Origin of the sequence: Shewanella sp. 4_MG-2023, assembly GCF_030548015.1 — a bacterium.
GTDB lineage: Bacteria > Pseudomonadota > Gammaproteobacteria > Enterobacterales > Shewanellaceae > Shewanella.
In genome coordinates this window covers 1-57,671 of sequence record NZ_JAUORL010000028.1, presented here as the reverse complement: position 1 = coordinate 57,671, position 57,671 = coordinate 1, and the positions used below count along the sequence as shown (strand labels likewise).

Sequence of the window (57,671 nt, the reverse complement as noted above, 5' to 3'; positions counted from 1 at the left end):
GACAAAGTCACTGGAATAAAGCTGCTTAACGAATGCCCCGATCATGTTCAAGCGCAGGTTATCGTCTCTGGCGAGCGTTTATCGGCAGCCTTAATGGAACAAGTGATGCTAGCAAAATCACTTACCGCAGCGCAATTTGACCCTAGAAAATTATTCTTAGCCCATGGTAAGCCACTTGAATCTATTGTTGATATCAATGAAAGCAAACCGCGTTTTGCTGCGCTTTCATTAAATGAAGCACGGGTATGGATTATGCCAGGTTTTACTGCTGCTAATGAGCAAGGTAAAACAGTGACTTTAGGGCGAAATGGCTCAGATTACTCTGCAGCGGTTTTAGCAGCTTGTCTTGATGCCTCAAGCTGTGAAATTTGGACTGATGTCGATGGGGTTTATAACACGGATCCACGCGTGGTATTAGACGCTAAATTACTTGAACAACTTAGCTATCAAGAAGCTATGGAGCTTTCTTATTTTGGTGCTAAGGTGTTGCACCCTAAAACCATTGCACCGATTGCTCAGTATCACATTCCTTGCTATATCAAAAATAGTTTTAACCCATCAGCGCCTGGCACATTAGTGTCTAATCAGCCTGACAAAACAGGCTTGCAGGTCAAGGCCATTTCTAACCTTGATGAACAAACCATGTTTAACATTTCAGGTCCTGGCATGAAAGGCATGGTGGGCATGGCCAGTCGCACCCTTGAAGCGATTTCTCGCAGTGGTATTTCAGTTTCATTAATCACTCAAAGCTCGTCTGAATACAGTATTAGCTTTTGTGTTAGCTCTAATGAAGCTTATAAAGCAAAACAAGCACTAGAAGTTGAATTTGAGTTAGAAATCCAGTCTGAGTTACTCGAGCCTATCGAATTAAGACAAGATTTAGCGATTGTGTCGCTTATTGGTGATGGCATGAAAACCCATAAAGGCGCCGCTGCTAAGTTTTTCAGCGCCCTGGCTAAAGCCAGCGTTAATATTATCGCCATCGCCCAAGGCTCGTCAGAACGTTCGATTTCTACTGTAATTGAGCAACGTAAAACTAAGCATGCCATTGCCGCCTGTCATCAAGCCTTCTTTGATGTTCAGCAGTATTTAGATGTGTTTTTAGTAGGCAGTGGTAATGTGGGGGCAGGGCTATTAGAGCAAATCAAACAACAAGCCTCGATGCTTAAAGAGCAGCATATAACCATGCGAGTATGTGGTATTGCCAATTCTCGTAAAATGCTTCTGAGCAGTGCTGGGCTAGATTTAAATAATTGGCAGGCTTTATTGGCTGATAGCGATACAAGCTATGATCTCGCAGAGATGCTGGCCTGGGGTAAAGAACAGCAACTGCTAAACCCTGTTTTAGTTGATTGCACTTCAAGTGAGTTGGTTTCAGATCGTTATCTTGATGTGATGAATGCTGGCTACCATGTCGTCACCCCGAATAAGAAAGCCAACACTCGTGATTATGCTTACTACCAACAATTGCGCACAACGGCGTTATTGCAGCGCAGACAATTCTTGTATGAAACAACCGTAGGTGCTGGCCTGCCAGTGATTGATAACTTAAAGAAACTGCTATATGCCGGTGATAAGTTACAGCGATTTAATGGGATCTTATCTGGTTCATTATCTTATATATTCGGCATGTTAGATGAAGGCATGAGCTTATCAGAGGCCACCTCAATCGCTCGTGATAAGTGTTTTACAGAGCCGGATCCTCGTGAAGATTTAAGTGGTTTGGATGTGGCGCGAAAAGTACTAATTCTTGCTCGTGAAGTGGGCATGCCATTAGAACTTGATGATATTAATGTTGAATCAGTTCTGCCAAGCTCGTTTGATGATTCAGGCGATGTAGACACCTTTATGAATCGTTTACCACAACTTGATGCGCAAGTCAGTGCGCGAGTTGAATCGGCAAAAGCGCAAGGTAAAGTACTGCGTTATGTGGGTCAGATTGAAGCAGGTAAGTGTCATGTACGTATTGTAGAGGTTGATTCATCAGATCCGTTATACAGCGTAAAAGGCGGCGAGAATGCACTGGCATTTTACAGCCGTTATTATCAGCCTATTCCATTTGTATTACGCGGTTATGGTGCGGGTACTGATGTGACTGCAGCTGGCGCGTTTGCGGATGTATTAAGAACTTTAAACTGGACTCGCGAGGTGGGGCTATGAGCAAACAAGTCATTTCGGATAAAGCGATAACTGTTTATGCTCCTGCTTCAATGGGTAATGTCGGTGTTGGATTTGATCTACTCGGCGCTGCGCTTGCGCCAATTGATGGCAGTTTACTGGGTGATAGAGTGATGATTGAAGCGGCTGATGCTGGTGTTCATTATTCTCAAACGGGTCCATGGGCGCATAAGTTACCAGAAGATGGTAAACAGAATATCGTCTATCAATGTGCTGTGTTTTTTCTTGAAAAACTTAATGCTAAACAAGGTGTGGCTATTTGTTTAGAGAAAAATTTACCAGTTGGCAGTGGGCTTGGTTCTAGTGCAAGCTCTGTGGTTGCAGCACTTTATGCATTAAATGAGCATTTTGAGCAGCCTTTTGATGAACAAGCATTATTGCTTTTAATGGGCGAGTTTGAAGGAATGATTTCAGGCAGTGTTCATTTTGATAATGTTGCCCCTTGTTATTTAGGCGGCATGCAGTTGATGCTAAATACTCCCAATAAGGTGTGCGCTGGTATTCCTACGTTTAAGCAATGGTATTGGGTGGTGGCCTATCCGGGGATCTCACTGTCAACGGCCAAGATGCGCGACTTATTACCACAGCAATACGATAAAGCGGTAGCCATCGATTTTGGCCGTCATTTAAGTGCATTTGTGCATGCAAGCTATCAGCAAGATCCAAAGCTTGCTATTAGCGTTTTAAAGGATGTGATGGCTGAGCCTTATCGAGCCGATGCGATTCCGGGTTATAGCCATGCGCGCGCAGAACTTGAAACGTTAGGCATGTTAACCACCGGCATATCAGGAAGTGGCCCAACGCTGTTTTCTGTAACCGATAATCTAGAAACTGCTAAAGCTGCTAAAGCATGGTTAGAGCAGCATTATTTATCACAGGCTGGTGGGTTTGCCCATGTCTGTCAACTTGATGAGCAAGGTACGCGTCGAGTTTAGTCACCACATTTTAATTTTAAAGGCGTTTAGAAATGGAATTATATAATTTAAAGCACCCATCACAAGTGGTCAGTTTTAGTGAAGCGGTAAAATTAGGTTTAGGTAAAGATAGAGGGCTTTTTTTTCCAAAATCTATTCCTGTGCTTGATAATATCGATGAGCTACTCGCGTTACCTTTTGTTGCAAGAAGTCAGCGTATTTTAGGGGCTTGGCTTGCTGATGAAATTGGTCAAGATAAAGTTAATGAGTTAGTTAATGCAGCATTCACTTTTGATGTGCCTTTAGTGAAAGCTGATGATAAACGTGCGTGTTTAGAGTTATTTCATGGGCCTACATTGGCATTTAAAGACTTTGGCGCGCGCTTTATGGCGCAGTGCGTTAACTTGCTAGCAGGAGATGAAAAGCTGACTATTTTGACGGCGACCTCAGGGGATACCGGCGCCGCTGTTGCTGATGCTTTCTTCGGGCTTGAATCTGTACAAGTGGTGGTGATGTACCCCAAAGGAAAAATCAGTGAGCTGCAAGAGAAGATGTTCACGACTCTAGGTAAGAATATTCATACTGTCGCTGTTGCGTCAGATTTTGATGCTTGCCAAACACTGGTTAAGCAGGCATTTGATGATAGTGATGTTCGTGATGGGCTGCACTTAAACTCGGCTAATTCAATCAATATTAGTCGGTTATTGGCGCAAATTTGTTACTACTTTGAAGCGGTAGCTCAAATGAAGCAAACCAGCAATGCTGAGATTGTGCTGTCAGTGCCTAGCGGTAACTTTGGTAATTTAACCGCAGGTTTATTTGCCAAGGCGATGGGCTTACCTATTAAGCGCTTTATTGCGGCGACTAACTCAAACGATACTGTGCCACGTTACCTTGCTGCAGGTGATTGGGCGCCAAATACTACCGTTGCGACTATGTCTAATGCGATGGATGTGTCCGAGCCATCAAACTGGCCAAGAGTCGAAGCCATTTGTGAGGCGTTAAATTGGCCGTTATCGTCTATTACAGGGGTGGCGCTTAATGAAGCGCAAACAACTGCGGCGTTAAAAGAGTTATATCAGCTGGGTTATCAATCTGAGCCTCATGCCGCAATTGCCGCACAAGCTTTATCTGATGAGCTTAAAAGTGGTGAAACCGGTATTTTCTTAGGAACGGCGCATCCAGCGAAATTTAAAGATGTGGTCGATGTGCAATTACAAATCGATTTACCATTACCCCAAGAGCTTGAAGCTGTAGTGAATAAGCCGATTTTATCTGCAGAACTGAGCGCTGATTTTACCAAGCTGAAAGAGCACTTATTTAACATTCTTAAATAATAAAGCTTTAATATCAGCTTACTAAAGCACCTTAGGGTGCTTTTTTGTTATTTAAACTCATCTGAATGTTTCAGATTTGTATTTTATGATCTCGGTCATAACATCTGCGCAATCCATAGTGTAGATTAATAATACTAGAGGTTTAAACTTTTTAGACATGAAGGAATTGTGGTAATGGAGAAGATGATACTTAAAAGGCTAATGAATGATCACAAACACATAGCCATATTATTGAATATTCTAGCCAAGAAAAATCACAAACTTTCTCAGGGCGAATCAGTTAATTTTGCGCTTATTCGTGATGTCGTCGAATATATGCAGGTTTATGCTGAGCATAGTCACCATCCGGTAGAAGATATTACTTTTGATTACTTTATTAAGCACTTTCCTAGCCCTAGTACGACCAGGCTTCATGATGAACATAGTAGTCTAGCAGAGTCATCTGGTGCATTGATGTATAGTCTGAATTTGATACTTTCAGATGTGGTGATTTCCCGAGAAAAGTTGGTTTCCGACTTAAAAGCGTATGTTGAAATCCAAACGGCTCATATGCAATATGAAGAAAAAGAGCTATTTCCTCTGTTTGCTAAGCACATGCAGGGCAGTGATTGGGATAAAATATGGCAACAATGTGAGCAGCGTTTAGTTGATGATCCGTTATTTAACGATAGTGATGATAATATCTTTGAAGAGCTTAAAGAGCATATTGCTGAAGTTGAACCACAGTAGCTGACTCTGTGTTATCTCGCTTAAAGGATTAATGATAACGAGTTAAAAGCATTAAAAAGAGCGCTATAAGCGCTCTTTTTATATATAGACCTTTGAATAACTATTCAGTTAGTTATCTTGCTTACAATGGCATCGCATCGAAATCAAAATCGAAACTTGTGTCAATGTCTTGAAGTTCCTTAAGTAAGCGCTGTTTATCCTTTAACGCTTCTATTTCTCGCCATTTACGTTTTTTATTTGAGCTTTTTGAGCGAGTTGGTCTTTCAACAACTTGGTCTAGCGCACCACCATAGTCTAAACGATCCATGGTAAACCTCCCTTGTTATTATGATGTCTCTATTCAAATAAATATCATATTCCGTCACTATAGTGCAATAGTTATGTTTCAATATTGTTAATGAGAGGTGATATTTAAGTGATGTTCAAGTGGTGTTTTGCTGGCGTATTTAGAGGCTTGTGCTATGAGGAAATGAAAGTGTATATAAAAAAGCCAGCTTTAGCTGGCTTTTTTAGTGTTTAAATCTGACCTTGACGGTATAAATTAATTAATGAATTACTGGAGCTATCAAGCTCTGTGGCATCATTTTTGGCGCCGATGCGGTCTAGGACATCGTTGCCAAGGACTTTACCTAATTCCACACCCCATTGATCAAAAGAGTTAATTTGCCAAATAGCGCCTTGAACAAACGTGCGGTGTTCATATAAGGCAATTAACGAACCTAAGGTCGTTGGAGTTAGCTTATCCATTAATAAGGTATTACTTGGCTTATTACCTGCCATTGTCTTGTGCTTAGCAATAAGGGCTTTATCAGCATCAGGCGTATCTTTGCCTGCCAATTCCGCTAAAGCTTCTTCATAAGTGCGACCTTGCATCAATGCTTGGGTTTGGCCAAAGCAGTTTGAAGCAAGCTGGTTATGATGTTCACCTAATGGATTGTGACTTTGCAGTGGCATAATAAAGTCAGCTGGGATAAGTGCTGTACCTTGATGTAACAACTGGTGATATGCATGCTGACCATTGGTGCCTTCACCACCCCAGATCACTGGGCCAGTATTGAAATCTACCTGAGTTCCATCAAGCATGACCGACTTACCATTACTTTCCATATCAAGTTGCTGGAAGTAAGCGGGTAAACCACGTAAATAATGATCATAGGTCAAAACTACATGGGATTGTGCATCATGAAAATTGCTATAAAGCACTGACAACATGCCCATAATCACAGGCATATTTTGTTCAAGTGGCGCTTGGGCAAAATGTTGATCCATTTGGTTGGCACCATCAAGCAGTTGCTTGAAGTTATCCATACCCACTAATAACGCTATGGGTAAGCCAATGGCTGACCATAATGAATAACGTCCACCCACCCAATCCCACATCGGGAAAATATTGTCAGCATCAATACCAAACTCAGTCGCTTTAGCAACGTTTGATGTTACTGCGACAAAGTGCTTGGCGACATCGGCTTGGCTACCACCTTGCTCGAGGAACCAGTCTTTAGCGCTTAGGGTATTGGTCAGTGTTTCTTGGGTGCCAAATGACTTCGATGACATGACAAATAAGGTTGTTTCAGCATCTAAGTTTTTAAGCTTCTCACAGATAGAGCTTGCGTCAACGTTAGCCACAAAATGGCAATTAAGGCCTTTTTGCCAATAAGGCCTTAATGCTTGAGAGACAATTTTAGGGCCAAGGAAAGAGCCACCAATGCCAATACTGACAATATCAGTAATGGTTTTGCCGGTGTAACCTTTCCATTCACCTTGAGATACAGACGCCACAAACTGAGTCATCTTTGCTAGTGTTTGCTGCACTTCAGGGACGATATTCGCCCCTTCAGCCATAATTACTTGCTCAGGATTACTCCTCAGCGCTGTGTGTAATACTGCACGGCCTTCGGTGTTATTGATAATATCGCCATTAAACATGGCAGAAATTTTAGCTGATAACTGGGTTTCTTCAGCTAATGCAAACAATAATCCTAAGCCTTCCTTATCGATACGGTTTTTAGAATAATCTAATAATAAACCGCAGCTTTTGAGGCTCATCTTCTCAAAACGTTTAGGGTCATTAGCAAATAGCTCCCGCATATGGGGAAGCGCTGCTGTATTTTTCTTTAGCTGCTGCCAAGTATTACTCTGAGTTAAATTAGTCATGCAAATCACTCCGTTGATTAGCTAAGTTTTGCGTTTAGCATAACCTCAAGTTTACCTTGGTCGATGGCAAAGTTGCGAATGCCTTCAGCAAGTTTATCAACAGCCATTGGGTCTTGGTTATATTCCCAACGGAACTGTGCTTCGGTTAATGGTGCTGGCGCGGCAACCGTTGTTGTTGCAGGTTTTAGCTTTTGGCTAATAACAGTATCGCTATTGGCTAACTCTTCTAATAGCGCAGGGCCTATCGTTAGGCGGTCACAGCCCGCAAGCTCGATAATTTCGCCAGTGTTACGGAAACTTGCACCCATTACCACAGTGTTATAGCCGTGAAGCTTATAGTAGTTATAGATATCGGTTACTGATACCACACCAGGATCGGTTTCAGCGGTGTAATCAAGACCTGTGTCTTTCTTATACCAATCTAAAATACGACCAACAAATGGCGAAATAAGGTAAACACCTGCTTCAGCACAAGCTCGGGCTTGAGCAAAGCTAAATAATAGCGTTAGGTTACAGTTGATGCCTTGTTGCTCAAGCTCTTTTGCTGCGCAGATCCCTTCCCAAGTAGATGCTAACTTGATCAGAATGCGAGATTTATCAATACCGGCTGCTTGATATAGGTTAATTAGCTTATGGGCTTTTTCGATAGAGCCTGCTTTATCAAAAGAAAGTCTGGCATCGACTTCTGTTGAGATGCGGCCTGGAACAATCTTAAGAATTTCTACACCGATGTTGACGGCTAATTTATCACCTGCGTCTTCAACTTGCTGAGCTGTGTCATTTGACTGCTGTTTTGCCCAAGCAATAGCATCATCAATTAATGGGGCATATTCAGGAATTTGCGCCGCTTTTAAAATTAGAGAAGGGTTGGTGGTTGCGTCTTCTGGTTGGTAGCGTTTAATTGCTTCAATGTCGCCGGTATCAGCAACGATTGTGGTTAGTGCTTTTAGTTGAGCTAACGTGTTCGCCATGGAAATTTCCCTCTCAAGTAACAAAGTTATTTTGTTCAATACAGTTATTAAATGCGATCTTACTGTATTTTCCAACAACATTTGTAAAAAAATAACGCAAATAAACGTGAAATGAGCTCATAAGCAACTAATTGTGTAATTTAATGCCTGATTTATTAGTTGTTTAAGTTGTTTTTATTGTTGAAATAAAAGTGTTACCGATAACATCTCTTTATTGGTAAGGGTTTTTATTTTTTAGCTGATGGCTACAAAAACAAAAAAGTCGCTGCAAGCAGCGACTTTTTATTACCAGCTTAATTAGTTGATTATTTTAGAACCGCACGTTTTTCTGTGCCGGTTACGATAGCTTCAATACGACGATTTTGCTTATGGGCTTCAGCGGTATTGCCTTCCATAATAGGTTTAGTAATACCATAGCCAATAGCTTGAATACGACTTGCTTCAATATCATATTTAGCTGCTAAAGCTTCAGCGACTGATTTAGCACGACTCTCAGAAAGGGTCATATTATATGCAGGCTTGCCAACATTAGAAGCGTGACCTTCGATTGATACGGTATGCTCAGGATTTTTCTTCAAGTAATTAGCTAATTTTTCAATGTCAGCATAAGAAGCTGACTTAATAACAGAAGAGTTGTTATCAAATAAAATACCACCTAAGTCATGATTGTCTGTTACAAATTCGTAGACAGTACAACCATTGGCATCAACTTTGTGAGTTGCTGGTGTATCTGGACAGCTATCTTGATCATCCATTACGCCATCGTTGTCGGAATCAATTGGTGCAACAGCAGCTGCAACAACAGGGGCTGCTGCTTTAGCTTTACCAAAGCGGTAGCTTAATTCTAAGCCCCAATAGTTACTTTCCATTTCAAGGGTATTATATTTATCATCGTCTAAGTTTTCGTAGCGACGATATTTAGCCTGCAGCTTTAAGTTTTCGGTAAAATTATAACCGATACCAGCACCGATATAGGGCGCAATACCGCTGTCACTGTAATACTCAGTGCCATAATTTTTTATGTTCTTTAAAAGGTAGTTCATTCCGCCAGCCTCAGCAGACAAACTCCACTTGTCAGCGAAAGGATAAAAACCGACTAAACCTAATGCCATGCCTCTAGCGCCGACATCATTACGTTTATTACTGAAATCTGTCCATTGAATACGACCTAAGTCTCTATAACCGAGTTCAATACCAAAATAGTCATTAAATAAGTAACCACCGAAGACATCCCAAGCATAAGGGTCATCATCTTCACATTGGGTCATTGTTTTAAGGTCGCAATGTGGTTCGTAATTATTAATCCCTAAACCACCACCGACATACCATGGCGTTAACTCTTGTTCTGCGACAGCGGCAAAAGGCAACATTGAGGTGAGTAATACTACTTTTAAGGTGTTTTTCATCATATATAGTCCATTGTTATTTTATGTCACCAAAACACATGTAAACCGATTGTTTACCTTAAGTGTCACCAGCACTTATTTGGCGTTCCTATTATGATTTAGCTGGCAAGCTAATTATCGTCTTAAATTCAATGGTTTTCCATAGTAGTTACGAATATTTTTAAAGTATTGCCAACAAATACCTAACGAATCCCCGCAAGATGTTGCAGTGTTGGTTTTTTCTAATGAATTGACGATGGGCTTTGTTGTCCGTGGTATAAAGAAAAAGCGCCCAAAGGCGCTTTAACTCGTTATAAACGATTGTAGTTTGTTTTTTGAACTCTAATCTAATTACCGAGTCCAAACCCAATTTTCAATGTCTACTGGGTCAACACCGTTGGCCTTAATGTAGTTACGGTGTTCTACTAATCTTTGGAGCATATCCGTTGTGATTTGAACATGCTGAGTTTCATCAATAACACCTTGTTGGAATAGTTTGTATGCCATATCAATCACAAGGTGATAACGTGATGTGCCATTACGAACGCCCATATCAAATGGTGTTGTAGTTGAACCTTCTTCTTCATAGCCTTTAATGCGGAAACGTTTACTGCCTTTATAATCAAATACCAATTTCTTGATGGTATTTGGATAACCATGGAAGTTAAATACCACACCTTTATCTTCAGTAAATATTTCATCCATTAACCAAGGCTTATTTTGGAATTTACGACTACCTAAACCGTTACTATTAAGTTCAGTTACGCTGACATAACGAATACGCACTCTTGGCAGTAGTTCTCTAATGAGTACTAATGACGCCATACATTCTTGAGTGACATAATCACCACAACCTGCAAGTACTACATCAGGATTATCATCTGATGCAAAATCCCATACCATCACGCCATCTTTAGTTTGCTTACGGGCTTCATCTAGTGATAGCCATTGAGGTAACTCTTTTTTACCTGCAACTAAAATGTTGAGTTTGTCGCGGTCTTCATATGCACGCTCTGTATAAGTGAGTGTACTGTTACCATCAGCAGGTAAATATGCAGAAATAATATCTGGATGCTTTTCTAACATAGCACCTAGAAATGAAGGGTTTTGATGCGAATAACCATTATGATCTTGACGCTCTAATAAAGAAGACAAAACAACATTACAAGAAGGTACAGGTTTACGGAAGTGAACCCCTTGACTGGCATACACATATTTACAGTACTGATCAGCCATTGATGAAACTACTTGAGAGAAGGCTTCATAGGTTGGGAACATGGCATGCCGACCTGTTACTGTGTAACCGTGCATCATACCGAAAAGTAAGTTTTCCGATAGCAGTTCAATAACACGGCCATCACGCGCCATATCTTGATCCCAGCTTTCAATCGGCCATTGCCATGCACGATCTGTTTCTTCAAATACCGCTTGCAGTTGATTTGAGTATGTTTCATCTGGGCTGAAGATACGTAAGTTACGTTGATCTCGATTTAATTTGAATGCGTCACGCATCCACTCGCCCATTTTGTACATTGATACGCCGCGAGTACCACGTGGGGTTTCTGGACCATAACTTAGTTTTTTAAGATCTGGTTGAGCAAGTGCACGGACTACTTCACCGCCATAACTTAAGTGTTGGCGACCACAACATAACTGCTTAGGTGGAATCAAAGATTGAATTTCTTCATCAAAGGTAATTTCACCTTGCGCATTGATACTGCACAGTTCATCAAATTTGTAACTTGCTAACCAGTCATTAAGCGCTTTTAGGTGACCTGCATCTGTTGCACACTTATTGACGATGACTTGATGAGATTCGCAGTTGCCAGCTAGCTTCTTACCGCCAAACTCAGATGTACCTGTCCAGCCTTTAGCTGTTCGCATAAGAATAACCGGCCAGCGAGGCTTACAAACATCTTCGCCGCGACGGGCACGAGTTTGGATATCATTGATCATCTCGTAAGCTAAGTCCATAGCCTCTTTCATTTGAACAAACACATCCTCTTCAAGTTGATCATCAACAATAATGGGATGATAACCTAAACCACGAAATTCAAGATCTAACTCTTCATGACTCATGCGTCCCATACGAGTCGGGCCTGAGATTTTATAGCCATTAATATGCACAATGGGCAGTACCGCACCATTGGTTGCAGGGTCGACTAACCGGTTGGCATACCATGATGCAGCTAATGGCCCTGTTTCAGACTCACCATCACCAACTAAACAAGCTGCGATTAAGTTTGGATTATCAAGAACGGCGCCCCAAGCAACGGATAATGAATAACCTAATTCGCCACCTTCTAAAATTTGGCCGGGGGCTTCAGGGTTTGCATGAGAAGGGTAGCCATATGCTGCTGAGAACTTTTTACAGATATCTTCAATACCTGATTCGTTATAGGGGATGGTTTCTGGATAAAAATGGCTTAAAGAACCTTCAACAAACAGGTTAGCTTGAACTGCTGGGAAGCCGTGACCAGGACCGACTAAATAAATGAATTCTCTTTCATGCTTAACGATTAAGCGATTAACGTTTGCATACACAAAATTGATACCTGGACAGGTACCCCAATGACCTAAAAGTCGAGGTTTAATGTCTGTATGTTGTAGCTCTCTTTTAAAAAGCACATTTTGCTTAAGATAGATTTGTGAGGTAGCGAGGAAGTTAGTTGCTCTAACATATTTTTTAAGAGCAGTGATTTCATTTTGCTGTGTCATAGTGACCTCATTATGAAAGATAAGATTGATTTAGCTTTTAATGAGAACACTGTATTCCCTAAATTGAACCAATAATGTGTTATTGATCTAACTTTGTATTAAAAAAAATCATTAATAAAATGATGTTAGGTTAAGAAATTGTTGAGTCACTTGGTGTTAGGCGATTTGCAATTGTTATTCTAGATGGGGCTTTAGGCGGCTATTTAAATAAATGTGATCACTGTCACCTATGTTTGAAGTTTTTCTATGCTAGTTTTTTCTCGCATTTTTTTGAGAACACCTATAACTAAGCGATAAGTGGTAAAGAGTGGTAATGTTTGCTGGGCTTTACTGGTTAAAGTCAGTAAAGTTAACTTGAATAATGCTAAATAATAATTAACTAATATATTCGCTCACTGAATTTAATAAACAGTAACAGCTTGGCTATTTACGAATACATGCTGAGGCTGCGAACTTAGATTTTGATGAGCTCATTATAATAATTCGATAATTTTATTTTGTCTGAAGGTGTTGCTCGGTTTAAGCATATTTTTACAAAATAAAGTTATTCCAAGGAATAGATTAAGCAAATGGCAATGTTAGAAACAATTGTTGGTTTCATGAACAATTTACTCTGGGGTAAATTGTTAGTTTATGGGCTGGTAGGCGCAGGTATCTTTTTTACTGTTCGTCTTGGCTGTATTCAAATTACTCATTTCGTACACGGCGTTAAAGTATTAGCGATTAGCCGCCGCCCTGGTAAGCATGGCTTATCTTCATTTCAAGTTTTTTGTACCAGTATGGCTGCCCGTGTCGGAGCCGGAAATATGGCTGGTGTTGCGGTTGCAATCGGTGCCGCAGGTCCTGGGGCAGTATTTTGGATGTGGGCCATTGCCATGCTCGGTATGGCGACGGCAATGATCGAGTCAACGTTAGCGCAAGTTTATAAAGTTAAAGACGTTGACGGGCAGTATCGTGGTGGCCCTTCATATTATATGGAAAAAGGCCTTGGCCAACGCTGGATGGGGATTCTATTTTCAATCCTACTGATTATTTGTTTTGGCTTAGTGTTTAATGCTGTTCAAGCAAATACTATCTCTGGTGCAATGACTGCCGTATTTGATTTAAATCCAATTTATGTCGGTCTTGGGATTGCGCTATTGAGTGGCCTCGTGATTATGGGCGGTCTTAAAAAGGTCGCTAGAGTGTCAGAAATTATCGTTCCGATTATGGCATTAGCCTACATTGCGATTGCCTTGGTTGTTGTTTTAATGAATGTTGAGCAATTGCCTGCCGTATTTATGTTGGTGATTAACAGTGCATTTGGCTGGCAAGAGGCCGCTGCTGGTGGTGTAGCATACAGTGTTGCTCAAGCAATGCAGGCGGGTATTGCTCGCGGCTTGTTCTCTAATGAAGCAGGTATGGGTAGTGCCGCCAATATTGCAGCAAGTGCTTCACCGAATCCTAATCACCCAGCGTCACAAGGTTTTGTGCAAATGATGGGTGTGTTTGTGGACACTATTGTTATCTGTACTGCTACTGCGGCAATTATCTTATTGTCTGGTGATGGTGGCGGCTCTGGTGATGGTATTGCAAGAACCATTAATGCATTAACGCATCATGTGGGTGACTGGGGTGGGGCATTTATTGCCTTTGCTATTTTACTTTTCTGTTTCACGTCAATTATTGCTAACTATTCGTATGCAGAAACTAACGTGATGTTTCTATCTGGCAATAAAAAAGGTGCACTACCAATCTTCCGTATCGCAGTATTAGGTATGGTTATGTTTGGCGCAGTGGCTAAGATCGGCATCGTTTGGGATTTAGCCGACGTTTCTATGGGCTTGATGGCGTTAGTTAATATGATTGCCCTGCTGTTATTGTCAGGTTTAGCGGTGAGAATTATTAATGATTACCGCCAACAAGTTAATAAGGGTGAAGATCCTGTATTTGATACGACTAAGTTCCCAGAGCTTGAAGGTCAGATAGAAGATGGGATTTGGATCAATAAAGAAGTTGAAGTGACCAAGTAACTCACTTTACTTAATCGCGAATGTTAATTGCAGATTAATCAAATCTGAAAAAAGCATTTAGCACAATCTAAAAAACCATGCAGTAATTGCATGGTTTTTTTTATGAAGCTCAGTATGATAGATAGCATGAATTAGAGTCCATTTTATAAAATAGGATTATCAGCAATGCTAGTATTAGTTTCTCCTGCCAAAACACTTGATTTTGAAACGCCTGCATCAACCAAGAAGTTTACTCAACCGACTTTGCTAGATTACAGCCAACAATTGATTGACGTATGTCGTGAATTGACGCCAATGGATATTGCCTCTTTAATGAAAGTGAGCGATAAAATAGCAGGTTTGAATGCGGCTCGATTTGCACAGTGGCAACCACGTTTTACTCTAGATAATGCCAAGCAAGCTATGTTTGCCTTTAGGGGCGATGTATATACCGGCCTTGATGCTGACTCACTGTCTGATATGGAAATCGATAAGGCTCAAAAGCACCTACGAATTTTATCTGGTTTGTATGGCTTACTGAAGCCGCTGGATTTGATGCAAGCCTACCGTTTAGAAATGGGCACCAGCTTGGTAAACCCCGCAGGTAAAAGTCTTTATGCATTTTGGGGCGAGACAATCACCAATGAAGTTAACGCAGCTGTTGCTAATCAAAGCGATGATATCGTCATTAATTTAGCCTCAAATGAGTATTTTAAAGCGGTTAAACCCAAACTACTTAAGGCCACTTTAATCACCCCGGTATTTAAAGACTGCAAAAATGGTCAATACAAGGTGATCAGTTTTTATGCCAAAAGAGCCCGCGGCTTGATGGCGCGTTACATTATCCAAAACGATGTGACGTCATTGGCACAATTGCAGCAATTTGACTTAGATGGCTATTATTACAGTGAAGACTTATCGACACCTGCAGCGCCAGTGTTTTTAAGAGAAGAGCAAATTAAGTAACCACTACAAGTTTCAGTGTAATGTAACGGGTAAAAAAATACTTAATAAAAAAGCAGCTAAGGTTTGAACTCCTTAACTGCTTTTTTGCGATAAAAGGCTGATAGATTATTTCTTATCGGCCTTTTTAGCTAATGGGCGTAAGTTAAGTTCTGATTGCGCCATGATATAAGCAAATTGCGCATAAGCAGCGACATTTTGCGCTAATGCGGTAGGGTCGATTTTATCTAAAGTGTCGTTAGGGGTGTGGTGATAATCAAAGTAATCAGTACCATCTTGTCGAAGGGACGCCACAGGGACACCTAGAGAGGGCATCATAGACACGTCAGGGCCACCAGAAGCGTTATTGTTCCCTAACTTAACCCCGTTGATGGTCATTGAACTGTGCTCAGTTTTAACTTGCTCAAATACGTGTGGATTAACGTTGAAATCAATTTGGTAAATCTTGCCTGCGCCAAAATCAGATTCTGCGGCAATATAATGATTAACCAGCTCGTCAGCATGTTGCTTTGCATAAGCCTTACCGCCAACTAATCCCACTTCTTCTGCGGCATATAATACCACTCGAATGGTTCTCGCTGGTTTTTGAGGTAAATCTTGAATCAATTTCGCCGCTGCAGTCACAATCGCAACGCCTGCACCATCATCAATTGCACCCGTGCCTTCATCCCAAGAGTCAAGGTGAGCGCCAATCAGCACCACTTCTTCAGCCTTACTACTGCCAGTTACCTCGGCAATAACATTGTAGGATGTTGCGACCCCTAAATTCTTTGAAGATAGGTTAAGTGATAAGCTGATGTTCTTATCTCTTTTTAACATGGCATTAATCATATCAGCATCTGGTGCAGACAATGCAGCAGCTGGAATTTTTGCCACTCCATCTTTGTAACGCATCATGCCGGTATGGGCCATGCGGTCATGATCGGTACCTATTGAGCGAATGACCACAGCGACAGCGCCTTTTTCTGCTGCAGCAACCGCGCCTCTTGAGCGGCCGCCAACAGACTGACCATAGCCTTTACCACTAATATGGCGCTCGGTTTTATGATCAATAAAGACAATTTTGCCTTCGACTAATGCTGGATCGGCGACTTGTAGTGCAGCAAGGGTGTCAAAGCGCACTATCTGGGCTTGTAAACCTGACTCAGGCGTTGCCACGCTGCCACCTAGAGCGCTAATGACCAGCGGTTGCTCAAACGGTGAGACGATTGATGCCTGAGCATGGCCTCGTGACCAAGCTGGGACTTGGACAGATTCCTTATAGACCTTATCAAAACCTAAGCTTTTGAGTTTATTCATCGCCCATTCGACTGCGATGAGATCTTTCTCGGAACCGGCGAGTCGAGGGCCGACTTCCACTGTCAATGATTCAACAATGTCATAACCTAAAGTAGAAGATAACGCCTTTGTGGCTAGTTGCTGGCTAATTACATCGTTAGCAGACGGTGGTAATTGTGTTACTTGGGTATCATTTGTCTGGCTTTGACAGCCTGATATAGCGGCTAAAACTATCCCTGTAAAAATTGATTTCTTATAGTTTTTCATGAGTTTCCTTCATTTTTATTAGCTAAGTCTCATTTTTAAAAACAATCTACCAAAAAGTGTGCTTCATGTCGCTGCCCGATTTGTTAGGGAAGGCTATATTAGTCTCAGTGATGATTAAGGAGAGCTAACGCGTGATGAATATAGAAATGATGCAGCAGCGAGCAGATCATGCTGTGGTAATGCTAAAGGCACTGGCAAATGAACGCCGTTTATTTATTTTGTGCCATTTGCTGAATGAAGGCGAAATGTGTGTCGGTGAGATGAATAAAAAACTAGGTCTAAGCCAATCTGCGTTATCGCAGCATTTAGCTTGGCTGAGAAAAGACAATCTCGTTTGTACACGTAAAGAAGCGCAAACTGTGTTTTATTCACTTAAAAGTGATGAAGTTCGTGAGCTAATAAAAGTATTGGATAATTTATACTGCCATTAATGGCAATAATTTTGATACCTATAACGTCTTAACAATATCTTGCTACTGATGACAGTAAGATCGAGTTAAGGCGTTTTTTTATGTCTTAAATATGGATTTGATATTTAGCGCAAAAATGTCCGTAAAAGCTTGAAGGCAGGGCAAGTGGAGAGAGTATTTTTTGTGAGTTATTTTATTGCAGGTATAAAAAAACCGACCTAAGTCGGTTTTTGTAATATAAATCGCTAAAATTAAGCAGCTAGTGCTTTGATTTTTGCGTTTATACGTGCCTTTTGACGAGCAGCTTTATTCTTGTGAATAAGGCCTTTAGTCGCCATACGGTCAACAATTGGTTGTGCTGCTGCGAATGCTTCGGTAGCCGCTTTGTGGTCACCGCTCTGGATAGCAGCGATAACTCTTTTAACGTATGTACGTAACATTGAACGACGACTAGCGTTATGCTGACGACGTTTTTCAGACTGAAGCGCGCGCTTCTTTGCAGACTTGCTATTAGCCAAGGTGCAACTCCTAAAACTGGGTTTAATACTTTGAGGGCGAGGAATATGCCTGCTTTTATTCATTTTGTCAATGAATATGATAGAAATAACGTCGAAAAGACAAATAAAACTACCTGGCTCGGTTATCTTCAACCCAACTCGTGTAAGATGTGGCGCAATTCTATCAGTTCTTATACCCCATAGACAGCATTAGAATCGAAAATTTGAGATATATCAGACTTAATTTAAACGCTTGTGTGCGGCTTTGGAGTGATGCTTGAGTAAATCGTTATTAAAATCAGGTGCTATCGTCAGTGTTATGACCTTGATATCTCGGGTGCTTGGCTTGGTTAGAGATGTAGTCATTGCCAACTTAATGGGTGCAGGTAGTAGTGCCGATGTGTTTATCTTTGCCAATAAAATTCCCAATTTTTTACGTCGATTATTTGCTGAAGGTGCTTTCGCACAGGCATTCGTGCCGGTGTTGACAGAATACCAACAAAACAAAACCCCAGCTGAAACCCGTGAGCTTATAGGTAAAGTGGCCGGTACTTTGGGCGGCATAGTGAGCGTTGTAACCTTAATTGGTGTTATCGGCTCACCGATACTTGCTGCATTATTTGCTGGTGGCTGGTTTTATGATTGGATGAACGATGGGCCGGATGCGGCAAAGTTTGAACTTGCCTCTATGATGCTCAAAATTACCTTCCCTTATTTATGGTTTATTACCTTAACCGCACTGGCTGGCTCAATATTAAATACCCGCGGTAAGTTTGCAGTTTCTGCCTTTACGCCGGTATTTTTGAATATTACCATTATTATTGCCGCTTTAGTGTTTGCCCCCAAGATGGAACAACCTGAAATCGCTTTAGCTTTAGGGGTGTTTTTTGGTGGTTTAGTGCAGTTTTTGTTTCAAATTCCGTTTTTACTACGTGAAAATGCCTTAGTAAAACCGTCATGGGGCTGGAACCACAGTGGGGTCGTGAAAATCAGAACCTTAATGATCCCTGCATTATTTGGCGTTTCTGTTTCGCAAATCAATTTACTGTTCGATACCTTTATTGCCAGTTTTTTAATGACAGGCTCTATTAGTTGGCTTTACTACTCAGACCGCTTACTTGAGTTCCCTTTAGGATTGTTTGGTATTGCCATTGCGACGGTTATTTTGCCAGCTTTATCTAGAAAGCATATTGATGATAAAGGCAGTGGTTTTAGTGACACTATGGACTGGGGAGTAAGAGCCATTTTATTATTGGGCATGCCAGCCATGCTGGGATTAATCATTCTTGCTCAGCCGATGTTAATGGTGCTTTTTATGCGCGGCGCATTTACAGTATCTGATGTTGAGATGGCATCGTACAGTTTAGTGGCTTATGGTTGTGGCTTACTGAGTTTTATGATGATTAAAGTATTGGCGCCGGGCTATTACTCACGCCAAGATACTAAAACCCCAGTTAAATTCGGTATTATCGCCATGGTAAGCAATATGGTGTTCAATATCATTTTTGCCATTCCATTTGGCTACGTAGGACTTGCAATTGCCACTTCTATGTCAGCCTTTCTTAATGCCGGCCTGTTATATCGAGGCTTACACCTAGCTGGTGTCTATAAAGTCAATCGTTCAACCATGGTATTTTTCGCTAAAGTGGTCATTGCGACACTCGTGATGGCAGCGCTATTAGTTTACTTATTACCAGAGCAGCAAATGTGGTTAGATATGGCAATGCAAGTTAAGTTTTACAGCCTGTTAAAACTCATCATATTAGGTGCATTAGCCTATTTATTCAGCTTAGTGCTAATGGGGCTAAAGCCTTGGACAATGAAACGTCGATCATGAATGCTGATTATCCATTCTATCTAGTATATAATCAGCCGATTTACAGTAGCAGTTGTTTGGCGTAATGGAACTAATTCGCGGTATACATAATATTTTACCTTCGCATAATGGATGCGTGCTCACTATTGGTAACTTTGATGGTGTGCATCGTGGTCATGCGCAAGTGATTAATAATTTAGTTAATAAAGCTAAACACTTTCAGCTACCTGCTGTAGTAATGACCTTTGAGCCACAACCGCAAGAGTTATTTCGCCAACAAGATGCCCCTGCAAGAATTAGCTTATTAAGAGATAAAATTAGTTTGCTAGAAGAGCTCAATATTGATCGTCTTCTGTGTGCTAATTTTAATACTCGTTTTGCTAATCAACCGGCAGAGCAATTTATTGAAGATTTATTAGTCAATAAATTAGGGGTGAAGTATCTAGTGGTTGGTGATGATTTTTGTTTTGGTAAAAACAGAACTGGCACCTTTGATATGTTACTTGAAGCGGGTAAAAAGTTCGGTTTTACTGTGGTCAGTACCCAAAGCTTTATCTTAGGTTCGACCAGAGTGAGCTCCACTGCGGTTCGTGAGCAGTTAGCATTAGGGAACTTAGAGCAAGCAAGGCGTTTACTCGGGCACCCAGTGTTACTGTCAGGTAAAGTGGCCCACGGCCAAAAAATTGGGCGAACCATTGGTTTTCCAACTGCCAACATTGCATTAAAGCGCAAAGTATCACCTGTTAGAGGGGTGTTTGCGGTAAAAATGTATTGGGATGGCAGTGATATTTATGAAGGCGTTGCTAATGTTGGTTTTAGGCCAACTGTTGAAGGGCAAGTCTGTCAATTAGAAGTGCACTTATTCGACTACTCTGGTGACTTATACGGTAAAAGAGTGGAAGTTGAATTAGTGGCAAAAATCCGTGATGAACATCCGTTCGAGTCACTGGATGCGTTAAAAAAACAAATTTTGAATGATGTAAATGAAGCAAAAGCTTTATTTAGCAATGATGCAGGTTGAGATTAATCAGCCCAAATAATGGTATAGGATCAATGACCGACTATAAATCTACTTTGAATTTGCCGGAAACCGATTTTCCGATGCGCGGTAATCTGGCTAATCGTGAGCCAGCTATGTTAGACCGTTGGACTCAAGACGAACTTTATCAAAAAATTCGTGACAGTCGAATTGGTCGCAAACCGTTTATTTTGCATGACGGCCCCCCGTATGCGAATGGCAATATCCATATTGGTCACTCGGTAAACAAAATATTAAAAGATATCATTGTTAAGTCTAAAACAATGGCAGGTTTTGATGCGCCTTATATTCCTGGATGGGATTGTCACGGCTTACCAATTGAATTAATGGTAGAGAAAAAAGTTGGCAAACCAGGTCAAAAGATTTCAGCTGCTGATTTTCGCGAAGAATGCCGTAAATACGCCGCTAAGCAAGTTGACGGTCAACGTGAAGACTTTATTCGTTTAGGTGTATTTGGTGATTGGCATAATCCTTACTTAACCATGGATTACAGCACTGAAGCTAACATCGTACGTTCTTTATCTAAAGTGATTGAAAGCGGTCACCTGCACAAAGGTGTTAAACCTGTTCATTGGTGTACTGACTGTGGTTCAGCGTTAGCAGAAGCAGAAGTTGAATACGAAGATAAAACCTCACCCGCTATTGATGTGGCATTTAATGCCGTTGATAGCGCAGCGGTTGCAGCGAAATTTGGCGTTGAAGGTTACACAAACACGGTTTCAGCGGTTATTTGGACCACGACGCCTTGGACTATCCCTGCTAACCGTGCATTATCATTAAGCCCAGAGCTTGATTACAGCCTAGTTGAGCTCGTTAAAGATGGCGTAACTAAAACCGTTATTTTAGCTGAAGTGCTAGTTGAAGGCTGTTTAACCCGCTTTGAAGCTGAGTCACATCAGGTTATCGGTACTACAAAAGGCGCTGAGCTTGAGCTAATGCGTTTCAAGCATCCTCTTTCTGCATTTGATGTGCCTGCCATTCTTGGTGACCACGTAACAACTGAAGCTGGTACTGGCGTAGTTCATACTGCACCAGGTCATGGTCAAGACGATTTCGTGGTTGGTCAAAAGTACGGCTTAGAAGTCGCAAACCCTGTTGGTGACAATGGTGTCTATAAAGCTGACACTGAGTTTTTTGCTGGTCAACACGTATTCAAAGCCAATAAGAGTGTTGTTGATTTATTGGAAGAGAAAGGCCAGCTGTTGTGTCATGTGGCATATCGTCACAGCTACCCACATTGCTGGAGACACAAAACGCCCATTATCTTCCGTGCAACGCCACAATGGTTTATCTCAATGGATAACCATGGCTTGCGTAAGCAGGCGTTATCTGAAATTGAACAAACGCAGTGGATCCCTGACTGGGGCCAAAGCCGTATTGAAAAAATGGTTGAGAACCGTCCTGACTGGTGTATTTCACGCCAACGTACCTGGGGCGTACCAATCACGTTATTAGTTAACCGTGAAACTGAAGAATTACACCCTGATAGCGTTTCTATCATGGAGCGCGTTGCGCACCGTATTGAGCAACAAGGTATTCAAGCTTGGTGGGATCTTGAGATCAGTGAACTGATTGGCGATGAAGCCGATCAATACCGTAAAGTGACTGATACTTTAGATGTTTGGTATGACTCAGGTTCTACTTTCTCATCAGTTGTTGCATCACGCCCTGAATTCCAAGGCCACGAGATTGACTTATACCTTGAAGGTAGCGATCAGCATCGCGGCTGGTTCATGTCTTCATTGATGATTTCAACGGCAATGAATGGTAAAGCACCTTACAAGCAAGTACTAACACACGGTTTCACCGTTGATGGTAAAGGCCGTAAGATGTCTAAATCAGTAGGTAACGTGATTGCACCGCTACAAGTTATTAATAAGCTTGGCGCTGACATCCTACGCTTATGGGTTGCAGCAACTGATTACAGTGGTGAGATGACGGTTTCTGATGAAATCTTAAATCGCAGCGCTGATTCATATCGCCGTATTCGTAACACCGCGCGCTTTTTACTTGCTAACTTAAGTGGCTTTAATCCAGAAACGGATATGATTGCTACTGAAGATATGGTGTCACTGGATCGCTGGGCAGTACGCCGCGCTGCAGCACTACAAGAAGAAATCATTGAAGCTTACGAGCAATATAATTTCCACTTAGTGACCCAAAAACTAATGCAGTTCTGTTCTGTTGAGCTTGGTAGCTTCTACTTAGATATCATTAAAGATCGCCAGTATACTGCTAAATCAGATGGTCACGCTCGTCGTAGTTGCCAAACTGCTTTATACCATATTGCTGAAGCAATGGTACGTTGGATTGCACCAATCTTAAGCTTTACCGCTGATGAAATCTGGCAGCTACTTCCTGGTGAACGTGAGCAATACGTGTTTACTCAAGAATGGTACCAAGGCCTAGAGTCAGTGACCTTAGCTGACGATTTAAATGATGAATACTGGCAGCAACTTTTAGCTGTTCGTAACGAAGTCAATAAAGTATTAGAGCAAGCCCGTCGTGATAAGCGTATTGGTGGCTCACTGCAAGCTGAAGCGACTTTATATGCTGATGAAGAGTTAGCGGCAAAACTGGCTCAAGTGAATGATGAGCTACGTTTTGTATTGTTAACATCTAAAGCGATTGTTGCCCCATTAAGTGATGCGCCAGCTGATGCAATTGAAACAGAGCTTGCTGCATTAAAGCTTGTTGTTGCAGCAAGTGAAGCCCAGAAGTGTGAGCGTTGCTGGCACTACAGCGAAGATGTTGGCACTGTCGAGTCTCATGCGACATTATGTGGCCGCTGCGTAACTAACATCGAAGGCGATGGCGAACATCGCGACTTTGCATAAAGGACTTGCTTGATGCCACTAACATGGAAAGAAAGCGGCATTCGTTGGTATTGGGTAGCTGTATTGGTATTTATTGCCGATCAGCTATCTAAGCAATGGGTGTTAGCCAATTTTGAGCTGTATGAATCAATACAGCTGTTACCTATTTTTAATTTCACCTATGTGCGTAATTACGGCGCCGCGTTTAGCTTTTTAAGTGAAGCCGGTGGCTGGCAGAGGTGGTTTTTTACCATCATAGCCGTTGGTTTTAGCACACTGCTGACGATATGGCTGCGTAAACAGTCAGCGTCGCTGTGGCGCACCAACCTTGCGTATACGCTCATTATTGGTGGCGCCATTGGTAATTTAGTTGATCGTTTAATGCATGGTTACGTAGTGGACTTTATCGATTTCTATTGGAAAACCAGCCACTATCCAGCATTTAATATTGCTGATTCAGCTATTTTTATCGGTGCAGCATTGATTATTTGGGAAGCGTTTAAACCCGAAACCCAAGCGGCAGAAAGTTAGGGAGTCTATTTTGTCTGAGCAACAACTTGCACGTTCCATAGTGTGTCATATGAATATCATTTTAGAAGATGGCTCAACGGCAGAAAGCACCAAAGCATCAGGAAAACCAGCGCGTTTTAATGTTGGTGATGAGAGCTTAAGCCCTGCATTTGAATCAGAAATTTCAAGCCTGAATAAAGGTGATAAGCACAGCTTTACCTTAGATGCGATTGATACTTTTGGTGAGTCTAATCCGGATGCTGTGCATCATATGGACAGAAGTAAATTCCCTGCTGATATGGCATTAGAACCTGGTGTCATTGTTAGTTTCGGTGGTCCAGGCGGCAGTGAAATCCCAGGTATGGTTCGTGAAGTTGCTGGTGATTCAGTGACTATAGACTTGAATCATCCTCTAGCTGGTCAGAAATTAACTTTCGAACTTGAAGTGGTAGAGGTACTTTAAAATGCTTAAAGTTGATCCTACATCGCCAGAACTGAACATCTTACTGGCAAATCCGCGCGGTTTTTGTGCTGGTGTTGATCGGGCGATTAGCATTGTCGAACGTGCTTTAGAGTTATTTGAACCACCGATTTATGTCCGCCATGAAGTCGTACATAACCGTTACGTGGTACAAAACCTAAAAGACCGCGGCGCTATATTTGTTGATGAGTTAGAGCAAGTGCCTGATAACAGTATTGTGATTTTTAGTGCTCATGGTGTTTCTCAGGCTGTTCGCAAAGAAGCAAAAGTGCGTGGTTTAAAAGTATTTGATGCCACGTGTCCTTTGGTCACTAAAGTGCATCTTCAAGTTACTCGTGCAAGCCGTAAAGGCGTGGAGTGTATTCTGATTGGCCATGAAGGCCATCCAGAGGTTGAAGGCACTATGGGTCAATACGATAACACTGAAGGTGGGGTTTATTTGATTGAATCCCCGGAAGATGTAGCGTCTTTAAAGGTTAATAACCCAGATAACCTATGTTTCGTCACGCAGACCACATTATCAGTTGATGACACGCTAGATATTATTGCGGCCTTGCAACAACGTTTTCCTTCCATTGAAGGGCCGCGTAAAGATGATATTTGTTATGCCACTCAAAATCGTCAAGATGCAGTGCGCAATATGTCATCAGATGCAGACTTAATGATTGTTGTAGGCTCAAAAAATAGCTCTAACTCCAATCGACTGCGTGAACTCGCTGAGAAAACTGGTACAGAAGCCTATTTAGTTGATACCGCTGCCGATGTTGATGAAGCTTGGTTTAAAGATGTAAAAAAAGTAGCAGTGACTGCTGGCGCTTCAGCGCCTGAAGTGCTGGTTCAACAAGTTGTTGACGCGATAGCTAAATTCGAACCATCGGTAATAACTGAGGTTGAAGGTCGTAAAGAAGATACTGTCTTCGCTGTTCCCGCTGAATTGCGCTAGCACTTAATAAACACGCAAACTAACTAAAAGCTAAAAAACCGTAAATCTGTAAAGGTTTACGGTTTTTTTATATCTGCAACTAATAGACTATACTCTTGAAACAGTCTAAGTTAACGATTTACTTATATTTGGCAAACAACTAGACACCTTTCGGTTACATCTTGCTCGCTTATAGGTAAAGAGATACTATTAGCGGCTAAGTTATGGTTTTTTAAAAAGATAATGACCTTTACCTTGTCAATATATTGGCGATAAATGGAGATTTGACACTCATGCCTGTTAAAAGGAATGGATTTTCTTTAATAGAAGTTATGGTTTCTCTGGTGATTCTGACTGTAGGGTTAATTGGGATTTTTAATCTTCATATTGTTTCTAAACGAGGTAGTTTTGAAGCTTTTCAACAAACCCAGGCGTCATATTATGTGAACGACATTATTAACAGAATGCGGTTGAATAGGGCTGAACTGGTAAATTATGAAGGCACTTACAGCGGTTTAACCGCTGCACCTGATAAATCTTGTGATGTAATAGTGGGTGGGAATAGCACTTGTTCCCTTATAGAGACTCGTAGTTGGGATTTGTATCAATGGGAGCGACTATTTCAAGGTGACTATGAGCAATTGTCCGGCACAAGTATCGGTGGATTGGATTCAGCAACAGCTTGTATTGATATTAATGTGTCAGATGTCACAGTTGTTATGACATGGAAAGGTATTCGTGGTACTTCTGATGGAGCTTCAGACGGTAGTTCGTTTGCAAAGAACTGCGGCACAACAAGCGATCGCCGTAGAGTGTTAGAAATTAACACAGCTATTCTATAAGGATTATAAAATGCCAATAATAGGTAAATCACACAATGGCTTTTCGCTTGTAGAGTTGATGGTGGCAATGGTTATCAGTCTTTTTTTATCGGCTGGCCTTTTTACTATGTTTAGCATGTCATCCACGAATGTCACTACTACAAGTCAATTTAATCAATTGCAAGAAAATGGCCGTATAGCATTGGCTATTATTGATAGGGATTTAAGTCAACTTGGCTTTACTGGTGATATAACCGGTACTGATTTTATTGTTGGAACGAATACCAACATTTCAGCCACAGCTGTAGTTAATGATTGTATTGGGGCTGGATTAAATAATGCAAGTTTTCCTCAGAATCAGCCTGCTCACTTTAGACGGTTGTGGGGGTATGAAGCTGATGTTAGTGCTGAAAATATGGATTGTATTACACCAGACTCAAATACGGATGTTATACAGATAAAAAGATTAATTGGTCCTTCTGTTACTGCTGCTGAGATGAATAGCAGTCGATATTATGCTTCTACAACCTCAAATCAAATTGAAATCTTTAATGGCAGCTCGGCTGCACCTGTTCTGGCGAATAGTCGAATTTGGGAATTTCAACATCATGTTTATTATGTAGAGGAAGATGGTGATATCCCAGTGTTAAAACGCCGCACGTTATCAATAGGCAACGGTATGAATAATGATGAGCAGCTTGTCGAAGGTATCGAAAATATGCGCATTATGTATGGTTTTGACAGTAATGGGGATGATACTGCTGATAGTTATATGCCCGTTCAAAATGTTACCTCACTAACGTGGGATAACGAACTATTTCAACGTTTAGTTTCTTTAAGGGTCTTCTTATTAGTTCGTTCGGCTCAAATAGATAGAAGTTATACAAATGAAGTAACTTATCAGTTAGGTGATAAGAGTATTGGTCCACTAAATGATAACTATCGTCGCAAGGTTGTTTCGACCACGGTGGTACTTGAGAACCCTGTGTTAATACGTAACTAGGAAAGCTAAATGATGAATGGTTCTTTTTATAAGCAACAAGGTATCGTGCTTTTTTTCTCTTTGATTATATTAATCATTATGACGGTAATTGGAGTAGCTCTCGCTGTTAACTCGACACAGTCGTTAAGGATGGCCGGTGCAGGGTCTGAGCGCATTGGCGCTATGATGTCTGTTCAAGGAGCGCAAGATAAAGTCATAACGAATAAGCAAGGAAAAGTAATGGCTACCATGAATGCTGTGACAACGGATCTAGATGCTGCACTTGGAGTGATAAATACCATGACGCCAATGACTGTTGGTGATGTGAATTGTCAACGAAGTACTAAAGCAAATTCTGGTAATTTGATTAGTTGTCGACGAGTTGAAATATCAAGTGCGGCGGCTTTTGGCCGAAATAATTTAGGACAAGTTACCGTCGTGTCAGGTATCGAACAAGAAGTGTTAACAGGGAGTTAGTCATGTTTAAGTATTTATCATTATCCGCTTTATTTGCAGCTATAGGTTTCTCTGCAATTAGCTTTGCTGATGACACTGAGCTTTATGTATTTGAATCCTCAGCTCGTTCTGGTTCAAGACCTCAAGTCTTAATCATATTTGATACATCAGGCAGTATGGGCACTAACTTTACGACAGATGTGCCATATGAACGTGGTGATGAAAACGTAAATAGTGGCGGTTCACTGTTACAAAATACCAAACTTTTCTACACTCGAAGCAGCACAGATATTCCAACAGCATCAAGTGAACAGTATTTTTTACATGGGGTAAATGGCTGTGATGTTGGAGAACAATATTTAGAAGATTACGGTATGTTTACTGGTTATATTCGTGAGCATAAATACATTGGTGAAAACGGAACTTGGTCAGAGTTGCCACTAACCGATGGTTCAGGGATTCAGCAAGTTGATTGTTATGAAGATATCGCAGAAGGTGTTTATTATAATAACAATACTAACTTTTGGGGCTTCCCTGTTGATGGGTTAGGCACGAGTGCAGATCCAATTAGATATACTGCAGCTGACGACTATTCAAGCGATACGGAACTAGAGGCTGCAATTGAAAAAGCTAAGCTGACCAATTTTGGTATTGGGCAACCGATTACCTTATATACCGAAAAGTATGTTAATTGGTATCACAGTACAAAATCACAGCAAAGCTACTCTCGAATGACTATTGCCAAGCGTGTTATCGAAGACACTATTGTGACTACACCAGGAGTTGATTTTGGATTGTCAGTGTTTAATAAAAATAACAAGGATGGCTCTAAAAGCGGTGGGCGAATAGTTTATGGTATTTCTCAAACAACTGAAGGGACAAAGGGGACGTTGCTTGAAACTATTGGAGACTTAAATGCAGATGGTTATACGCCTCTTTGTGAAAACTTATATGAAGCTTACAGGTATTTTGCAGGTAAGAGCGTTTGGTTCGGTGATGATGACCCAAATAGAACACCGCTTCGGGATACGAGCGAAACAGTTGAGAAAAATGGTAGTTATGTTTCTCCATTTGTTGGAACACAATGCCAAGACAAAGCCTATGTCATCTACGTTACAGATGGTGAACCAACGCGTGATAACAATGCTGATGATAAAGTTTTAGCACTTAGTGGAGTTACCACTGCTGATAAATATGATGGTAATTATCTACCAGCGCTAGCTGGTTGGATTAGTAACAATGATGTGAATACTAACTTAGATGGTACGCAAACAATCAATACTTATACTATTGGTTTTAGTTCTGGTGCTGCAAGTGCAGCTCCGATTCTTAAAGAAACTGCATTAAGAGGAAACGGTGCTTATTATTCAGCAGCTGATGCTCAAAAACTGCAAGAAGCGTTACAGAACATTTTTTCAAATATTTTAGAGTCAAATTCGAGCTTCACCTCTCCTTCAGTAGCCAGTAACAACTTTGATAGAACGCAAACATTAGATTCAGTTTACTATGCAATGTTCTTACCCAACAAAGGCCCTCGTTGGTTAGGGAATCTTAAAAAATTCAAGGTTACTGGGTCTGGTGATGTTGTTGATAAAAACGGTAATAATGCAATTGGTGATGATGGTAATTTAGATTCATCGGCTTGTTCTTACTGGACTCCTGCTAGTGTTTGTTCTGCTACTTCAGGTGGCGGTGACGGTAATGACGTTGCAATTGGTGGTGCCTCATTAATGCTGCAGTCAGCTGATAGAACGCTTTACGGTAACTTTGGAAGCGGTGGAGCATTAACTGATTTTACGAAATCAAATGCTATTAACAGTGCAGGTATTGGAAGCGAAGACGAGTTAGCACTTTTTATGGGCGTTGATAAATCAGAACTTCAGGAACTTTTCGAGTGGGCAGAAGGTAAAGATGTTGATGATGAAGATTTAGATAATTCGACATCTGATATGCGTACTGATGTTATGGGCGATCCACTACACTCAAAACCATTAGCAATAAACTACGGCACAGATGGAACCCCAGATGTCAGAGTGATACTTGGCACAAACCAAGGCTTTTTACACATGTTTAAAGATAAAGGTGATGAGGTTGAGGAAACGTGGGCATTTATGCCACAAGAGCTGTTACCGAATTTACGCGAATTAAGGGCTAATGTGCCAACTGGAGTTCATTCTGTGTATGGAATGGATAGCCCACCAGTTGCATACGTACAAAGAAGTGCTTCAGGTGCTGTAGAAAAAGCCTGGTTGTTTATGGGAATGAGGCGAGGTGGTAAATCTTATTACGCTTTAAATATTACCAACCCAGATTCTCCAACATTCATGTGGAAAATTGATGCTAGCTCAACTGGTATGGCTGATATTGGTCAAACATGGTCTGAACCTGTCGTTACTTTTGTTCCTGGTGTGCCTGCTGGCAATACTGCATCAGCAACGGCATCGCCAGTTTTAATTATCGGTGGCGGTTATAACCCTTCTACAAAAGATGCAGCAGGTGTAGGCGACGACGATACAATAGGGCGTGGGGTTTATATAGTTAATGCTGAAACAGGTAGTTTAGTGCATCACTTCGGTACGTCAGGCGGGACTAGTAAAACTTCACTACCAGGTATTATTGATAGTATTCCAAATAGTATTGCTATTTTGGATAGCAATAATGATAAATTAACCGACCGTATATATGCCACTGATACAGGTGCAAATATTTGGCGGATGGATTTACCTAGTGCTTCACCTAATGACACAACTAACCCGTGGACAGCCTTTAAATTTGCTTCATTGGGCGATTCATCTCAAGAAGGCGATAGACGCTTTTTTGCAGAAGCAGCAGTTGCTCAAACAGTGTTTACTAATATTTCGGAAGTGACAGTTACAGTCGATGGTGAAAGTACTACCACAACAAGTTATCAAAATGTACCTTATGACGCAGTAACCGTAGGTTCTGGGCATAGACCACATCCTTTAGATAAGACTCGTTCAGATAAATTCTTTGTTTTACAAGATAGAAATATTGTCACGAAATCTTTTACGGGCACAGCAGGAAGCGAAATCCCCGAGACATTGGAGATCGAGGGTTTATATGATGTGACTAGTACACCTCCTGAGTCCGAAGATGAGAATATCGCTTTTGGAGTAAAACGCGGTTGGTATTATAGTTTTTCCGCATCTGGTGAGAAGAGCCTTTCAGCACCAAGCATTATTCAAGGAAAGGTATTTTTTACTTCTTATGTTCCAGGTAATTTGGAAGCCACAAATCAATGTTTAGTTACTGGTGAAGGCCGGTTATACGGCTTTGACTTGCACAAAGGTACTCGCTCATACAGCCAAGAGTATCTTGAAATGGGGGATCGAGTTCCTGATACTCCACAGCTTGTTATCCCTCCAAATGGTGATGGTGATAGTTATATGTACCTTATTGGTATCGGTTCTGCGGGCGATGAGATGGAAAAAGTTGAACCTATTGATGATGGTTGTCCGCCAGGGGATGAAAAATGCATTGGCGGTGGCTTAGGTATTAACAAAATTTATTATCATATAGATGAGTAATTTGATGAACAGTGAAATGAAAAAGACAGGTTTTACTTTAATAGAAGTTATGATTACAGTTGTAATCATTGGTATTCTTGCTTCAATTGCCTATCCAAGCTATACAGGCTTTATAGCAAAAGGCGCAAGGGCAGACGGTCTTGCTGGTTTGATGGCTGTAGCGAATAGGCAAGAGCAATATTATTTAGATAATCGGTCGTATACAACTGATATGACGAAACTTGGACTCAATGCTGACCCTTGGCTGGTAGAGAATACTTTTTATGCGATAGATTCTACCATTGCAGCGGGAGTACTAACGATTAGTGCTACAGCACAAGGTGTGCAAGCAACTCGAGATTCAGCATGCGCTTCTATTACATTAACTGATTCAGGTATTAGGTCTCCGGAGGAATGCTGGTAATGAAAAATTCATTTAATATATTTGTTCTGTCAATAAGCTTATTATTTGCTTCTCATGGAGCTCAAGCGGAAACGAGCCAATACTATTATTGCCATATTAACACCTCAAATGGTGATGATATTGCAATTTTTTATTGGTCTTCAGCGGAGGCTGTTGAAAACCAAGCTGCACTATTAACTCAACAAGTCAGTACGCTTAAATCTAATCGTGAAGGTTCAGATAGAGTCATGACTGTCAGACGTGTGTTTGAATGTTTAGGAGAAGGGCAGCCATTTAAGAATAAGAAAATAAATAGGCTGCGGGAACAGAGTATCACCCACTAATAAAGAATAAGTGCTCACTGGTTAACTACCAGTGGTCACTTAAGTGCAGTCACTTCCTGTTAATTCTGAAACTCTCCCAGATACACCGATAGAAATTCCGCGAGAATTAGCACTGTTTGTATCGCCAGGACAATATACCATTGAACCTGTATTGGTATCATTTAACATACCGTCGGGGTTAAATGTAAAACTGCTTGCTGATGACTTAATGAAATCACTACTATGTATAGCGCTTTGAGTTATTATTAGCAGGTCATCAGTGTTGAGACTATTAATTGGGGCTGCATCAATAAAGATGCTGTAACCTCCACTCCAATCGGTACTGCAGTTTGTTCCAACTAAGGGGCAAATAGTAACTTGAATGCCATAACTAATCGCCTGACTTCGAGCTTGTAAAAAAGCGGTCTCTATATTACCAATCGCACTTCGCGCACGATTTCCTTCGTATAGTGAAACCATAGATGGTGATGCAACTGCTAGCAGAATTGCTGCTACAGCTATCGTTACCATAAGCTCAACGAGTGTGAATCCATTACTAAATCGCAGCTTCATTTTGTCTCCTTAATATTGCTTACTCAGAGTATAACAAATAGAAGCATTAAGGATACAGGCTGAAGTTATATCGCTAGTTCAATTTAACAATTAACAAACTTGATTCTTATTTTATTTTTTACAGCTTATAAGTTTTTTAGTTGAATATCGAACTCTGCCAGCTTGATTTACAATTACAGCCTTCGAATAAGGACTTGTATGAATTTCAGGACAATAAGTTAAGGTTCCATTCGTACCTGAAGCGAGGCCATCTGGTAAAAAGCGTACAGCTTTACGATTATATTGAACAATATCATTGGCATGGAAAGGGCTTATTTGCTTTAGAATAGTATCTTCAGTATCAAGTTGATTTGATATACCAGTATCTAAGAATATGGTATATCCAGACCGCCAGTCAGTGCTGCATTTTTCATCAACTAATGGGCACACAGTTACCCTTGCACCGTAGTTAATGGCCATGTTTCTAGCAAATTTAAGTGAGTGTTGAATAGTGCTGATATTACTTTTAGCTCTAATTTGAAGTTGAACTGAGTTTAAGGCGGGTACACCAATGGCCAATAATATGCTGGCAACGGTTACTGTTGTCATTAACTCGACTAAATTAAAGCCACGACGATAATAGTGAATATTCATATCTAACAATCCTTGTTTATTAAATGCCGCATCCTGCAGCGCAAGTAGAGTATAGACAGGGATTGATTTATTGCACGAAAAGCACGTTTTAAAATTAACGTAAAATAGCTACAGAAACTTAAAGCGCTTTAGCGTAGTATAATAAATAGTATTGTATTTTAACGATATAGCTTAAAATTTATGTAATAGTAGATTAGCTTATATACCGTGTTGCCTGTGAATGGAGTGGATAAATGAAAAAAGTAGAAGCCATTATTAAGCCTTTTAAGTTAGATGATGTGCGTGAAACATTGGCTGAAATAGGTATAACAGGCATGACGGTTTCTGAAGTGAAAGGCTTTGGGCGTCAAAAAGGTCACACTGAATTATATCGTGGTGCTGAGTATATGGTCGATTTTTTACCGAAAGTAAAAATCGAGCTTGTTATTCAAGATGAGCAATTAGACCAAGCCATTGAGGTTATTGTTGATACTGCTCGTACGGGTAAAATCGGCGATGGAAAAATATTTGTAACCGATATTGAACGTGTTATTCGTATCCGTACTGGCGAAGAAAACGAAGATGCTGTTTAATCTACAATAGATTAAATTAAAAAAGCCTCAATAAATAATTTATTGAGGCTTTTTTATTGGGGATAAATTATAAGCTCACTATTGCCATCATGGTTTGCTTGATGAGTCCCGAATAACCGGCTCAGGCGTAAATACCATCGATTTTTTCTCAGTCGTTTCTTTGCTATTGGCGATTAACAGTTCAGTGGCGACTTTGGCAATTTTCACGTTTGGTTGATGCACTGTGGTTAATTTGGGCCAAGTCTGTCGGGAGAAGGGGCTATCCTCAAATCCTACAATGGATAAATCTTTTGGTATATCAAGCCCAGCTAAACGCGCAGCAAATAAAGCCCCTGCAGCTATTTCATCGTTACAGGCGACGATTGCCGTAGGCCGTTTGGTTAAGTTAATCAATTTATTGGCACCTTCTACCCCAGATTCGAAAGAGTATTTACCATCCAAAACCCAGGTGTTATTCACGTTAAGATTATTGTGCTCAAGGGCATCTTTAAACCCTGCTAAACGCTCTTTGGTTGATTCATGCTGCTGATCGCCACTTAAAAATCCAATATCACTATGACCCATATCAATTAAGTGTTGGGTGATTTCTAAAGCGCCATGTTTATCATTGACAAGTACAGTAAGCCCATTTTCTGCATCAGTGCTTTCGCCTGCAATAATTCTTACATAATTAGCATCTATTTCATCAAGTGCTGCAAGTATCTTCGGGTCTTCTGACATTGGCGGGGTGAGCACTAAACCCGATAGCCGAGAGTGTTTGACCATTTTGGTTAGTTCATCACAAATTGTGTCAGAGGTAGCATTACAAGGGTGGATCAACAACTCGTAGCCTTTATCTTGGCAGGCAGAAAGAATACCATTCTGCATATCAATAATATAATAAGCATTGGGGTTATCATAAATAAAACCAATAACATAGGATTTTGTGCTTGCTAGATTTCTTGCTGCTAAGTTAGGTTGATAATTTAGCTCATTAATTGCTGCATTGACCTTGTCGACCGTGGTTTGTCTGACTGACGATTCGTTATTGGTGACCCGTGAAACGGTTTTAATTGATACGCCAGCATGTTTGGCAACATCATTTATGGTTACTTTCATTATTTGTTAACTCTTAAACTCAGGCGATGAACTTAGCATTGTATTTATATTGATAACAATCATCCCCAAATGAAGGTTATCAATATTGTAGGTAAAAACAAAAGCTAAGCCGATTTAACTCTAATAGTGCTGATTTTTATCCTAATAGGCAATCTCGAATTACTTTTCTGGTTGGATGAGTTCACTTTAAAGTCTATTTGTTCTTAATTTGATACAAACATCGTCAACATTTAAGTGTCTGATTTTTATTCGTTAATTGTGTTTACGTCTGTTTTATATAAGCTGGCTTTGCACATTTTGTCTGCAATAAAGTTATTTTGTTGTGGCAAGACTGTTAAATATTGTGTAATGTTTGCTCTAGACATGACAGCGTTGTCATTCCGATTGGAATGGTTATGTATCCAAAAACGATAATAAAGTTATGGAAGGGAAATGAAGATGCGACCTATTAATTTTAAGAAAAATGTTTTAGCAACTAACATTGCTATCCTACTTGGCAGTATGGTTTCAGTTGCTGCGTTTGCAGCAGATGCTGAAACTACAGAAGAAAATATCGAAAAAATTGAAGTAAAAGGCATGCGTGCCTCGATGAAGGCTTCAGTTAATGATAAACGTTTTTCTAACTCTGTTGTTGATGCGGTAACGGCTGAAGATATCGGTAAATTTCCTGATGGTGACGTGGGTGAGTCATTAGGGCGTATACCAGGTGTGGCTGTGAGCCGTCAATTTGGTCAAGGCCAAGGTGTTTCGATTCGTGGTGCTTCTAGCAGCTTGACTCGTACATTATTAAACGGCCATTCAGTTGCATCTACCGGTTGGTACGATCAACAGTCAATTGACAGAAGCTTTAACTACAGTTTACTACCATCAGAAATGGTCGGTGGAATTGAAGTATATAAATCGTCTCAGGCTGATTTACCTGAAGGTGGTGTTGGCGGTACGGTTATCGTTAAAACCCGCAAGCCATTAGATTTAGATGCCAATACTGTATTCCTTAGTGCTAAAGGCGACTACGGTACAATTTCTGAAGAAACAGATCCTGAATTATCAGGCCTATACAGCTGGAAAAATGAAGATGAGAACTTTGGTTTCTTAATTTCTGCAGCTGGCTCAGAAACAACTTATCAACGCAATGGTATTGAGTCATTAATTGGTTGGGGTGATATTGTTCCGACGACTTTTGAACAAGAGCGTGAACGTACTGCTATTAACGGTTCATTCCAATACAGTCCAACAGATAATTTAAATTTCGGTTTAGACATTATGAGTCTGGACATGAAAGCGAACAACGCAAATACCTCATTATTCGTGATGTTCCCAGATGATAAAGACGAAGCGTGTGAACAGCGTAACTCTTTAGGCACTTGTACTTTCTATCGCCGTGATGGTAATGGTGAAAACCCAGGTTGGGCACAAACTTGGGCGCGCCAAGCTAGCATGGACTCAAATACTTACGATTTCAATTTCGATTACGAAAATGACATGTTTAAAGTAGAAGGTCGTGTGGGTAACACCAAGTCTGAAGGTGGTACTGATTTAACTTCTAACTATGGTTTCTGGTTAGGTACCGCTGCTGATTATGCTGGTACTTATGATGCGACTGGTGAAATCATCAAAATAGATGTTGCTAATAAAAACTTCACCGCAGATGACTTTGGTGGTCAATTGTCCCCTGCAGGTTGGGCACTTAAAAAGCAGCCAAACTCAGATGAAGAAACTTACGCACAATTAGACTTTACTATTCCGACTGATTTAGGTGCGATTACCTCATTCAAAACAGGTGTTCGTTATGCAGATCATGATGTTAGCATGTTAACTTTACCTGCAATCGTTAATGCTGATATAGCAGCAAAAGATGCATCAGCATATTACAGTGGTCAAATTTCATCGGGTGCAGGTTATACCTTACCTAAGCCTGATATGGATGCCATGTTACGTGATGCTAAGGCTGCAATTAATGGTTTCTCGACAGAAGGCACCGTATATAAGGCTGGCTACGGCACCATTAACGAAGAAAACCTATCGTTATATTTAATGGCTAATTTTGAGTCAGACGGTTTGCGCGGTAACTTCGGCTTACGTTATATATCAACAGATGCATCATCTGATTATTTCGCGCTGCAAGCTGATGGTACTTATGCCGATAACTTAAGCACTAAAGATGCAAGTTATAATGACGTATTGCCAAGTATCAACGTTGCATTTGATGTGGCGCCAGATGTCATTATCCGTACTTCAGCATCACAAGTGATTTCACGTCCTAATTATGCTGATATGTTTGCAGCTTCGGCACTGCAAGGTTACAACGATGACGTTGCAGGTAACCAAGTGGTTAGTACCGGTAATATCGCCCTTGAGCCATTTAAAGCGACTCAAGCTGATTTAGGTGTGGAATGGTATTTCAGTCCTGACGGGTTAATGAGTGCTTCTTACTTTATCAAAGATATCAGCTCTTTTATCACCTCAGAGCAGAAGCTAGATCAAAGCATTGGTATTGTTGATCCTAATTCAGGTGAAGATAACTGGACTGTTTCAACGAAGAAAAATGGTACTGGCGGTCAAATCCAAGGTATAGAGCTGCAAATCCAAGATGGTTTTGACAACGGCTTTGGTTACTCTGCTAACTATACCTTTGCTGATTCTGATGCTGCAGCTGAGAACTACCCTGATCAAGTTAGCGTATTTTCTGACTCTTCTAAGCACACTGTTAACTTAGTTGGTTACTACGAGATGGATGACTTCTCAGCACGTGTTGCTTATAACTGGCGTAGTGAATACATGATGCGTGAGTTACCAGGTTTCTACGGTAACCGTGAACATCAAGACTTCGGTACACTTGATTTAAGTGCTAACTACAATATCACTGATTACTTAGGTATCACATTTGAAGTAGTTAACTTACTTGAAGAAGACAGTGTTCAATTAGGTGTTGCACCTGATGATGCTGACGTTAAGCCTGAGCTAAAAGGTGGTTACCCAGCATGGAGCTTTGAAGGTGAAGCTCGTTATAAGTTAGGTTTAAACTTACGTTTTTAATCTGATTTAGAAGCATAAAAAGCCTAGCACTTGCTAGGCTTTTTGATTTTAACTTTCCACTGGTAAATACGGTTAAAATCCAATTAGCGACTTATCTACAGTTAACAGTTAAGAGGCGTAATATGAAAGTGCAGAAGATTGTTATTATCGGTGGTGGCACAGCAGGTTGGCTTGCTGCAAATCATATTGGTAAAGCGGTGCAATCATTGGCTGATGTGTCCGTTACGTTAATCGAGTCTCCTGATATTCCGCCCATTGGTGTTGGTGAAGGCACTGTACCTGCGATTAGGCAGTCATTACAAAGCTTTGGAATAAGCGAAACCGAGTTTATTCAGCAGTGTGATGTGAGCTTCAAGCAGTCTATCCAATTTCGAAACTGGCTCGATAAAACCAAACATGGCGCAGATAATCGCTACCATCACTTATTTGATGTACCAAGCCCATTAGGCGATGACTTAAGCGCCTTTTGGAACCAAACCGCCACTGAGGATATGGCTTATAGTGCAATGGTTTCACCTCAGCATTATATTTGTGAGGCATTAAAGGCACCTAAATCCATCACCACCCCCGAATACGCTGGCTCGGTGAGTTATGCTTATCATTTAAATGCGGCAAAATTTGCCCAATTATTAGCCACTAACGCCACAAGTAAATATGCCGTTGAGCATATCAAAGCCAATGTGTTAGATGCCGCAATAGATGATGTAGGCAATATCAGCCGCTTAAAAACTGATAAGCTCGGCGAGTTAGCTTTTGATTTTTATATCGACTGCAGTGGCTTTGAGTCCATTTTGTTAGCCAAAAAGCTTAACGTCGGCTTTGTGGATAAATCCCATCAGTTATTGGTGAATAAAGCCATTGTTGCCCAAGTGCCGACAGACATTACTGAAGCGATTGCCCCTTTTACCATTGCCACAGCGCATCAAGCAGGCTGGATTTGGGATATCGCTTTGCCAGAGCGCCGCGGTACTGGTTTTGTGTATTCTGATAACCACATGACAAGCGCACAAGCTGAGCAAAAGTTTAACCGTTATTTGGGCGGAAAACTAAACCAGTTACACCATCGTGAAATCCCCATGAAAGTGGGCTACCGCGAACAGTTTTGGGCAAAAAACTGTGTTGCATTAGGCCTAGCACAGGGCTTTTTAGAGCCAATCGAGGCAACCTCAATACTATTAACTGATTTTGCCGCCGGTTACTTAGCTAAGCGACTACCGCAGACACTGGCACAAATGCCAGCATTGTCTGAGCGCTTTAATCACACTATAGGTTACGCGTGGGAGCGAGTAGTGGAGTTTGCTAAGTTGCATTATTGCATTTCAGATAGAACTGACAGTGATTTTTGGTTAGATAATCAAAAGCCTGAAACGATACCTGAATCCTTGCAACAAAAATTGCAATTATGGCAGAGCTTTAGCCCGATAACCGATGATCTATTCTCACGCTACGAAGTGTTTAATATTGATAATTACCTGTATGTCTTATACGGGATGCATTATCAAACAAAAAACGTGTCGCTCGAGGCGCAGTACCTTAAAAGTGCCCAGCAGCAGGCCAATAAAATACAGCAAATAGGCCACAAGCTGGCGCTAGACTTACCAGAGCATCGAGCACTGCTTGATAAAATTAACCGTTACGGTTTACAAAAGGTTTAGCTACAGTTTTTTAATAAACTTAGAACCCAGTTGAGTGAAATTTATACTTATAGATGAAAGTTGGCACGATTTAGGTGAAATATCAGCGAATAGCTAGTGGTACTTTATTGCTTGATACGGTAACGTAAGCTGCAGATTAAATGATAGTGGGCTTTATAATAAGTCATCAGCTAAAGATTTTGGGATTTTTTATTTTAATCTACTAGCAAAAGTTTAAAACAAAAGGGATTTGAATCCCTATTTTTATGTATATCATTATTGATTAGAAGCGCCTGAAGGAGCCAAGATGTCTAACCAAATTACGTTACTTGAACACGCAAAGCACGGTGATTTAAAAATTACCGCAACTAATTTTGCACACGTTGCAGATCAACATATTGTTCCAGTAACTTTGCATGAGATTGCTCGTGCAGCTACAGAATACCCAATTGTATTCGTTAAAAACACTGATAGCGGTGAATTCCAAGCTGTTGCTATGTTAGGTCTTAAGCCTGGTCAAAACCTGAGTATTAAAGACGGCAAGTGGCAAGGACTATATATCCCTGCTGTTGTCCGTGACTATCCACTTGGATTAGTACTTAACCCAGAAGTAAAAGACAAAGTATGGATTGGTATTCGCGAATCTGCTGCTGAAGTCAGCAAGACTGAAGGCCAAGCATTATTTGAAGGTGAGCAAGAGTCAGCTTACCTAGAAAACCGCAAAAAAGCCTTAATTGCGCATTTTGAGCAAGATCAAGCAAGCCGCAACATTCTTGGTTTCTTGGCTGAAAAAGAGTTACTAACAACCCAAACATTAACGGTTGATGTAGCGGGTGAGAAGCGCAACATCAATGGCTTATACTTAATTGATGAAGCTAAATTAAATGAATTGTCAGATGAAGATTACTTAGAACTTAGAAAGCGCGGCTTACTAGGTCCTATCTATGGTCATTTAGCATCGTTAAACCAAGTTAACCGTCTAGCACGCACTGAGATCATGGCTAAAGCTTAATCTTATTGTATCGCGCGTATTAAGGCATTATTTCATATATTGAAATAATGCCTTTTTTATTAGTAGCATATTTAGCATAAGATTCTTTTGCTTAAAGCTTTTCACTTCATTCAATCCTTTCTTTACCACTAGATGCCAATATTCTTGGTTATCACTAAGCCAATTAAGCTTAATTTAAGCAATTAAGCCACTGTTATTATTTGTTTTTAATGTCTATTGTTGCAAACCTGTGTCAAAACATAAAAAAAATGTAGAAATCTCGTTCTATATTCGGTAGATTATTAAATGACAGCGTTGTCATTGCTTGTGTGTGAATCGTTGTTTTAAGGTCGACATGGATAATTTATAGGTCCCTATTATCCATGCCTTAATGCTATTTCGGTCGGGCGAAATAGCATTAATTTATACTTTTAGTCTCTCCCCAGAAACGAGTATAAGCTGGGTACAATTTTTGTTCCCAGCTATTTTTTTGCCGGTTTCTTAGTAAGGATAAAACCTAGCAGTTAACGAGACATAGATATTGAACAGGCTAAATACACTAATAAATTTAATCAATTAAATACTGTTGCCGCTAAAAATTAGCTGCGGTAATTTAGCTAAAATAGGCTAACGTCAGTAGTCAGTCAACGCGCGGCATCTCATCAGATGATCATTTAGGGATAAATTGAGGAATATATGAAAAAGACCATCCTTGCATCAGCATTATTACTATCAATAGGCGTAGTGGGTTGCCAGTATTCTTCAGCTCCTTCTACGTCTGATGATGCTCAATCAGCTAATGGTTCAGATCTGCAACATAAGGCTAATCAAGCCGCTGATAGCGCTTGGACTCAAGCAAGCCTAAAACAATTTGCCGCAGATCTAAAAGTCACTTATCGCATGGTGACCAATGTCCCTGAAGAAAGTTGCTCAGCAACACAGCCTGATGAGCAATGTTTTATCGCTGAAATTGATTTAACCAGTTCAGTTAATATTCCCCATGCCGACTGGGCAATTTATTTCAGTCAAATGCGCCCAGTACAAGCGGTGTTAAATCCGCAGTTTAGTATCACTCGAGTACAAGGTGATTTACATAAAATTGCCCCCACCGAACAATTCACTGGCTTTAGCGCTGGCGTAACCCAACGCATTGGTTTTAGAGGCGAGTTATGGCAATTATCTGAAACTGACCCAATGCCAAACTATTACATTGTGGTGGATGGTTTAGAGCCTGTCGTGATAGCTAGCACTCAATTAAGTATTGACGCAGAAACCGGCATGGAAGTTAGACCCTATGTTGAAGCCTTTACGGATGAAAAAAGGCAATATCGCAGAACCGCAACCGATAACTTAGCGTGGAGCCGTGCTGAGGTGTTATTTGAAGCCAATAATGCCCTTGTAGTTAATCGCGAGGCTGCCATTAATCGCATTATTCCAACGCCGCTCAGTGCTAGCGTTACATCAAGTAATACACCGGTAGATTTGTCTCAAGGTATTGAGGTTAATTACCAGCAAGTTGACTCAGCAGCAGTTGCCGCAGCTTTGTCGAGATTAGCGAGACTTGGGGTTAAGCAATCAGATACAGGCTTGTCGTTAGCGTTTGTTAAAAACAGCAAGGTTACAGCAGACGAGCAAGGGATTGATGGCGCTTATCAGCTCAAGGTGGCCATTGACGGCATTACCATTACCGCCGCCACCGACAGTGGTTTTTCATATGGTCTTTCGTCACTTGCAGCGTTAATCGATACTCGAGAACTCAGTATAAATACTATGGTTGTTGATGATGCACCGCGTTATGATTTTCGTGGTATGCACATTGATGTCGCGCGTAACTTTCACAGTAAACAACTGATATTTGATTTAATCGATCAAATGGCAGCTTATAAGCTCAATAAATTACACCTACATATGGCCGATGATGAAGCATGGCGCTTAGAAATTGATGGCTTACCTGAGCTTACTGATATTGGTAGTAAGCGTTGCCATGATTTAACCGAAAGCACCTGCTTAATTCCCCAGCTGGGCAGTGGCCCTTTTGCTGATGCCAGTGTAAATGGTTTTTATAGCAAAGCCGATTATATAGACATTTTGCAGTATGCCAGCGCCCGCCAAGTAGAGGTTATCCCGTCAATGGATATGCCTGGTCACTCACGTGCTGCGATAAAATCTATGGATGCCCGCTACCGTAAGTTTATGGCAAGTGGCGAAAATAATGCTGCTAATGAGTACTTACTGACAGATGCTAACGACACCACAGTGTATTCATCGGTGCAGTATTATAACGATAACACCCTAAATGTGTGCTTGGAGTCGACCTATCACTTTGTCGATAAAGTCATTGATGAAATTGCTAAATTGCACCAACAAGCAGGCCATCCGCTAAAACGCTACCACATTGGCGCTGATGAAACGGCAGGGGCGTGGAAGCAATCACCACAATGCGTAGACTTTGTTGCTAACAATGACAAAGGGGTTAAATCGATCGATGATTTAGGTGCTTATTTTATTGAGCGCGTCGCCAATATGGTCAGCGCTAAAGGTATTGAACCTGCAGGTTGGAGCGATGGTATGAGCCATACTAATGCAGACAATATGCCGGCTAAATCACAAACCAACATTTGGGATGTGATTTCACACCATGGTTATCAAAGAGCCCACAGCCAAGCCAATTTAGGTTGGGATACTGTGCTTTCAAACCCTGAAGTGTTGTACTTTGATTTCCCCTATGAGGCTGATCCTAAAGAGCATGGTTACTACTGGGCGACCCGAGCGCTAAACAGCCAAAAATTGTTTAGTTTTATGCCAGATAACTTACCTGCGAATGCGGAACAATGGAATGATATCGAAAATAACCCCTTTACCGCCGACGATAGCGTTAAAAAAGATGAGCAAGGTAAGGTGACCTCAGCGCCATTACAACAAGGTAAAGGCTTTAGTGGTATTCAAGGTCAAATCTGGAGTGAAACTATTCGCAGTGATGAAGTCGCTGAATATATGATGTTTCCACGGCTGCTAATGCTAGCTGAAAAAGCTTGGCATAAAGCAAAGTGGGAAGTGCCATATCAGTATCAAGGCGCGGTTTATCATCAAAACTCAGGTTACTTTACTGCTGATATGCGAAAGCAGCAGCAACAGCAATGGAATGACATCGCTAATACCTTAGGCCATAAAGAGCTGGCTAAGTTAGATGTGGCTAACATTGAATATCGGGTGCCAACCGTTGGGGCAAAAATTGAAGCTGGACTGCTTTATGCCAATATTGCCTTTCCAGGGCTTAAGATTGAGTATCGTCAACTCAGTGAAGAGAGTGACAATAACGCTGCTGAAACAGCATCATGGCTTGAATACCAAGCTCCGGTAAAGGTATCAGGTAATATTGAGATAAGAGCAATTTCCGCATCAGGAAAACGCAAAGGGCGCTCGTTGTTTTTATAGCTGGCTTTTATTGCTGCGCAGTTAACTAAATACAAAGGACGTTAATCGAATGGTTAACGTCCTTTTTTAAAAGAAAATCAGCAAAACATCCAAAACTTTCAAATTAATCACCTAGCTAAAATCAATATAAATCAGAGCTTTAATAGTTACTTCGCTGTTTGTTTTATAAACACCACAAAAAGTAAATGACAACGCTGTCATTTGTGGTGTAACATAAAGTTAACTTACAAAAGAGCCTATAAAAATCAGTTATAAAAGGCTTGGGTAATAGAGACAAGAGGGATGTCATGAGCGTTAATCAGCAAAATGAATCACAGCTTTATATCGGAATTGACGGTGGTGGCAGTAAGTGCCGCGCCAGCATATTTTGCCCACAAAAAGGTGTAATTGGCACTGGTGTAGCAGGTAGAGCTAATCCTCTTCACGGACTAGAACAAACTTTTAATTCAATTATCGAATCAACCAAGCTTGCCTTGGCAGATGCAAACTTAGCACCAAGCTATGCTCAGCAGTTAATCGCCGGTGTCGGCCTCGCTGGCGTGAATGTGCCGCGTTTGTTTGACCAAGTGAACAACTGGCAGCACCCGTTTGCCAAAATGTACCTCACCACAGACTTACATACTGCCTGTATTGGCGCCCACAACGGCGATGATGGTGCCGTGATTATTACCGGTACTGGCTCTTGTGGCTTTGCCCATGTAGGCGAGCAAAGTTTATTAATTGGCGGCCATGGCTTTGCATTAGGTGACAAAGGCAGTGGCGCATGGTTAGGCCAAAAAGCCGCTGAGCATGTATTACTGAATTTAGACGGCTTTGCCGCCGACACCGCACTAACACAATTATTACTAGCACACTTTAATGTTGATGATGCCATGGGCATTGTCGAGCATCTTGCCGGACAGTCTTCAAGCACCTACGCCAAATTAGCTCGTATTGTGCTGTTATGCGCCGACAATGGTGATGAGGTTGCCACTGATATTGTGCAACAGGGAGCGGGTTATATTAGTGAAATGGCCAGAAAGTTATTTGCCATTCATCCTAGTCGTTTTTCGATGATTGGCGGCCTAGCAGAGCCATTATTACATTGGTTAGACATTGATGTGGCTAGCAAAGTGGCTGAAGCGCTATCACCACCAGAAATCGGCGCTATCTTGTTTGCGCAGCAACAGTTTGCCGCAGATAACGGCAAGAGTCTGTAACTCGCCAAATTATCTTGAACTTGCTTAAAATTTTCAGTGTCAACGATAAATTCATCGCCATGCACTGCTCAGTAACTTGATACCTCAATGGATCAACTTGAACATAAATTAAGGTTAACTCGATGACAAATACAATTATGGAACGTGAAGCGCGTTCAGCACCGCAGAAAATCGCTGAGCAACTGGCTGCTAATGCTGGCTTAACCAAAGAGCTTGGTGAAAAACTACGTAGTTTTAAGCCAAAGTTTGTGATGATTGTTGGTCGTGGCTCATCAGATCACGCAGGGGTATTTGCTAAATACTTATTTGAAATTGAAGTGGGCATTCCAACTTTTGCTGCAGCGCCATCAGTTGCCAGTGTTTATGGTAAAAGCTTACAACTTGAAGGCGGATTAGTGATTGTTATTTCACAATCAGGCCGTAGCCCAGATATATTGGCTCAAGCGAGAATGGCTAAAGAAGCCGGCGCTTTTTGTGTCGCATTAGTCAACGATGAAACAGCACCAATTAAAGATATTGTCGATGTGGTATTACCGCTTAGAGCGGGTGAAGAAAAAGCCGTCGCAGCGACCAAAAGCTACTTAGCGACTTTATCAGCCATTGTGCAGTTAACTGCTGAGTGGACCCAAAGTGAGTCGTTAGCTGCAGCCGTTGATTCAATGCCTGCTGCATTACAAACCGCCGTTGACGCAGCGCCGCAATTAACCGCCGAGTCTTTAGCTGGGGTTAATAACCTTGTGGTGCTTGGCCGTGGTTTAGGTTATGCGGTAACCAAAGAAATCGCCCTTAAAATGAAAGAGGTTTGCTCTATTCATGCCGAGTCATTCAGTAGCGCTGAGTTTTTACATGGGCCGGTGACTTTAGTTGAAAAGAAACTGGCTATTGTCGATGCCTGCATTAATGATGAGTCTTATGAAAGCCATATCGAGCAAATAGAAAACGTAAAACAACGTGGCGCAGACTTGGTGCATTTAAATCAAACATCATCTGAAATACACCCGCGTGTTGCGCCATTAGCATTGCTACAACGTTTTTATATCGATGTAGCCGCCGTCGCTGTTGCCCGTGGTATTGACCCAGATCAGCCAGAAGGTTTGAAAAAAGTCACCCAAACACTATAAGTTTGACTCGACTGTGAGCATTAAGAAGTAAGCAGTTAAAGATTAACGCAATATAAAGAGAACATTATGAGACAAACCCTAATAGCAGACGGTTTTTTTGATGGACAGCAATTTCATCAAGATGCGGTGATCTCTATTGAAGACGGCCACATCATCGCCTTAGATTCAGTATCGAATGCGAAAGAAGTGCGTTTACAAGGCACGTTAGTGCCAGGGTTTGTTGATGTTCAAGTTAATGGCGGCGGCGGGGCACTGTTTAATAGCGCACCAACCCTTGATTGTATTGAGACCATAGGTCGAGCACATGCTCAATTTGGTACGACCGGTTTTCTGCCGACGCTCATTACCGATAAAGTTGAGGTGATGGCGCAAGCCGCTGATGCCGTTGCCGAGGCTATTAAGCTGCAATCTGCAGGGGTGTTAGGGATTCACTTTGAAGGGCCACATTTAAGTGTGCCTAAAAAAGGCGTGCATCCACAATCGTTTATTCGCAGTATTTCAGATGAAGAACTGGCGATATTTTCACGACAAGATCTTGGTATAAAAGTGGTCACTTTAGCCCCTGAAAATGTCTCAGTTGAGGTGATAAAAACCTTAATCGCTAACGACGTAAAGGTGTGCTTAGGTCACTCAAATGCCGATTATGACACTGTGCTGGCGGCGTTAAATGCTGGCGCTAACGGTTTTACACATTTGTTTAATGCCATGTCAGGCTTTGGCTCTCGTGAGCCGGGCATGGTGGGCGCAGCGCTAGAAAGTGATGCAGCATGGTGCGGATTGATTGTCGATGGCCACCATGTTCACAGTGCGACTGCAAAAGTTGCCCTTAAAGCTAAGCCCCAAGGCAAAATCATGTTAGTAACCGATGCTATGCCACCGGTGGGACAGGATGATGATGCCAGCTTTGAACTGTTTGGCACCGAGGTCATACGTCAAGGTGATAGGCTCAATGCCAAATCAGGTGAGCTAGCAGGTTGCGTACTTGATATGGTTGGCGCAGTTAACAATACGGTTAGCATGCTTGGCCTCAGTTATGAAGAAGCCCTTAGAATGGCATCGTTATATCCAGCGCAGTATCTACAGCAAGCTAAGCTTGGCACCATAGCCGTAGGTCAGCGCGCAGACTTAGTGTTGTTAGCTGCTAATGCAAACGATAACTTGCGTTATCAAGTTAACCAAACCTATATTAATGGCGATGTGGTTTTTAGCCGATGCGATAAAGGCTAATGTATGTCGACTAAAACCGCTTTGAAGCCAAGATTAATGTCATTGGACGCCCTGCGCGGTTTTGACATGTTTTGGATCCTTGGCGGTGAGGGCCTATTTGCTGGATTATTTATATTAACCGGCTGGGCTGGGTGGAATTGGTTTGACGGCCAAATGCATCACAGTCAATGGCATGGATTTACCTTTTATGATGTTATATTCCCGCTGTTTATTTTCCTCTCCGGTGTGGCTTTAGGCCTGTCACCAAAACGCTTAGATAAACTACCAATGCAGCAGCGGCTGCCCTTGTATCGTCATGCTATAAAGCGCCTTGGTTTACTTATTTTTTTAGGGGTACTTTATAATCATGGTTGGGGCGTTGGTATGCCTGCAGATCCCGACAGTGTGCGTTATGCCAGTGTGTTGGCACGTATTGGTTTTGCATGGTTTATAGGCGCGATGTTGGTGTGGCATACCAGCCTTAGAACCCAAATTATTGTCGCCATTAGTCTATTAATTGGCTATGGGCTTATTCAGTTATATCTTCCTTATCCCGATCTCACGCTATATTCTGGGCTAGTTCAAAACCCAGAATTAGCTCAAGCAGCTGTTAATCAAACAAGCCAAACCTTTGCCCGCTTTAGCGCCGAAAATAGTATTAACGCTTACGTGGATTCAATACTGCTACCTGGTAGCGCATATCAAAATAGAGCCGTAGATCCTGAAGGGGTGCTATCCACACTGCCTGCGGTGGTAAATGGCTTAATCGGTGTGTTTGTCGGTCACTATATTGTTAAAGCCAAGCCGCCCTTATGGGGGCTTAGGGGTGAATGGCTAAAAGTCTTGAGTATGGTGATTATTGGTGCGGCGTTATTGTCATTAGGCTGGCTATTAGACTTGATTATTCCGGTCAATAAAGACTTATGGACCAGCAGTTTTGTGTTGGTAACCAGTGGTTGGAGTATTATCTTGCTCGCCATTTTTTACGCCATTATCGATGTACTTAAATGGCACAAATGGGCCTTTGTTTTTGTGGTGATTGGCACTAATGCCATCATCATCTATATCGCATCTAGTCTGGTTAATTGGCAATACTTAGCCAATAGTTTATTGGGCGGCTTTATTCGCGCCACCCCAGCAGACTGGCAACCATTACTCTTTGTACTGAGCTTACTGACAGTGCAATGGCTAATTTTATTGTGGCTTTATCAACGTAAAATTTTTATTCGCATCTAAAGGCTGTTTATAAGAGCTGTCACTAAGAACTGTTTATAAGAGCTGTTTATTAGAACTGTCACTATGGACTGTCACTAAGAACTGCATGCAAGATTTATTTTGGGGCTTGTGGTGTGATCAATGATGTTTAGTTGTTAATGAAATGACAGCGTTGTCTTTGCTGTGTTTATGTTTTAACATGAAATGCACAACGATTATGATCTGCAGCAACATTGCTAGGTCAAATTGTTGATAAAAACTCAATAATAATAAGACTCATATGGGGCACTAGTAGTAAGTCAGTGCTGAAATATCAATGACAATAAGAAGCAGGGTTTATGGAAACAACAATGAATAATAGTCAGCAAAAAAGCAGCATAGTGCCCATGGCCATTGTGGCAATACTCTTTTTCGTATTAGGGTTTGCGACTTGGCTTAATGGTTCGTTAATGCCATATCTAAAGCAAATCCTTCAGTTAAGCCCTTTTCAAGCGTCACTAATTCTATTCTCTTTTTATATTGCAGTAACTTTTACCGCACTACCTTCAGCTTGGGTCATCCGTAAAGTGGGCTATAAAAACGGTATGGCGCTGGGTATGGGCGTGATGATGGTGGCGGGTTTACTCTTTATTCCAGCCGCTAAAACCCAAGTGTTTGCTTTGTTCTTACTCGCGCAACTGGTTATGGGCACCGGACAAACATTATTACAAACCGCTGTTAACCCTTATGTGGTTCGCTTAGGCCCTGAAGAGTCTGCTGCAGCACGCGTTAGTGTTATGGGGATTTTGAATAAAGGCGCGGGTGTTATTGCTCCTATGGTGTTTACCGCATTAATCCTTGATAGCTTTAAAGATCGCGTCGGCACCACCCTAAGTCAGGTTCAAATTGATGAAATGGCTAACAGCTTAATTCTGCCGTATTTAGGCATGGCAATCTTCATTGGTATTTTAGCCTATGCTGTTAAGAAATCACCGCTACCAGAGCTTGAACAAGACGAAGCAGAAGAGGGCACCAGTAAAGGTCAAATTAAACAGGCACTAGCAAAACCCAACTTAGCCCTTGGGGTGGTGGCCTTGTTTGTGTATGTGGCTGTTGAGGTAATCGCTGGCGATACTATTGGTACGTATGCACTCACCTTAGGGGTTGAAAACTATGGGGTGATGACCTCATACACCATGATATGCATGGTAGTGGGTTACACCTTAGGGATTATTTGTATTCCACGGTTTATATCTCAGCCTAATGCGCTACTTATTAGCGCCATACTTGGGGTGGTGTTGTCCTTTGGTATTGTATTTGGTGATAGCAGCTCAACGGCTATTTCTGACACTGTATTAGTGCCATTTGGCGGCGCACAACTGCCAGATACCTTATTGTTAATTGCCTTTTTAGGCTTGGCTAACGCAATTGTTTGGCCAGCAGTTTGGCCGTTAGCCTTATCTGGTATGGGTAAACTAACCAGCACAGGTTCAGCACTACTCATCATGGGTATTGCTGGTGGCGCATTTGGCCCAGTATTCTGGGGCTTAACCAGCTCAGCAACCTCCCTTGGCATGCAAGGCGGCTACTTAGTGATGATCCCATGTTATCTATTTATTTTATTTTATGCTGTAAAAGGCCATAAGATGAAAAGCTGGAAGTAAACTGAGTGACTTTTCGTTTTGGGTAAAAAAGAGAGCTTCGGCTCTCTTTTTTTGTATCCGATAAAAGCCAGCGAATAGATTTTACCTGAGCATATGATTAACCTTGTTTGGCACCTCTGTAATCATGGTTACCGCATAAGTGATTGGTTTTTATGTAAATTGTTAAGGTTTATTAAACGAAACGCCGTAAAATCATCCATGATGGCTTAACATCCGCGTCCATGCGGTTGATATTCGCTTAATAAACTCCCACTAATTGAACGAAAAGCATTTGCGCTCTCACCCTACCTCTGTAATGCTGTTTTGCAAATCAATTTGGTTACTTTTCATGTTTAAGACGGCGGCTTAATGCACTTTGGCTTATTCCTAGCATTTTTGCTGCAACAGTTTGACTATTTGCCGTACGGCTCATCGCTTCGTTAATTAATGCATCACTCATTTGTGCCAACGTAGGTAACTCCTTTGGAAACGTCAGTTGCGCGGTATTATCTGCTGCGACTTTGGTTAAGTTGTTGGCTTCCATAAAGGGGCTGATATTGAGCTTAATTCCATCACTGCGACTGACGGCATCAAACACCATTCCTCTGAGTTCATGTAAATTACCGGGAAACTCATATTCGGCTATTTGCGAGGCGAGGGTATTGGGTTGCTCAGGTCTAGGCAGATCCATTTCTTCTGCTGCAAGGGTAATAAAGTGATTAATTAACATAAATAGGTCGAGTTTACGTTGTCTTAATGGCGGCAGTTTGATGGTATGTGAGCGAAGACGATACAAAAGGTCATTGCGAAATTTTCCCGCTTTGCTTAATGCGAGTAAGTCATGTTGGGTGGAAGTGATGATTTTACACATCACTGGGTAGGCCTTGTCGCTGCCAATTGGGTAGTATTGTTTATGTTCAATGACATCCACCAGTTTTGCTTGCGCCTCTATTGGCAAATCACCTATTTCATTCAGGTAAAGTAAACCTGATTGAACTTGATGCAACGCCCCCGCTTGGGCGCATAGTTGGCCATCTTCCAAGGTGTTGATTTTGCCAAACAGTTGTAACTCAAATGCTGATGCACTTATCCCAGCTAGATTGATATTTATAAATGGCGCTTGTGGGCAGCAAAGTAAGTGGGCTGATTTGGCAAATTCATCTTTACCCGTGCCGCTTTCACCTTGAATTAGAATGGGTTCAGGACTGGGTGCTACTGCTTCAAAATATCGAAACTGGTCGAGCAAGGCAGGCTCGCAGGTCAAAAAATTATCAAACGCCTCAGGTTGATTCAATGTCTTACTTAAAAAGCTTTGTTTAATTCTTAGATAGTTGCGCTCAAGACCAACAACCTCTAATGCTTGGCGTACTGTTCTAGCAAGATCATCAACTTTGTCGGTCTTAATAAAATAATCATAAGCGCCATGCTTGATGCAACGCACAGCCGTATCAACCTGATTAACACCGGTAACGATAATCACTCGAGTGTAAGGCGATGTGTTGCGAATACTCTCCAGTAGCTCCTCACCTGAGTGAAATGGCATGGTGAGATCTAATAGCACCAATGCATAGTCACCTACTTCAAGTCGGTTAATCACTTGCCGACTATCAATGCAGGTATCAATTGTTGCCTCGGGTACTAAACGGTTGAGGGTAATGGCTAGAGTGCGTAACCAAGGTGCCTCATCATCAACAAGTAAAATGTTTCTGGCTAATTTCACGTTTCAGACTCCAAAGGAAAGCGAATAATAACAGTTGTGCCTTGACCAATACGCGATTTAATCTGCATCTTGGCTTGATGTTGTTTAATTATCCGACTACAAACAGATAACCCTAAGCCACTACCGCCACTTGAACGCCTAGTGGTAAAAAAGGGTTCGGTAATTCGTTGAAGAGTTGCTTGGTCCATGCCTTGACCTTTATCGGTTACAGTTAAGCATGCAAACTGCTGTTCAATGCTGGTGCTAATTGACAGGTGCTGGTCATCATAAGTCGTTGCATCCAACACAATCGCGTGGCAAGCGTTTTGAATTAGGTTAATCAGTACCTGATTTAGCTGTTGCTCATCACCTTTAATAGTAGGACTTGGGTTTTGTAAGTGTGTCACCACTTTTAAGTTTTTTATTTGGTTTGCCGTTAAACGTAAAGATGCCTGAACGACTTCGTTAAGCTGGATAAGTTGATACTCATCAGACACTGTGGGTAAGGCGTAGCGTTTTAAATCACAGACAATGCGACTAATGCGTTCAGCACCGTCCATAATAGACTGGCCGCTCAACTTTAATTCGTCCATGGCGGGAGTCGGCGTTAAGCCCGCTATATTCCAAAATGGATTTTGTTGTTGGTAATGATTAGCGGCAACAGAAAGATCAGCTAAAGCATCATTAATAAAGGCAATAGCATGCACGATAATACCCGTCGGATTATTTATTTCATGGGCAATACCAGCAGATAGCTCACCTAATGAAGCTAATCGGCTAGCTTCATCGTTGGCTTGACGAAGCTGCTGTTGCTCGGTCGTTTCTTCAAGCAATATAACGGCTTGTTCACTACCAATAAGATGCAGTTGAAGTTGCCAATATTGTTTATGAATTACCATATCAGCAATAATGGATTTATTGTTATTGATCGCTTCAAACAAGGTGGAACTAAGGTCAAAGGGCTGTCCGTCTAAGTAATGAAAATCAGGATTATTAAGCAGATCATTATTGTTGTCGTTACTCCATAAGCATTCTCCAGCACGGTTGAATAGCGTCACACCATGAGGAATACCATCTAATACTGCCTGGAACTGTTTCGATAGCTCCGAAATAGCGGTTTCTGCTTTTTTACGCTGAGTAAGTTCAAGCTTGAGTGCTTTGGTGCGCTTTCGTAAACTCAGGCTGATATATCCAGTTAGTATCATCCCTATCGCAGATATCAGGCTGATTAATATCGCAAGCGATAATAACCTTTGCTGCGCCGAGTTTAAGTCAACTTTTTCTCGTCCTGTACCAAACCATTTGTTGACTAGGCGATCATATTCGCCTGATAGTTTTAGCTGTCGTATTGCGGCATTTATTTGCTCCATTAACATGGCATTTTTATGATTGCTGACAAAATTGAATGCACCATACATCAAAGGATCGCTTGAGCTTCGCACCGAAGGGTATAAAGGCATTAATCGGCGTGCAACAAAGTTCTCAGCAATGACAACATCAACCTGTTGTTTTATTAATAGCTGAAAGCCTGTCTCGTAAAGGTCAACATCGACACGTTCGAAGTCTTGTGCTTGACCCGAAATGTAAATATCAACAAAAGCGCCTTTTTTGATAGCGACCCGTTTTCCTTTAAGATCATGCCATCCATTTATAAATGACTTGCCTTGGAGGGTGTAGGCCTTGGCATGGGTTGCATAAATAGGATCAGACTGACTAAGCACACGTTCGACCGTCACAGGGCTGACAACAGCAATAACATCAATTAGCGAGTCAGGGTTATGTACATCGGCAAGTAACTGTTGAAATGTTTTGCGTCTGACCTTGATACGTTTACCGGTGATTTGGCCAATTCTAGCCATTAACTCAACATTAAAACCTTGATCAACCCCATTATTACGCCATTCCAGTGGTGCCGTTTTTGAGTGAACCCCAAAAACAATCGTTTGATTTTCTTGCGCACAAACAGCGAGTGCGAAAAACGCAAACCCAAATAAGCTTAATGTGCAGATTATGTTAACAAGTTTTTTCATAACATCATCTTAGCATGTGCTTATACAGCTTAACTGTGCTGAGTTTCTCGCTTTTTCAAGCGGGTTACCACTGTGGCTATTTAGGCTTAAATTTGGGGTTGCAAATACAGTTACTTCAACAAGTCATTGCCTATATTGCCGTCATTGTGATCGGTGCAACCCACGCTCATGCATTTTTGCATAACCATGAATTTAGCTATGCATTTGTGCATGAGCAAATTTACATCTTGTGAACGAATGTTGATTTTTATCGCGAGTAATTGTTGTTTGATTGTTGGTGGTAAACCTAAGCCTCAAAATAACGGTGAAGTTAAAAATTAACGGCAACACGTTTGATTGTCGGCATTACTGCAAAGCAGTTAAGTAAATGAGGGTGTGATATGAAAAATTTCAAAAAAGTAGTGTGTATAGCCACGCTTCTGGGTTCTGCAGGGGTGATGACAAACTCGATAGCAGCGGACAATCTAGCAGAATTACACGCTGAAAACCAAGAGTGTGAAAGTTGTCATATGCCAGATGGTGAGTTATCAAATGATAATTTAAGCTTTGAAAATCAGCAATGTGTTTCCTGTCACGGCACAATGGAAGAGGTTGCCAAAGAAACTGAACATGATCACTACAATGCTCATGCCTCCCACTTTCCTGGTGAAATAGCTTGTACTTCTTGTCACAGTGCTCATGAAAAATCGATGGTTTACTGCGACTCTTGTCATAGCTTTGATTTTGATATGCCATTCACCAAAAAATGGCAACGTAATGAGCCAAGCATAGAAGAGTTATTGAAAGACAAATCAGATCGCCAAGCCGCTTTAGCTGCTGCGCCAAAAGATACTGTTAACGTTGTGGTTATTGGCTCTGGTGGTGCTGGTTTCTCTGCAGCTGTTTCTGCCCATGACAATGGTGCAAAAGTCATTTTAGTTGAGAAAGAGCCGGTTATTGGTGGTAATGCTAAGTTAGCTGCTGGTGGTATGAACGCAGCTTGGACCGATCAGCAAAAAGCTAAAGACATCACCGACAGCGTTGACTTGATGGTAAAAGACACCATGAAAGGGGGCCGTGATTTAAATGACCCTGAATTAGTCGATGTATTAGCGTCTCACTCTAAGGGCTCAGTTGATTGGTTAACCGCTATGGGCGCTGATTTGACCGACGTTGGTCGTATGGGCGGCGCGTCAGTAAACCGTTCACATCGTCCTACTGGTGGCGCAGGTGTTGGTGCTCATGTGATTCAAGTGCTTTACGATAATGCCGTAAAACGTGATATCGACATGCGATTAAATACTCGCGGAATTGAAATTCTAAAAGATGATAAAGGCAATGTTAAAGGCTTACTGGTTAAAGGCATGTATAAAGGCTATTACTGGATAAAAGCTGACGCAGTTGTATTGGCAACAGGCGGTTTTGGTAAAAATAATGACCGTGTGGCCAAGCTAGATCCTAAGTTAAAAGGCTTTGTATCTACTAACCAACCAGGTGCCACAGGTGACGGCATTGATGTTGCGGGTAATGCTGGCGCAGCAATGAAAGATTTGCAATATATCCAAGCTCATCCAACGTTATCGGTTAAAGGTGGCGTAATGGTAACTGAAGCGGTTCGTGGTAATGGCGCTATTTTAGTTAACCGCGAAGGTAAACGTTTTGTCAACGAAATCACCACTCGTGACAAAGCTGCTGCAGCTATCTTGAACCAAACAGGCAAAACAGCTTACTTAATTTTTGATGACTCAGTGCGTAAATCACTCAGCAAAATTGATAAATACATCGGCCTAGGTGTAGCACCTTCTGCTAACTCACTGGTTGAACTTGGTAAGCTAGAGAACATCGATGGCAAAGCCTTGACCGAAACGGTTGCTCGCTATAACAGCCTTGTTAAAGCTGGCAAAGATACTGACTTCGAACGTCCAAACCTTCCACGTGCATTGAATGAAGGTAACTACTACGCGATTGAAGTTACCCCAGGTGTTCATCACACCATGGGCGGTGTGATGATTGATTCTAAATCTGAAATTCTTAACGCTAAAAAACAAGTGATTCCTGGTCTTTATGGTGCAGGTGAAGTCACTGGTGGGGTTCATGGTGCTAACCGTTTAGGTGGGAATGCCATTTCTGACATCGTTACCTTCGGCAGAATGGCTGGTGAAAATGCCGCTAAGTATTCAACTCAGCAGTCAACCAAAAAGTAAGGCTTAATTTTTGAGGTAAAAGCCCTCAGTTCACAAATGAGGGCTTAATTCTGTTAATGACGTTAAGCCTTAATCCTCAAACAAGTTTTATTAAACCTATTAAGGCGTTGAACAAATGATTAACGCTAGGCAATTAATTATAAAAATTGAAAAGAACAAAGTTATTGGGAGCACTACTTATGAAAAAATCACTAATCGCAGCATCGGTTTCATCTATCATTGCACTAACATCATTTGGCGCGTTTGCCGAAGGGCCAAGCTTTTATGGCCGCTTAGATCTATCGCTGACCAACTCTGACACCGGCCTAACCACTCGTGAAGCCAAAGAGGGTACGGTACTGGAAAACAATTTCTCTCACCTAGGAGTTAAAGGCACTGAAAAGATTGCTGATGGTATCGATGTCATTTACCAAATGGAGTTTCAAGTAGAAAATACTTCAACTAACAGTGATGTGTTTAAAGCACGTAATACGTTTCTTGGTCTTAAGGGCAATGCCGGTACTATTCTTGTTGGCCGTAATGACACGGTATTCAAGCAGGCTGAAGGTGGCATTGACTTGTTTGGTAATTCAAATGCCGATATCGACCGTTTGGTTGGCGCTCAAACTCGTTCTGCGGATGGTTTTTGGTACTATTCACCAAAAATAGCGGACGTATTGACGATTAACGCGACATACTTGATGGAAGATAATCAAGCATCTGAAGGCAGCCAGTATGCTGTGAGTGTAACACTAGGTGACAAGAAGCTGAAAGCACAAAGCTATTATGTTGCTGGCGCTTATAACAAAGCCATTGCTGGTATGGATGCTTATCGAGGCGTGGTGCAGTTTAAGGTTGGAGAGTTTAAAATTGGCGGTTTATTCCAAAACTCTGAAAGCACCAGTAAGCCAAATCTTGAAGGGAACTCATACTTTGTAAACCTAGCCTATAACCTTAATGGCGTGAACCTAAAAGCCGAATATGCTATAGATGAAGCGGGTTTAGGGCTATATGCTAAACGTTCAGGTATTCAAAATGATGACACAACAGATGTCAACATTACCTCAATTGTTGTGGGGGCTGACTATAAGGTGACTAAATCGACAATGGTTTATGGTCACTATGCAATGTATGACGGTGATTATAAAGCAAACAGTATAAAAACTGATCTTGAAGATGATAATGTGTTTACCGTTGGTGTTCGTTATAACTTTTAATTAGGTAAACTAAGACTGTGATATTGGAAGGCGGCCTGAGGTCGCCTTTTTGTTTGGCTTGTATAAGCTAACATTCTATATTTGAAAGACCTTAATTCAACCAGAGTCTAAAGGGGTTTATATTGGTGGTTAAAAGGGTGCTTGCAGATAAATAGCTCGTCGGCATTGATGAATATAAACTGCAGTGATATCCAGTGCCGATAAGTCGCAGATGATAAATTTCAGACACAAAAAAGCCACTCATTGAGTGGCTTTTTTGTTTTTATGGTGCCGGCACCAAGAGTCGAACTCGGGACCTACTGATTACAAGTCAGTTGCTCTACCAACTGAGCTATGCCGG

General features: G+C 41.4%; 43 protein-coding genes (1 of these 43 running past the window's edge). 31 read left to right on the top strand and 12 right to left on the bottom strand.

Annotation, left to right across the window (positions count from 1 at the left end):
- The 4 genes from thrA to Q4546_RS14900 all read left to right on the top strand — a co-directional run.
- Window positions 1-2,160 carry the 3' portion of a bifunctional aspartate kinase/homoserine dehydrogenase I gene (gene thrA / locus Q4546_RS14915; RefSeq protein ID WP_102439215.1) on the top strand. Its footprint begins 309 nt before the window's first position, so only the last 2,160 of its 2,469 coding nucleotides appear in the window; its start codon lies beyond the left edge, outside the window; its stop codon occupies window positions 2,158-2,160.
- On the top strand, window positions 2,157-3,113 hold the full coding sequence (gene thrB, locus Q4546_RS14910; RefSeq protein WP_303446507.1) for a homoserine kinase: 957 nt from the start codon (window positions 2,157-2,159) through the stop codon (window positions 3,111-3,113). The genes thrA and thrB overlap by 4 nt, the downstream gene beginning before the upstream one ends.
- 32 nt (window positions 3,114-3,145) lie before the next feature.
- Window positions 3,146-4,429 (top strand): threonine synthase, encoded by a 1,284-nt coding sequence (thrC, locus tag Q4546_RS14905; protein ID WP_303446505.1) that lies wholly within the window; start codon window positions 3,146-3,148, stop codon window positions 4,427-4,429.
- Between the two features lie 186 nt (window positions 4,430-4,615).
- Window positions 4,616-5,158: a hemerythrin domain-containing protein gene (locus Q4546_RS14900; protein WP_102439282.1), complete on the top strand. Its 543-nt coding sequence runs from the start codon at window positions 4,616-4,618 to the stop codon at window positions 5,156-5,158.
- A 121-nt stretch (window positions 5,159-5,279) separates the two neighbouring features.
- Here Q4546_RS14900 and Q4546_RS14895 read toward each other — a convergent pair whose 3' ends face one another.
- The 5 genes from Q4546_RS14895 to Q4546_RS14875 all read right to left on the bottom strand — a co-directional run bounded on the left by Q4546_RS14895 (window position 5,280) and on the right by Q4546_RS14875 (window position 12,386).
- Window positions 5,280-5,465 carry a DUF3545 family protein gene (locus tag Q4546_RS14895; protein ID WP_076542968.1) on the bottom strand — a complete coding sequence of 62 codons (186 nt, stop codon included), beginning with the start codon at window positions 5,463-5,465 and terminating at the stop codon, window positions 5,280-5,282.
- A gap of 209 nt (window positions 5,466-5,674) precedes the next feature.
- Window positions 5,675-7,312 carry a glucose-6-phosphate isomerase gene (gene pgi, locus Q4546_RS14890; protein ID WP_102475621.1) on the bottom strand — a complete coding sequence of 546 codons (1,638 nt, stop codon included), beginning with the start codon at window positions 7,310-7,312 and terminating at the stop codon, window positions 5,675-5,677.
- 17 nt (window positions 7,313-7,329) lie between these two features.
- Window positions 7,330-8,283, bottom strand: coding sequence for a transaldolase (tal, locus tag Q4546_RS14885; protein ID WP_102475622.1), 954 nt, complete (start codon window positions 8,281-8,283; stop codon window positions 7,330-7,332).
- Between the two features lie 305 nt (window positions 8,284-8,588).
- Window positions 8,589-9,692 (bottom strand): OmpA family protein, encoded by a 1,104-nt coding sequence (locus Q4546_RS14880; RefSeq protein WP_102475623.1) that lies wholly within the window; start codon window positions 9,690-9,692, stop codon window positions 8,589-8,591.
- 327 nt (window positions 9,693-10,019) lie between these two features.
- Entirely contained in the window at window positions 10,020-12,386 is a 2,367-nt protein-coding gene (locus Q4546_RS14875) for a phosphoketolase family protein (protein ID WP_303446504.1), read from the bottom strand.
- Window positions 12,387-12,961: 575 nt separating this feature from the next.
- Here Q4546_RS14875 and Q4546_RS14870 point away from each other — a divergent pair.
- Complete coding sequence (locus tag Q4546_RS14870) at window positions 12,962-14,398, top strand: sodium:alanine symporter family protein (RefSeq protein ID WP_076542978.1); 1,437 nt, start codon at window positions 12,962-12,964, stop codon at window positions 14,396-14,398.
- A 165-nt stretch (window positions 14,399-14,563) separates the two neighbouring features.
- Window positions 14,564-15,343 (top strand): peroxide stress protein YaaA, encoded by a 780-nt coding sequence (gene yaaA / locus Q4546_RS14865; protein WP_102475624.1) that lies wholly within the window; start codon window positions 14,564-14,566, stop codon window positions 15,341-15,343.
- 105 nt (window positions 15,344-15,448) lie between these two features.
- Here yaaA and Q4546_RS14860 read toward each other — a convergent pair whose 3' ends face one another.
- On the bottom strand, window positions 15,449-16,885 hold the full coding sequence (locus tag Q4546_RS14860; RefSeq protein WP_303410376.1) for a M20/M25/M40 family metallo-hydrolase: 1,437 nt from the start codon (window positions 16,883-16,885) through the stop codon (window positions 15,449-15,451).
- A 134-nt stretch (window positions 16,886-17,019) separates the two neighbouring features.
- Between Q4546_RS14860 and Q4546_RS14855 the strand changes: the two genes are divergently transcribed.
- Window positions 17,020-17,316, top strand: coding sequence for a metalloregulator ArsR/SmtB family transcription factor (locus Q4546_RS14855; RefSeq protein ID WP_076542961.1), 297 nt, complete (start codon window positions 17,020-17,022; stop codon window positions 17,314-17,316).
- 230 nt (window positions 17,317-17,546) lie between these two features.
- Here Q4546_RS14855 and rpsT read toward each other — a convergent pair whose 3' ends face one another.
- Complete coding sequence (rpsT, locus tag Q4546_RS14850) at window positions 17,547-17,813, bottom strand: 30S ribosomal protein S20 (RefSeq protein WP_076542960.1); 267 nt, start codon at window positions 17,811-17,813, stop codon at window positions 17,547-17,549.
- Window positions 17,814-18,069: 256 nt separating this feature from the next.
- Between rpsT and murJ the strand changes: the two genes are divergently transcribed.
- From murJ to Q4546_RS14790, 12 genes are all read left to right on the top strand, one after another.
- Window positions 18,070-19,629 (top strand): murein biosynthesis integral membrane protein MurJ, encoded by a 1,560-nt coding sequence (murJ, locus tag Q4546_RS14845; protein ID WP_303446503.1) that lies wholly within the window; start codon window positions 18,070-18,072, stop codon window positions 19,627-19,629.
- Between the two features lie 64 nt (window positions 19,630-19,693).
- The gene (ribF, locus tag Q4546_RS14840) at window positions 19,694-20,629 is read left to right on the top strand and encodes a bifunctional riboflavin kinase/FAD synthetase (RefSeq protein WP_102439205.1); all 936 of its coding nucleotides are present in this window, start codon (window positions 19,694-19,696) and stop codon (window positions 20,627-20,629) included.
- Window positions 20,630-20,661: 32 nt separating this feature from the next.
- Entirely contained in the window at window positions 20,662-23,484 is a 2,823-nt protein-coding gene (ileS, locus tag Q4546_RS14835) for an isoleucine--tRNA ligase (protein ID WP_102475625.1), read from the top strand.
- A 12-nt stretch (window positions 23,485-23,496) separates the two neighbouring features.
- On the top strand, window positions 23,497-23,994 hold the full coding sequence (gene lspA, locus Q4546_RS14830; RefSeq protein ID WP_076542956.1) for a signal peptidase II: 498 nt from the start codon (window positions 23,497-23,499) through the stop codon (window positions 23,992-23,994).
- A gap of 10 nt (window positions 23,995-24,004) precedes the next feature.
- The gene (fkpB, locus tag Q4546_RS14825) at window positions 24,005-24,436 is read left to right on the top strand and encodes an FKBP-type peptidyl-prolyl cis-trans isomerase (RefSeq protein WP_277869342.1); all 432 of its coding nucleotides are present in this window, start codon (window positions 24,005-24,007) and stop codon (window positions 24,434-24,436) included.
- Between the two features lie 31 nt (window positions 24,437-24,467).
- The gene (ispH, locus tag Q4546_RS14820; RefSeq protein ID WP_198589266.1) at window positions 24,468-25,397 is read left to right on the top strand and encodes a 4-hydroxy-3-methylbut-2-enyl diphosphate reductase; all 930 of its coding nucleotides are present in this window, start codon (window positions 24,468-24,470) and stop codon (window positions 25,395-25,397) included.
- A 272-nt stretch (window positions 25,398-25,669) separates the two neighbouring features.
- Window positions 25,670-26,218: a type IV pilus modification protein PilV gene (pilV, locus tag Q4546_RS14815; RefSeq protein WP_303446502.1), complete on the top strand. Its 549-nt coding sequence runs from the start codon at window positions 25,670-25,672 to the stop codon at window positions 26,216-26,218.
- Window positions 26,219-26,228: 10 nt separating this feature from the next.
- A complete protein-coding gene (locus Q4546_RS14810; RefSeq protein ID WP_303446501.1) occupies window positions 26,229-27,200 on the top strand; it encodes a PilW family protein in 972 nt (323 codons plus the stop codon).
- A gap of 9 nt (window positions 27,201-27,209) precedes the next feature.
- Complete coding sequence (locus tag Q4546_RS14805) at window positions 27,210-27,656, top strand: pilus assembly PilX N-terminal domain-containing protein (RefSeq protein WP_303446500.1); 447 nt, start codon at window positions 27,210-27,212, stop codon at window positions 27,654-27,656.
- Between the two features lie 2 nt (window positions 27,657-27,658).
- Window positions 27,659-31,183: a pilus assembly protein gene (locus tag Q4546_RS14800; RefSeq protein ID WP_303446499.1), complete on the top strand. Its 3,525-nt coding sequence runs from the start codon at window positions 27,659-27,661 to the stop codon at window positions 31,181-31,183.
- 16 nt (window positions 31,184-31,199) lie between these two features.
- Complete coding sequence (locus Q4546_RS14795) at window positions 31,200-31,586, top strand: type IV pilin protein (RefSeq protein WP_303446498.1); 387 nt, start codon at window positions 31,200-31,202, stop codon at window positions 31,584-31,586.
- A complete protein-coding gene (locus Q4546_RS14790) occupies window positions 31,586-31,909 on the top strand; it encodes a TapY2 family type IVa secretion system protein (RefSeq protein ID WP_303446497.1) in 324 nt (107 codons plus the stop codon). The genes Q4546_RS14795 and Q4546_RS14790 overlap by 1 nt, the downstream gene beginning before the upstream one ends.
- A 39-nt stretch (window positions 31,910-31,948) precedes the next feature.
- On the opposite strand, the gene Q4546_RS14785 is transcribed toward Q4546_RS14790, so the two are convergent.
- Both Q4546_RS14785 and Q4546_RS14780 read right to left on the bottom strand, forming a co-directional pair.
- The gene (locus Q4546_RS14785; protein ID WP_303446496.1) at window positions 31,949-32,461 is read right to left on the bottom strand and encodes a GspH/FimT family pseudopilin; all 513 of its coding nucleotides are present in this window, start codon (window positions 32,459-32,461) and stop codon (window positions 31,949-31,951) included.
- Window positions 32,462-32,572: 111 nt separating this feature from the next.
- Window positions 32,573-33,094, bottom strand: a complete 522-nt coding sequence (locus Q4546_RS14780) for a GspH/FimT family pseudopilin (RefSeq protein ID WP_303446495.1) — start codon at window positions 33,092-33,094, stop codon at window positions 32,573-32,575.
- A 233-nt stretch (window positions 33,095-33,327) separates the two neighbouring features.
- Between Q4546_RS14780 and Q4546_RS14775 the strand changes: the two genes are divergently transcribed.
- A complete protein-coding gene (locus Q4546_RS14775) occupies window positions 33,328-33,666 on the top strand; it encodes a P-II family nitrogen regulator (RefSeq protein WP_303446494.1) in 339 nt (112 codons plus the stop codon).
- An 87-nt stretch (window positions 33,667-33,753) separates the two neighbouring features.
- On the opposite strand, the gene Q4546_RS14770 is transcribed toward Q4546_RS14775, so the two are convergent.
- Window positions 33,754-34,764 carry a LacI family DNA-binding transcriptional regulator gene (locus Q4546_RS14770; RefSeq protein WP_102475634.1) on the bottom strand — a complete coding sequence of 337 codons (1,011 nt, stop codon included), beginning with the start codon at window positions 34,762-34,764 and terminating at the stop codon, window positions 33,754-33,756.
- 438 nt (window positions 34,765-35,202) lie between these two features.
- Here Q4546_RS14770 and Q4546_RS14765 point away from each other — a divergent pair, with 438 nt between their 5' ends.
- The 9 genes from Q4546_RS14765 to nagP all read left to right on the top strand — a co-directional run bounded on the left by Q4546_RS14765 (window position 35,203) and on the right by nagP (window position 50,244).
- Window positions 35,203-37,800, top strand: coding sequence for a TonB-dependent receptor (locus tag Q4546_RS14765; protein WP_303446493.1), 2,598 nt, complete (start codon window positions 35,203-35,205; stop codon window positions 37,798-37,800).
- A 122-nt stretch (window positions 37,801-37,922) separates the two neighbouring features.
- Entirely contained in the window at window positions 37,923-39,455 is a 1,533-nt protein-coding gene (locus Q4546_RS14760; RefSeq protein WP_102439191.1) for a tryptophan halogenase family protein, read from the top strand.
- 286 nt (window positions 39,456-39,741) lie between these two features.
- Window positions 39,742-40,446 carry a SapC family protein gene (locus Q4546_RS14755; protein ID WP_102439190.1) on the top strand — a complete coding sequence of 235 codons (705 nt, stop codon included), beginning with the start codon at window positions 39,742-39,744 and terminating at the stop codon, window positions 40,444-40,446.
- Window positions 40,447-41,121: 675 nt separating this feature from the next.
- Window positions 41,122-43,860: a family 20 glycosylhydrolase gene (locus tag Q4546_RS14750; protein ID WP_102519283.1), complete on the top strand. Its 2,739-nt coding sequence runs from the start codon at window positions 41,122-41,124 to the stop codon at window positions 43,858-43,860.
- 287 nt (window positions 43,861-44,147) lie between these two features.
- Window positions 44,148-45,059, top strand: a complete 912-nt coding sequence (gene nagK / locus Q4546_RS14745) for an N-acetylglucosamine kinase (RefSeq protein WP_102439188.1) — start codon at window positions 44,148-44,150, stop codon at window positions 45,057-45,059.
- Between the two features lie 122 nt (window positions 45,060-45,181).
- Entirely contained in the window at window positions 45,182-46,180 is a 999-nt protein-coding gene (nagB-II, locus tag Q4546_RS14740) for a glucosamine-6-phosphate deaminase NagB-II (protein ID WP_102475637.1), read from the top strand.
- Window positions 46,181-46,246: 66 nt separating this feature from the next.
- Entirely contained in the window at window positions 46,247-47,407 is a 1,161-nt protein-coding gene (gene nagA, locus Q4546_RS14735) for an N-acetylglucosamine-6-phosphate deacetylase (RefSeq protein ID WP_303446492.1), read from the top strand.
- Window positions 47,408-47,410: 3 nt separating this feature from the next.
- Window positions 47,411-48,622 (top strand): acyltransferase family protein, encoded by a 1,212-nt coding sequence (locus Q4546_RS14730; RefSeq protein ID WP_102475639.1) that lies wholly within the window; start codon window positions 47,411-47,413, stop codon window positions 48,620-48,622.
- Between the two features lie 317 nt (window positions 48,623-48,939).
- Window positions 48,940-50,244 carry an N-acetylglucosamine MFS transporter NagP gene (gene nagP / locus Q4546_RS14725; protein ID WP_102439184.1) on the top strand — a complete coding sequence of 435 codons (1,305 nt, stop codon included), beginning with the start codon at window positions 48,940-48,942 and terminating at the stop codon, window positions 50,242-50,244.
- A gap of 319 nt (window positions 50,245-50,563) precedes the next feature.
- Here nagP and Q4546_RS14720 read toward each other — a convergent pair whose 3' ends face one another.
- Together Q4546_RS14720 and Q4546_RS14715 are read right to left on the bottom strand one after the other, a co-directional pair.
- Entirely contained in the window at window positions 50,564-51,943 is a 1,380-nt protein-coding gene (locus Q4546_RS14720) for a sigma-54 dependent transcriptional regulator (protein ID WP_102519278.1), read from the bottom strand.
- On the bottom strand, window positions 51,940-53,952 hold the full coding sequence (locus tag Q4546_RS14715; protein WP_303446491.1) for a transporter substrate-binding domain-containing protein: 2,013 nt from the start codon (window positions 53,950-53,952) through the stop codon (window positions 51,940-51,942). Before Q4546_RS14715 ends, Q4546_RS14720 begins: the two co-directional genes overlap by 4 nt.
- A gap of 380 nt (window positions 53,953-54,332) precedes the next feature.
- Here Q4546_RS14715 and Q4546_RS14710 point away from each other — a divergent pair, with 380 nt between their 5' ends.
- Complete coding sequence (locus Q4546_RS14710) at window positions 54,333-56,135, top strand: flavocytochrome c (protein WP_102519275.1); 1,803 nt, start codon at window positions 54,333-54,335, stop codon at window positions 56,133-56,135.
- A gap of 179 nt (window positions 56,136-56,314) precedes the next feature.
- Window positions 56,315-57,331, top strand: a complete 1,017-nt coding sequence (locus Q4546_RS14705; RefSeq protein ID WP_303446490.1) for a porin — start codon at window positions 56,315-56,317, stop codon at window positions 57,329-57,331.
- Window positions 57,332-57,671: the final 340 nt, after the last annotated feature.

Bases quoted from the DNA above. Each gene is read 5' to 3' on its own strand.
- thrB (WP_303446507.1), top strand. From the start codon at position 2,157: ATGAGCAAACAAGTCATTTCGGATAAAGCGATAACTGTTTATGCTCCT.
- thrC (WP_303446505.1), top strand. From the start codon at position 3,146: ATGGAATTATATAATTTAAAGCACCCATCACAAGTGGTCAGTTTTAGT.
- Q4546_RS14895 (WP_076542968.1), bottom strand. From the start codon at position 5,465: ATGGATCGTTTAGACTATGGTGGTGCGCTAGACCAAGTTGTTGAAAGA.
- pgi (WP_102475621.1), bottom strand. From the start codon at position 7,312: ATGACTAATTTAACTCAGAGTAATACTTGGCAGCAGCTAAAGAAAAAT.
- tal (WP_102475622.1), bottom strand. From the start codon at position 8,283: ATGGCGAACACGTTAGCTCAACTAAAAGCACTAACCACAATCGTTGCT.
- Q4546_RS14880 (WP_102475623.1), bottom strand. From the start codon at position 9,692: ATGATGAAAAACACCTTAAAAGTAGTATTACTCACCTCAATGTTGCCT.
- Q4546_RS14875 (WP_303446504.1), bottom strand. From the start codon at position 12,386: ATGACACAGCAAAATGAAATCACTGCTCTTAAAAAATATGTTAGAGCA.
- Q4546_RS14870 (WP_076542978.1), top strand. From the start codon at position 12,962: ATGTTAGAAACAATTGTTGGTTTCATGAACAATTTACTCTGGGGTAAA.
- yaaA (WP_102475624.1), top strand. From the start codon at position 14,564: ATGCTAGTATTAGTTTCTCCTGCCAAAACACTTGATTTTGAAACGCCT.
- Q4546_RS14860 (WP_303410376.1), bottom strand. From the start codon at position 16,885: ATGAAAAACTATAAGAAATCAATTTTTACAGGGATAGTTTTAGCCGCT.
- Q4546_RS14855 (WP_076542961.1), top strand. From the start codon at position 17,020: ATGAATATAGAAATGATGCAGCAGCGAGCAGATCATGCTGTGGTAATG.
- ribF (WP_102439205.1), top strand. From the start codon at position 19,694: ATGGAACTAATTCGCGGTATACATAATATTTTACCTTCGCATAATGGA.
- ileS (WP_102475625.1), top strand. From the start codon at position 20,662: ATGACCGACTATAAATCTACTTTGAATTTGCCGGAAACCGATTTTCCG.
- lspA (WP_076542956.1), top strand. From the start codon at position 23,497: ATGCCACTAACATGGAAAGAAAGCGGCATTCGTTGGTATTGGGTAGCT.
- pilV (WP_303446502.1), top strand. From the start codon at position 25,670: ATGCCTGTTAAAAGGAATGGATTTTCTTTAATAGAAGTTATGGTTTCT.
- Q4546_RS14810 (WP_303446501.1), top strand. From the start codon at position 26,229: ATGCCAATAATAGGTAAATCACACAATGGCTTTTCGCTTGTAGAGTTG.
- Q4546_RS14805 (WP_303446500.1), top strand. From the start codon at position 27,210: ATGATGAATGGTTCTTTTTATAAGCAACAAGGTATCGTGCTTTTTTTC.
- Q4546_RS14800 (WP_303446499.1), top strand. From the start codon at position 27,659: ATGTTTAAGTATTTATCATTATCCGCTTTATTTGCAGCTATAGGTTTC.
- Q4546_RS14795 (WP_303446498.1), top strand. From the start codon at position 31,200: ATGAAAAAGACAGGTTTTACTTTAATAGAAGTTATGATTACAGTTGTA.
- Q4546_RS14790 (WP_303446497.1), top strand. From the start codon at position 31,586: ATGAAAAATTCATTTAATATATTTGTTCTGTCAATAAGCTTATTATTT.
- Q4546_RS14785 (WP_303446496.1), bottom strand. From the start codon at position 32,461: ATGAAGCTGCGATTTAGTAATGGATTCACACTCGTTGAGCTTATGGTA.
- Q4546_RS14780 (WP_303446495.1), bottom strand. From the start codon at position 33,094: ATGAATATTCACTATTATCGTCGTGGCTTTAATTTAGTCGAGTTAATG.
- Q4546_RS14775 (WP_303446494.1), top strand. From the start codon at position 33,328: ATGAAAAAAGTAGAAGCCATTATTAAGCCTTTTAAGTTAGATGATGTG.
- Q4546_RS14770 (WP_102475634.1), bottom strand. From the start codon at position 34,764: ATGAAAGTAACCATAAATGATGTTGCCAAACATGCTGGCGTATCAATT.
- Q4546_RS14765 (WP_303446493.1), top strand. From the start codon at position 35,203: ATGCGACCTATTAATTTTAAGAAAAATGTTTTAGCAACTAACATTGCT.
- Q4546_RS14760 (WP_102439191.1), top strand. From the start codon at position 37,923: ATGAAAGTGCAGAAGATTGTTATTATCGGTGGTGGCACAGCAGGTTGG.
- Q4546_RS14755 (WP_102439190.1), top strand. From the start codon at position 39,742: ATGTCTAACCAAATTACGTTACTTGAACACGCAAAGCACGGTGATTTA.
- Q4546_RS14750 (WP_102519283.1), top strand. From the start codon at position 41,122: ATGAAAAAGACCATCCTTGCATCAGCATTATTACTATCAATAGGCGTA.
- nagK (WP_102439188.1), top strand. From the start codon at position 44,148: ATGAGCGTTAATCAGCAAAATGAATCACAGCTTTATATCGGAATTGAC.
- nagB-II (WP_102475637.1), top strand. From the start codon at position 45,182: ATGACAAATACAATTATGGAACGTGAAGCGCGTTCAGCACCGCAGAAA.
- nagA (WP_303446492.1), top strand. From the start codon at position 46,247: ATGAGACAAACCCTAATAGCAGACGGTTTTTTTGATGGACAGCAATTT.
- Q4546_RS14730 (WP_102475639.1), top strand. From the start codon at position 47,411: ATGTCGACTAAAACCGCTTTGAAGCCAAGATTAATGTCATTGGACGCC.
- nagP (WP_102439184.1), top strand. From the start codon at position 48,940: ATGGAAACAACAATGAATAATAGTCAGCAAAAAAGCAGCATAGTGCCC.
- Q4546_RS14715 (WP_303446491.1), bottom strand. From the start codon at position 53,952: ATGAAAAAACTTGTTAACATAATCTGCACATTAAGCTTATTTGGGTTT.
- Q4546_RS14710 (WP_102519275.1), top strand. From the start codon at position 54,333: ATGAAAAATTTCAAAAAAGTAGTGTGTATAGCCACGCTTCTGGGTTCT.
- Q4546_RS14705 (WP_303446490.1), top strand. From the start codon at position 56,315: ATGAAAAAATCACTAATCGCAGCATCGGTTTCATCTATCATTGCACTA.